Origin of the sequence: Dethiosulfatarculus sandiegensis (genome assembly GCF_000931935.2) — a bacterium.
Lineage (GTDB): Bacteria > Desulfobacterota > Desulfarculia > Desulfarculales > Desulfarculaceae > Dethiosulfatarculus > Dethiosulfatarculus sandiegensis.
In genome coordinates this window covers 1-57,671 of sequence record NZ_AZAC01000008.1, presented here as the reverse complement: position 1 = coordinate 57,671, position 57,671 = coordinate 1, and the positions used below count along the sequence as shown (strand labels likewise).

Genomic DNA, 57,671 nt, shown 5'->3' with positions numbered 1-57,671 from the left:
TCCCTTGAACACTGGGGGCTAAAAGGGGAGAATATCACGGTTGAGCCCAGGGTGGGCATGCAACTCATGCATTGGTTGCTTTCCGGGTGCCTCAGACTGGCGGATCTTGATAATTCTACGGAATGGCAAAATGATAGTGAATCCATATTCAAAATTCCCTTGGCCATGTCTTGGATGTTTGCCTTGCGACGCGCCGTTTCATTTCACGGATTTCTTAAAGGATATCAGCGCCGCAGAGAACTTAAGCATCACACCCTGAGGGGCAGACTTTTGGTTGAAGAGCAATTGGGCCACAATATCATTGACCAGCATAAGATAGCCTGTTGTTTTGAAGACCTCACCTATGATATTGGACTTAACCAAAGTATTACCCAGGTTATCAACCATATGCGAATGAATGGCATATGGCCTTTTTCGCCCGAAGGACAATTTTATTTCGCGCAGCAGACATCTTTTCTCAGCCAAATCTTAGACCTTTTAAACACCATGAATGTCAAATCCCCTTCTTGGCCGGTCAATCCAAGGGAAATTAACTGGCATCGCGGAAACATCCTGTACCAAACTGTTACGAATTTGGGTTATGGGCTTTTAACCCGTGCTGGTGAAGGTCAAGGCGGAATGCATAGAAAAGCCATTTTCTTTGACATGGCGGAAATCTGGGAATTGTTTTTGTTGGTGCAATTAAAAAAGGCAGCCGAAAAATCCAATTTAATTATAGAACACCCCATGAGTCAAAACCGCCATATGAAATACTTACTCCTTCATAAGGGCAAGGGGTGGCGTGGGTTAATTCCGGATTTCATTCTGCGGGACAAAAACAATAAACCTCTGGCCATCATTGACGCCAAGTATAAGGACATCACCCACCAAAAGGGCCTTCCTTCGCCAGAAGATGTCAGTCAAATGTTCATTTATCAGCAATTTTATGAAAATGATAAAAATACGCCCCTGCCCGGAGCCCTCATCTATCCCCTCTGCCCCGGCCTGAATCATGAAATTATCAATTGCATGGACCAACCTGCAACAGCCGGAACCCCACAAGAGCATCACTATTTTAGCGAAGGACACATGGGGGATCAGAAGAATACGCCTTTAAGCTGGTGGCTCTGGAATCTGGGAGAGGTAAATAATACTGACCAAAACAAGGATTATAAAGCCTTCATGGATTCTTTGAGCCAAGCCGCAGACCAGGTTATTTCTCAACTTGCTCCTGTAAAGGCTTGAAAAGCACACCTGCAATTGGCTGAATACTTTTCCCGCAAATCATCCAATTCAGCCAAACAGAAAGGTTTTATTTACAAAGTTATAGTGCACCCCGCCCTATTCCTCAAGGCTTTGGGGAAGGCCTAGAACCATTTCCTTAATCTCATCTGTCACTCTCAGGTAATGGGCCATGGCCCCGGCATGGGTTTTAGCAAAACGGGCCAAAGCAGGGGGATCGTCAAAGCCTCTGTGCACCTTTTTGCCTCCTCCCTGAAACATGGGACAGGCGGCCCGGGCATTATCGCAAAGGGTCACTATGTAATCAAAGTTCTGCTCCAGAAACTCGCCCATTGGTTTAGGCCTCTGCCTGGAGATATCCACGCCTGCCATTTTCATGGCCTCCATGGCTAAAGGGTCCATGGCGCTTGGTGCGGATCCGGCGGAAAAGGCCTGCCATTCATCAGCTTGCAAATGCCTGGTCCATGCCTCGGCCATTTGGCTGCGGCATGAGTTGCCGGTGCATAAATAGACTATTCGTTTCATGGAGTTATATCCGTTTTTCTTTTTGATTTTCACCCGGGATATCCCCGCCCAATCAGGAGCCGCCTCCCAAGCTTTCCCGGCCAATTCCATTGCCGCGGGCGGGTTTAATCTTATAACCTATTATTTTGAAAGGTTTTTTAAATTTTACTCTATATAATTATAATTTTACCTTTTACCGACAAAAAGGATTGACCTCGCCCCTTAATCCCTTGTTTTTATCTGGGTTATTTGCGAAAATTTTATTAGGATTTTAGTAGTTTTTTTTAGCAAATTAATCCTTTTTCCTCAACAAATCACATCTTTTATCGGTATGAGATAAAAGATGATCGCTAATAGTTACAAAAATCGATTAAGCAGAGGCAAAATTCCAGTGGGTATGCGGTCTTTAATTTTTATTTTGGTTTTGCCTTTATCTTTGCTCATGTCACTGAGCGTGGGAGTGCTGTATTATCAACACCTGAAAACTAATTTGGAAACAGAAATCGATAAAAACCTCTTAAAAACAACCCAATATCTTTTAACTAAAAACTTGCCTCAGCAAAACGCCCCTCTTGAAGAGCCCCCTGTGGGTCCCAAGGGTTTAATCTCCGGCATCAAGGGTGCAAACCAGGTGGACCTGGTTTTTATTCTGCGCATAGCCAAGGATGATTTCGCAGTCAAATGGCCGAGACGGACTCCGAAAAACCAAAACCACTTCAACTGGCTAAAATCAAATAAAAAAATATTTACAAACAATCGGCATTGTCCGCAGGGCAAATTGCTCTATATTCCCAGGGAAAAGCGGACTGCACGCCTTGCCCTGGCCCCTGTGACCAGCCCAAACAATAAAAACCTTTTTTGGGCTGCAATCGTCTTGCCTGAAACCTTTGAATCCATAGTCTCTCCATATTTATATGGCTCTATTGGCCTCAGCCTTGCCCTGGTCTTTTTGGGGCTGGGGCTGGCCACGGCCCTTGCCAAACTATTGAGCCGCCCTTTAACCGAGTTAACTCTTTCCGCCAATAAACTGGCTAAAGGAGACTTGGAGCACGAAATACGGGCATCAGGCTACCTGGAAGTGGAAAGTTTAGGACGGCACCTTGATGTTATGCGCACCTCACTGGCTCATAGAAACAAAACCCAAGAAAAAACCATCAAAGCCTTAAACAACGAGATAGCCCAACGTAGAAAGGCAAAAAAACTTTTACAGAAAAATGAAACCTATTTCAGATCCTTGCTTGAGAACACAACCGACATCATTACCGTACTTGACCCAAGCGGAGAGATACGCTATTCCAGCCCGGCCATCACTCGGATATTAGGCTATGACCCAAAGGATGTACACAAACATAATATGCTGGAATTTATATCTAAAGATGACATGCCAAATGTTCTCAAAGCAATGGAGCAAGCCTTGACCGAGCCGGGGCGGGTTAAAAAGGTGGACTTCAAAAGCCGGCATCGGGACGGAAGTTGGGTTTACTTTGAAAGCCGGGGGAAAAGCATGACAGATCAAAACGGCGAAGTATGCCTGGTAATAAACAGCCGTGACCTGACAGAAAGAAAGAAAAACGAACTTTCCTTACAAAAGGCTTACGACCAAATGGAGGCCATGGTGGCCGCCCGCACAGCGGAACTGAAGACGGCCAGGGACAAATTGGATTCCATTATACACACTGTGCCTGACGTAATCTTCCGTATGAGCAAACACAGGACCTTCACCTATGTGAGCCAGGCGGTGAAGCGTTACGGATATACCCCGGAGGAGCTTTTGGGCCAATTTTTCCTGGATTATGTACATCCCGACGACCAGGCGCTGTGCATACAGGCGGAAAATGACAGAGAGGCCTTTGGAAAGGCTCTGGTGGCCATGGAGGCCCGCTTTCGGACCAAAGAAGGCACATATGTTCCATTGGAAGTTTATAATCGAAACCTGGAAGCGACAGATGAACCCGAGCAGTCATCCAAAAGCGTCTCCCAGGGAATTGCCAGGGACATAACCGAACGCAAAATTATAGAAGACGCCTTGCGGGAGTCGGAGGCCCAATACGCCACTGTGGTGGAAAACGCCTCGGACGCCCTGGTAATCATTCAAGAAGGAAAATTTATCTTTGTAAACCGGGCGGGTTCCCTAATGACCGGCTATGAAATCGAGGAACTGCAAACATTTTCCTTGGACCACCTGGCTGTGGAAGAACATAAAAAACCGCTTTTGCGAAACTATCGCGCCACGCTAAGGGGGAGGAATAAGCACCGTCTATACCCCATGAAGATAAAAACCAAAAAAGGCGAGATACTGGAGATCGAGGTGGCGCCGTTGGCCATACCATATAAGGGGAAACCTGCCGTACTCGCCATCTTGCGGGATATAACTTCCCGCAAAAAGGCCGAAGATCTTCGCCTGGAAAAAGAAAAGCTGAAAGCGGCCATTGAGACGGCGGGAGCCATATGTCATGAGCTCAACCAACCCCTACAGACCGTGCTCGGGCACACGGAACTCATGCTCATGGAAACCGGGTCCCTGAAAAACCAGGTCAAAAGAATCAGTATTTTGAACCAGGAAGCAAAGCGCATGAGCCAAATAACTCAAAAGTTACAAAACATAACCTCCTTCAAAACCCGGCAATATCTGGGCGACACCCAGATCCTTGACCTTGGCCAGGCTTCCCCTGGTGAAGAACCCAAGAAAAAAACCGACCAAAAAAAATAAAAAATATTTTTAAAATGTAACCCTCCCACCATTTTTTGGGTTATTATTGTTAAAATATAATTATTGGTAGGTAAAAAGGCCGTTCCCGCACCACCTCACGTTGTCTTCTCCATATTCTCCCTTGATTGTTCTTTCCGCGTTTTCAAAACTACGTAACCTTTTATTATTACAATATTTTTAAGGGATTAAATGCTTAACCCAAACAAAGAGGCTTGAGTTTTTTCAATCTATATAACTTAACAGTTTATCTGTTTATATATGTCATTATTGACAGGTCAACAGGACATTTTCAGCCGGATTCAGCGAAAAGCACTCGGGAAAGGCCTTTTCGCCGCCTGCCAATGAATTCTCATCTTTTTCAGACCCAAAATGGAGAAAAACCATGGCCAAAATACTTGCATTTGATCCCGACCCGGAAGCCAGCTGGAAAACGGTGGAAGAGTTGGGTCATGAGGTTTTCAGCTTCACAGATCAGGGGGAGGCCCTTGACTTTGCGAGAGAAACCAAGGTTGACATCTCAATTCTGGCAGCTCCGGAAGGGGTTGACCTGATCAAGCACCTGAGAGAAATCTCCAGCAACTACAAGGTGGTTCTTTTATCTTCCGATCCAGACCTGGAACAGGTCAAACAGGGCATCAGGCACAGGGTCTGTTCCTTTCTGTTTAAGCCCATAATCATGAAGGAAATGGACAGTTGCCTGAAAAGGGCCCTTTTAAAGGGCAAAACCACCACCAAAGTAGCCTTGAACTTATAAGGGCAAGGAAGGACGATCATGACACAACATCAAACAGATCAGGACCGTTTTGTAATTGCCCGTTTTTTCGCCACCATGTATGCCGACGAGATAAGCCGGGAAATGTATGAGGCTCTGACGGGCAAAGAGTTTTTAAAAAGCCTCAAAGAAGCCGCGGAAAAAGTGCGAAACCGGCCAATGGCCAGAGGGCTTAAGGGTTTTTACGATTTTTTAAACCGGGCCGACGCCGAAACCCACTTTATCCTGAGGGCCGAGTATGCGGATATCTTTTTAAATGCAGGCCCCAACCCCATTGCGCCTTATGAATCCGTATGGGCGGACCGCGAGCCCATGACCCACCAGGAGCCGCTTTTCGAAACCAGGGAAATGCTTAGAAAAACGGGACTGCATAAAGACCCTGCCTATCCCCAGCCTGAAGACCACATTGCAGTGCAGTTCGACCTGTTGGCTGAACTTAACCGACGCAGCGCAGCCGGTGACAAGGACGCCAGCCAGGACAGGTATGATTTCGGTCGCAGCCGGGTGGCCTGGCGCACCGAGTTCTGCGCAGCCTTGGCCAGCGCGGATAAATCAGGCTTTTACAAGGCCCTGGCAGACCTTAATCTGGCCTGGCTCTATGTGGCCCACCTCGCCATGTTCCCGGCCGAGGACGTAGCGCCTCAGGTGCCGCATCTGGATATGAAGGCCCTTGCCCAGGCCCTGGACCTTCTGCCCCTTAAAACCGAATCCTTTTTACTGAAACCGGGGGTGGTGGATCCTGAACCCATGCGCGCTGTTCCAACCCATTGCTATTCCTGCGGGGCCCTATGTGGAATGACGGCCAAGGTTAAGGACGGAGTGCTTTTAAGCACCACGGGCCTGCAAGGAGACCCCAAGGGGGCCGGACGCCTTTGCCCCAAGGGAGCGGCCAACCCGGCGCATGTTTACTCCGCTTACCGCCTCAAGGAACCTTTGGTCAAGGAAAACGGGCGTTTTGTCAAGGCGACCTGGGACGAGGCCCTGGACAGGGTGATTAAGGGAATGAAGTCCATGGAATGGTCTGAGCTGGGCTATTTCCGGGGCAACGACTGGTGCAACTGGGTCCACGAAGCGCTTTTCGACCATCTGGGCTGCCCCAAGACCACCCACCGTCCCATGTGCGACAATGCCAACCGCATGTCCAATGAACACAACCTAAACGACAAACGCCCTTGGATTAACTACCAGGAAGCGGACTATATTATTCATTTCGGCATGAACGAACTGGCCACCTCCTATGGTCAGCGCAAGACAGCCGAGCTCAAGGCCGCCCTGCAAAGGGGGGCCAAGCTGGTGGTCTTTGATCCCAGACGCTGTGAAACAGCCGCCGCGGCCAGGGAATGGGTCCAGATCAAGCCCTCCACCGATGCGGCCGTGGCCCTGGCCATGTGCCAGGTGATAATCAAAAACGATCTCTATGACCATGACTTTGTCTCTGAATGGACCCACGGCTTTGAGGAGTTCAAAAAACGGCTAATGGGCGAGGAAGACGGAGTTGTGCGCGACCCTGCCTGGGCCGCAAAGCTGAGCGGAGTGCCCAAGGAAACCATAGAGCGCATAGCTCTTGAGTTTGCCAAGGCCAAACACAAAGGAGCCATCTCCTGGACCGGCCTGGCCCAGGTGCCGAACGGGATGTATGCCACGGCGGCGGTGCAAGCCTTAAACGGGCTCTGCGGCACCTTTGACGCGCCCGGCGGCCCTTCCCTGCCCTTTAAGCGTAAACTCAGCCCTGCCTGGGGCGAGGGCCAGGAAAAGCCGCCCAAGGGCAAAGCGCCGAAGTTGAATAATTTCGGCATGTGGGCAGGTTGGGCTCCGGCCTTTTTGCTGCAAAACGTGGAATCGGGCAAGCTGAAAGGCATGGTCTGCTATTACGGCGATCCTGTCCTCTCCTGGGGCAATGAGGAAGCCACCATCAAGGCCATTGAAAAAATGCGGTTCAAGGTCTGCATAGACGCCTTTATGTGCAACACGGCCTGCCTCTGCGATGTGGTTCTACCGGACGCCACCTGGCTTGAGCAGAGTCAGGTCAAGCCGGACTGGCTGTACGATGCTTTTGTGGGCTATTACGCCGAGGTGGTCAAGCCGCAATACAACTCAAAACCCATGTATGAGATCACCCTGGAGCTGGCCAAACGGCTGGGCCTGGGCAAGCATTTCCCCTGGAAAAACATTGAGGAGGCCTTTGCCAACCAGCTCAAGGGGATGCCGCTCACCTTGGAGCAATTAAAGAAAAACGGCTTTGTGATCACAGACGACGCAGAGTATTACAAATACCGCAAATGGGGCAGCCTGAATCCGCCCAAGGGTTACGGCTCTTCCGGGGAGACCAAAACCGGTAAATACAACTTCCTGAATCCCGTGGCCCAGGAAAAGGGAGTGGACCCCCTGCCGGATTATCACCCCGCCCCCACGGATCTGGCCCCGGATGCGGTTTACCCGTTCATCTATGTAAATTTCCGTGCTTTTCAGCATGAACACTCATCAACCTTCAACAACTACCGCCTGATGAAGGCGGTGTCGAAAAACCCCTTATGGGTGAACCACATGGATGCCCATGACCTGGGTATTACAGAAGGCCAGGTGGTGACAGTCAAGTCTCCCTGGGGGAGTGTGGAGATGGAGGTATTCCCCACCTGGGACATCATGAACGGCATGGTCGGCGCAGCCGGAGGCTTTGGCCACAATAGGGGACTGGAAGGAGATCCCAAGTTCCCAGATTTCAAGGGAGTCAACGGCCCGGCCATAGGAAAGCCCAACACAGCCGACGACATGGGCGGCACCACGCTTTTGAAATACATCAAGGTGAGGCTGGAAAAGGCGGCTTAAGAACAAAGGAAAGTTTAAACTGAAATTTTAGATGAGCCGGGGCATGATTCGCATCATGCCCCGGCTCATTTATATAGGCCACAGAAACTATACGAAAAGACTCTTCAGTTCCATGGCAATGTCACAATAATTCAAGATTTTAAACAATAATTGATATGGACAATCTTTCCTTATTTACAGATAACTTATAATTTTATTTAATATCTTGGTAATAAATTAGTATACAATTTATAGACAAAGCAAAGCCCACTCATCCAGATCAGATTTTGACTAATAATAACTTTTATCCCAAAAACCGGTTTCCCAGAATAAACAATAATCCCTGCCCTGCCAATTCAGGAGCGAGAATATGGATTTTTATATTCCAGTCCGCGGGCAAAAAAGAATTTTCCGGTCAATTGCTTGCCTTATCCTGGGTTCACTTCTCCTATTCGGTTGCACAACCAACTTACAGGTAGACCCAATCACTCCCCCGAACCATAAAAACGCTACCGGATTAGTCTATTATTTACCTTACACCAATTATGAAATCGTCATCACCCATGAACTTGAGAAATGTGACTGTCTGAAAAACGACGGACAGTATGTTCGAATCGATGAAAAGTATGTTCCCGACATTGGCTATAAAACAACAGCAGCGGTAAAAACTCTCTATTTTCAAGACTTGGAAAATGCCTATGTAATTGACTACACAAAACTCGGGGCGGAAAGCAAAACCAGCAGCATCTCGGTTGAGCTTTACGACAACGGGACCTTGAAGAGCATCAATGCCCAAGTGGACGACAAAACCCAGGAAATCGCCACCGGCATAGCCGAAAGCGTGGCCAAGATAGCAGGGGCGTTCATGGGGGTGCAGATTCCCAGCATACAAAAGGGAAAAAGGCTTTCCACGAAGGATGCTATCCAATTATGCAATTGGCAAACGCTGAATGCCTTAAAAGCTTACAAAAAGACTACCCAAACAATAAAAGACCTGAACAAAGCCATTGAGGGGCTTAAGGAAGAACTTTTAAAAGAAAAAGCCAAAGAAAAACCTGATCAAGCTAAAATAGACTTACTAAAAGGACAGATCAAAAAAGCCTCGGAAGAGCTGGGAACCCAACAAAAGATATTGGCCAAAATCACCCCCTTGTTGACTCATGCCAAGGTGTATCAGTTTTCTCCCGGGTTTGACGTTGAAAAACGCTCAAAATCTCTCTCAGGCCAGGATGCGCGGGACAAATGGTTAAACAAAGATACGCTAGAGAATTCTAAAATTGCAAAAAGCCTTAAGGGCATATTTGACACTGATACAGCCGTGTTGCTGCCTCCCAAGTCAAAAAAACCGCAAAAAGACCCTGCCAGCTCAACACCTCCAATCCAAGTAGAAAGTGCCATAAACCAAACAGACACCGGCAGCCCGACCGGGCTGGCCTACCGAACTCCCGTAAAGGGTGTTTTGCTGGTTTGCAACAGGACCAAATGCCTGAATAACGATGGAGAACTGGCGGCTCTTTTCAATGAGATAATACATGAAGAAGCCACCGGCATTTCCCAATTTGGCCAGGTTGCCTACCTGCCCCTTGAAAACACGCCTTTTTTGGACAACAACATAGCGGTTCAATTTGCCCGGGACGGAACCGTCACTCAATTCAAATACGGAGAAAACGCCTCTGCCGAAGAAATGGTCAAGCTGCTTCAGACCACAACCGACCTGGGGGTTGGGCTGTATTCAGCCAAGCAGGGGGTTAAAGCCCAAAAGGCCAAGCTTTCCGCGGAAACCAGCAAAGAACAGTTTCAGGAAGAACAGTGGAAAATCAAACTGGAGCTCCTGAAAAAATGCCGTCAGGCCCAGGACAGGGGCGAGCCTCTCTCGGACGAATGCAAAGCCCTGCTAAGTGGAGGCGGCGAGTCAGAAAATTAGACAACCAGGCGGCATTAGCTGAGAGCCGATAATCAAATTCCTGTTTGTTCCAGGTTACATGAACTGCAAAAACGCCCCGGCAAAAATTTTGCCGGGGCGTTTTTTAAGGCTTATTTACGGACGCATCTTTCACTTCAGCAATTTAAAGGCCCAGGCAAAGAGCACCATGCCCACTGGGATAGCCAATAGCTCCCAGGCTTCATCCAGGCTGGAAGAGGTTTTCAGTACGAACTCAAAAAAAGCGATCAAAAGAATCACCAGTATGATCTTGGCCAACACCTGCTTGAGGTCGTCTATGGTTCTGAAGGTGAGCCAGTCCGGTTTTGCCGGGCAGACAACGGCGGATACCTTGTACACGAAAAGATCAAAAACGCCAAAGGCAAAGATCATCAAGGCCAGGCCGATTAAAAAGGTGTCCGCCACTTTGATCAATTCCACAGCCGCCAAGGACACGCTGAAATCGACAAAAAAGCTATTCACAATCAGCCAGGTTTTTAAAACACCCAGGCCCAGCAGAAAGACAGCGCCGATCATGGAGCAGAAAACCGCTATCACAGCCACGTGCCTCAAACTGAACAGGCCTATGGCCAATTTGTCCATGAAGGTCTTTTCTTTTGAGCACTGGTCAGCCAAACAACCCCTCCCTAATGCCGCTTAATTGCTGAGCCCCAGTTTAACCCATTAACCTGGGGCAGGTATATGGTTTTTAACAACAAAAACCTCATAACGGATTCAAGGGCTCCCTTTGTCCGCTCAAGCGGGTTGGTTGTTATCCACCCAACTTCCTAAAACTTAAGCACCCGATTTTAAAAGATTAACAAAACCGCACCGTTTATAAAGCAGCAACATGCATGGTGCAACCCCTCTGCTCATACCGTTTTTACAGGACTTATCTATAGCCAGTTATTAAATCGATTAAGTAGCACATATTACAAGAAAACCTCGTAATACTAGACTTTTCTGCGCCCAAGCAGGCGCATTGACTGATTCATGATGAGTATCGGCAGGGTTTGCGAACCGCCGGAACCCCGAACAATTATTTGCTAACCATTCCTATCCTTGCAATAAAAGCGAGCGCAAAATAAGAAGGCTTTTTTTGCGGGGCCCGGCGATCCTGCTTTTGACGGCTGCCTGTTGGGCTCAGGCTGCGAAACCGTGACGCACTGTCAAATACGCTGAACCCTCGGCGCTTTACGACCGCCCGCTCAGCATAGAAGAAGTGTTGATCACCCGGGAAATCATCAAACCGGACGCTGCCTGTTACAGTTATAAATTCATTATTAACCGGCCCAGCCGTGACCACGGCAGAGGCATCGCCAGGTTGGGCCGGTTACAGGCCAGGCTCTATTAGTGGGCCGCCACCTTAACCAGCAGCAAACCCTATGCAGCCCTTTACAGCGACAAGGTGGTTTACCAACACACCCATGCCAATCCGCACAAGGTGGTGGTGCATCTGATGCAGGGGCTCAGGCCGGGCATTATCCCCTACCCCATGCTTGGCAACCACAAGCCTGCACGCCTTTGTAAAATTCAACCGCGGCCCTTATGTAACCTTTCTCAAGGAGCGGGCATAGCCGATATTGTTATCTCCCATTCAGTGAACGAGACAATCAACGGCACTATCCGCAGGATGGCCGCCAGGTGCGGTCAGATCATGGACCTGGTGGACGACAACCAATGCCCCGATGACATCATTGGACTTATTGTGAATGGCCGCAACCTGGGCAACACCCCGGCCGGGCACAAGCCTCATTTCAAGGTTTCGGGGTTATCGAGGGGACAACACCAGATAGCCATAATAGCCGTAAACTCAGGCGGTAAGCGCTGCAAATGCCGAATAGACGACATTGTCTCTTTTTCCGTAACGCTGGGAAAGGGTGTGAAATTCCAGAGCGGCGGCGCCCAAAAAACCGGCAGGATCAAAGCCGGAGCCAAGAAGAGCTACAAGGTCATCGTACAGTAGGATTCAGTTCAGGCAGCCACTGCCGTCTGCCCTGTGGTCTGAAATGCCTGCAAGCCTTAGATGGCCACTTGTTAAAAACGGCCTACCGGCAAAATCCTCCTGGATTTTGCCGGTAGGCCGAAAGTTCTCTTTAAAAGCCCCTTTGGCAGGCTGTCAACCCTCAGCAGCCACAACCTTATCCACCAGAACACTGGCATTGCCCTGGTATTTCACCCTGAAATCAACCTCACACAAAAAAGGCGTCTCAAATTCCAGGGTAAAGGGCAGATATTTATCCTCGGCCAGGTCGGAGGCCTTTATCTTCTTTTGGGCCAGCACCCTTTTCCCCATATCCGTGGCAACCTGCAAAAGAAGAACCTCAGCATCGGTTTGGGTTTTTTCCGCTAGGCGCAGATAAAAATCAGCCTTAAATTTCCCTTCTTCAAAAATAAAATAGGGACCATGGGAAACATAAAGAGGCGGGTGAAAATTATTTTTAGCCAATACGGCCTCTCCCTTGGAGGCCTTGGGATCACTCACCACCCAAGCGGTCTGGCGCAAAAGGTCCTCTGCCTCAACCTGGCGGGGCCCCTGTTTCTGATCGGCAAACCCCACATTAACCAGGTTGAAATCCAGGGCTGCCCGCCCCGTGTAAAAGACCCTGAACTCAAGGTCTGTCACAGACTTCAACTCAAAAGGCAAGATCACGTCCCCCCAGGTATCGGCCGGCAATTCGCCGGCCACCAAAGGCCTCTGGGCGATTATGGTCTGCCCCTTGTCCGTAACCACCTCCAGGCGGGCTATCTCCACCCCCGGAGAAGCGGGGCCTGCCTTTAATCTGAAACGGGCCGCATATTCGCCTCCGGGAAAGGCTCTGAAAGGACCAAAAGCCATGAAATCCGGTTTGTCCCTGCCCGGCCTGGCGCTGGTTATATTACCGCCGGCCCCCGGTTTGGGAATCAGCTTGCCTTCTTTGAACAACGGCCCTTCCCGCATCAAAAGGTTGTAACCCGAGGCATCGGGGTCCAGCACTCTCCGGCCCGTGTTCAAGGGCAGATTCCTGGCATACCAAACCGTGTTTACAGGGGAGGTAATGGAATCGGGATCTTTTCCGGGCAGAGGATCTTCTCTGACCCTGAACAAACTTATCACCCCGTCTTTTTCCAAGGGCTCCAGCCAGGGGGACGCAGCCAGGCGCTTTTCAGCCAGACGAGGGGGAAAAGCGGAGATCTTGCCTGAATATATAAGGGCGTCATCGTGAAAAGTGACCAGCCCGACCTTGAGCCTTTTAAGCAACTCCGCCCGTTGCTGCGTAATTTCGCCCAAGTCCGCACCAAACAAGGGCCAGAACACCTTTTCCACATATTCCTTGGCCACAACCGGCGAATAGCCGTTGACCATGGGTTTTTGGGTTCGGGTGACCGTATATTCATAGGCGGAAGACTGGTGGGAATCTCCGGGCCAAACGGGGAGTTCCAGAACCACCTTATTTTCGGGGAGTTCCTGGGAGATACGGGCGTAGACCTTGTTATCGGCATTAAAAAGGGCCAGTCCCACCGGCTTGGGCGAATAATACTCCAGCCCGATCAGGGCCAAAACCAGTATCGGCAACATCAGGGCCACCTTGGAACGGCCCTTGTGATCAAGCCAGGCCCGCAGCCCACTCAGGGAACCGGCGGCCAACAGGCCCAGAAACACAAAGGCGACCATAACATAGCGCCCCGGCACCCTGGGATACTTGAAAAAGGGGAAATAATTATACAAAAGCTTATACAGGGGGAAGCCAGTCAAATTGGGGCCCAGGCACAACACAGAGCCTAAAAAGGCCAAACTGCCTGCCAGGACCAGTTTACCCGGCTTTTTGGGCTTATTACTCAAAAGGGGAGCCAATCCGGCCAGGGCCAGCACAATAAGCACAAAACCAAGATAGACCAGGCGCTCGTTGTCCGGGTTTAAACGCTGAAACAAATCCCAGGAATTGGGTGCATAAAGAAGCACCTCGTGCAAAGAGCGTCCCTTGCCTGCAATGGAGGGCACGAATATGGAGGCCCGCACATGCATAAGATAAGAGGCAGCCACAGCAAGCCCGGCGCCAAAGCCGATAAGCGCCGGTAGAACAGCCTTTAAATCAAATCCGGTGGGCCGGGCGCGGTGGGCCAGGACAATCCGGACCAAAGAAGCGGTGAATCCAACACCCGTCACTCCCAGGAGAACAGGCCCCAGATAGGGAACATCCATGCCGTATTGCAAGGCATAAATAACCAAAGGCGAGAGGCAAAAAAACTGGCGGCCGATAAGGTTCCTGGCCCGGGCGAAATCCAGCCTGGAAAATCGGGCTATAAGGCAGGAGAGAATCATCCAAAAGAAAAACGCGGCCAATACCCAGGCTGTGAGGGGCTCCAGCATGCGAAACTGAAAAAAACTCCACCCAGCTTTTCGGCTCACTGCCATCCAGAAAAACAGGCCAAGGCTCAAGCCGCCTGCGATCACCCCTGCCAGGGCCGGGGCGAGGGGCAAATCAGGTTCCTGATCCCGGGCCGGTTTATTTTCCGGAGCATTTTCGCACAAAAGTATCCTGCCCGCTAAAAAGGCCCCCACAGTCAGAGTCATGAGGTAGGCCACATGTCCCTCCATTAGCGAAACCGCGGCCAGGCAGGCCCCACCGGCCAACCCACGCCACCAGGAGGACTTTTGCAGGGAGCGCTCCAAAAAGAAAAGGCACAGGGGCAGAAGAAATATCACAAAGGCGAACAAATGGCCTGAAACAACATGAGCCGACCTGAAAGGAGCCATGGCAAAGACAAGCCCTGCGATCAATGCGGTCAGGTTGTCCTTGGTCCAGGCCTTGGCCAGTAAAAAGGCGGCCAGTCCGCCCAGTATGTATGACAGCATAACCAGGCCGTTATAAGCTCCGGCCTGCCCGAGAAACAAAAGAACCCAATATAATATGGAGAAGGGGAAATTGGCGTAGCCAGCGCTCATGGGCCCGTCAAAGGCATTGAATTCATAAGGATTAGTGAGAAGCGCAGAGTCTCCCGTCAGGTTGTCTGAAAAAAGCCAGAACCAATAATAGGTCTGAAGATGATCGCCGGGCATCAAGGGAACCCGTTCATAATCCGGGATCGGTGTCTTGGCATAGGGGATGGCTGAAAAAAAATCAGGCGTCAGGGGCCAGGTTGCCACCCCCCCCGCCAACAGGCTCAAAATCATTGCGATTAAGGCAAAACGGCGCAAATGAACGCTCCATTTTCTAAGCTGAGGTAAAAAACAGGCCCCTTGAAAAGGCCCTTAAACCAGGGGAATGGGCCAAGACAGGACCCTTTGTGCACATCCTAACCGGTTTCCGGGTGGTCTTCAAGAGAACAGGATTTTTTAAGCTGAAAGGTTTGTTAAAAGCTTGACCCGGCCTCCGGCCGGATCAAGCGGTTCTTCATAAAAAACTCTCGAATGGAACCATTCAGCCAACCTGGTTTATAATAATTAGTTTGCGAGATCCAAGTATAAAAGATGATTTCGATCGGTTGCCGTCCTGAAAATCGCCATATCTAAGTAAATACATCGTTTAAGTTTCAATTAAAAAAAACTTTCAAGTTTATTTTTTCACAACTAGTTAATAATACGCACGAATCTTTTCACATACAAACCTACTATAACGCTCGTGTTTTTTAATTCCTGAAAAAATGAGGAAATTGATTTGACAAACACTATGTTGAATAGGTACACCAAGAAAGCCACCTGAAATGAGATAAACCACACACAAGTTTCCAGGTTTGTGCATTGTGGTACAAGATTGATAGTGCCTTTTTATGGGGCTTGTAGAGCTTGTGAAGCCTTTCATCAGGTTTTCTTGTCTCACAAGGCCCAAGCGGGACAGAAGCGCTAATTCCTCTGAAGGGCACCGGCAATGGGCAAGAAAACCTCGTAAGTTTTTATTGCAAGCCGCCCAATAATAGGAAAAGACGCCTTTGTTTATTACCACCAAAGCCGTTTTGTTTACGGCTTGCTCACCTGGGTAACGGTCGCCACTTGGGTGGGTGTTTTCAGCACTTAAGGAGTAACAAATGACCAACAAGGAAGCTGCGGATCAACTTATCTGGAATCTTCGCCTGGATTTTGACCCGGTGGGTATTCGGTTTGTCAAAGATGATGCCGACAGGGAAAAACTGCCTGTGACCCATCGCGCCAAGGCACGCATCACTTACTGCCAGTTCCTCGCCGCTGCCCGTCAGGGCGGTCACGCTCTGTTCATGGAACCTGAGAAGTGTGTCTGCGGCAACGCCCAGCCTGTCTTCGGCTTCCGCGAGTTGGATAAAGAAGGCGACACCAAGCGTCACATGAAATACCTGTGTGACGAAGAGCTGGCCTGGCAGGCTCCCCAGGAAAAAGCCCGTTTTGAAGTTGGCCTGGTGAAGGGCATCTACATTGCTCCCCTGGCCAAATTCGACGAAACCGACCTGCAACCCGACTTGGTCTTCATGATGGTCGTGCCCTACCAGGCCTACCACATCTTCAACGACTATATGGGCGGCAACAAGAGGGCCAACCTTCAGTTCTTCCACACCCCGAACTCCGCGGTCTGTGCCGGTAGTGTGTATGCCTACAAGAACAACACCGCCAACATGACCACCATGTGCGCCGGCTCCAAGACCTCCGGCAAGACCGAGATGGCCTATGTCAACGTCTTCCTGCCCTATGAGCAGTTCCAGAAGACCGTTGAGCAGCAGAAATGGCGCGTAGAGACCATGGGTGGACCTTCCGTGCTCGGCAAGGGCGGTCAGCAGTGGCCCGGCCTGGACGCCTGCAAAGGCTGCCCCCTGTTCAAGTTCGAGGAAGTGAAGTAACCCTTCCCCTTGTCCTGACAAAAAAGCCCGCGCCTTTAAAAAAGGCGCGGGCTTTTTTGTGCGAGGCCAAATAAAATCTCAGGGCGTTAAAAGGCTAAGAAATACTACCCCCAAAACCTTGGCATTCGGTTCCCGCCAGCCAACCCGGGGGTCGTCTGTCATTTTTGGCCAGCTCATTTACCAGTTGGACCAATTCAGCGGTTTTTTGCTGAATCAGTTTCTGCTTTTCTTCTTCTGGCAAATCACCGTTTTTTATTTCTTCAATTTCTTGTTTAAGAGCCTCAATACGTTTTTTTATGGTTTCCGTGGCTGATTTTCCAGGATCGCTCGCTTCGCTCTTATCAGCGGCCGTCAGGGAAATATTCTTCCCCTCCTCAGAAATGGTCACCTTGTCTTCGCCCTTCTTGCCCGGGGCATGCATATTGAGCCTTTCCACCGGGTTCTTCGGGGCATTTTCTTCCTGATTTTCTTGAGTTTGTCGCAGGGTTGATAGATTTTGGAAAAGATTACCGCCAGTTATATTAGAAAACGATAGTCCACCTGACATTTGGCCCCCCTTGTCTCTCAAACTATGCGAATAAAATCTGTGTGCGTATTATCAAGAGCAATTAATCTTTCTTTAAAAGCTATATCGGCCATTCAGAAATTTATCTTAAATGTTTTTCCATAATGGCCAACTTTTTAAGCATAAATTTCAAAGCCGTTAATTTTCAGACAGCTAATGCCTGTCGGTGCGGCAAGCCGGCATGCAGAATTCAGCCGGCCCCCATTAGAACCCGGCAAAATGAGGATTTTTGCCTTGGGAAAAAGGTTTCAGCCCCAAATTGTTCCCACCTTTTTGTTATTTAACTTCCCAAACCTTATGAAGGCTCACATTCCCCCTATTTATGACAGATAAAAATCAGGGTCGCATTTGAGGCTTGTCTGTGCTATTTAAATATTTTAATACCTAGTTAAATGATTATACTAATATATGTAAGAATTAGTATAGATTAGAAGAGTCGGCACTGGCCGTCAACAACCAGATCTCATCGAAACTTTTTATAAAATCGCTGAGATAGACTCTTTTCCCGGCTTCAAGGCGTGGTTAATGCCCGGACAAAAACCGGTAAATGAAATTAAAAAATATAGAGTTTCCCCTCAGGCCAGGGGTGTGCGGAGACCTGATCGCAATCCTTTACTAGATAATGATGATAATCTGCAAAACAAAAAACACCTATACCCTTCTCTCTTTTGGAGAGGCATTGACCAACACCTCCGGCACCGGCTAAGGACAGTATTTCCAAAGGTCCTTTGCCCATGGCCAAGCGGCAAAAAACAATATTGCTCAAAACGGCTAAAGGCCTTTAACAAGGATGCAGGCCGTTTTTAGAAAAATCGAAAGGCATTGACCGGTCCGTGAATCTGCACAAGCGGGGTTCACCGCAGTCCCGGCCCGATAAACAGGCTCGGTCTGACAGTCATTTCTTTCAATGGCCGAATCCGCCAGCGCCTGAAGCCAAATGGCGCTGACGGGGTCATTGCAATCACCCCCGGGAGGTTTTCCTAGCCATGGAGAAAGTCTATAGCATCTGCGGGATGTGCACTGTGCGCTGTCCCATAGAGGTTCATGTGGAAGGCGGAGAGGTTGTCCATATCGAGGGCAGTCACCCAGGCGGATTAAACGGTTCACTCTGCCCCAGGGGCGGAGCTGGAGTGGCTCTCTTAAATGACTCGGAAAGACCTCAGCAACCGCTGATCAGAATCGGTGAAAGAGGCGAGGGGCGCTGGCGTCAGGCCAGTTGGAACGAGGCCCTCTCCCATGTGGCAGACAAACTGATGGACGTAATCAACCGCCACGGAAACCGAAGTGTCCTTTTCTCGGACCGGGGCGGCCCCTTCCCGGACCTGCATAAAGCTTTCGTCAAGGGCCTGGGCTCGCCAAACTATTGCAATCACGACGCATCCTGTGCCAGAAACGTACAGCACTCAGCCAAGTCCGTAATGGGGCTGGGCAGGAAAGGCGTGAGCTATGACCTTAAAAACGCCAAGCACGTGGTCACCCAGACCAGGAATATTTTTGAGGCCATTAATGTAAGCGAGGTCAAGAACCTGACTCAGGCCTTGAATAGCGGATGCAAGCTCACGGTTATCGATGTAAGGACCACCCTGACCGCGGCCAAGGCGCACAACTTTTTCATGGTGAAGCCGGGAAGCGACTATGCCTTTAACCTGGCGGTGATAAACACTCTTATCCAAAAAGATCTCTATGACATAGATTTTGTAAAAAAACACTTTAAGGATTTTGACGCCCTGGTCTCCTTTGTACAGCCCTACACCGCCGAATGGGCAGGCGGGGAATGCGGTATCGAACCGGCCAAGCTGGTGGCTTTCTGCAAGCAGCTTGCCGAGGCGGCTCCCCAGGTGATCTGGCATCCCGGCTGGAACACCGCCCGTTTTAAGGACTCTTTTTATGTAAGCCGCACGGCCTACATCATTAACGGGCTTTTGGGTTCTTTAGGGGCAAAAGGCGGTCTGGCCATAACCAACAAGGCCAAGGATTGTGGGAAAAAGGGTTTAAAGGCCCTGGCCGACCTGTTCCCCAAGCCAGAGGAAAAAAGGGCCGACGGGGTTGGTTGGAGATACAAACACTTTGACGGCGGCCCCGGACTTTTGCATTTGGCCTTCAAGGCCATTGAAACCGAGGACCCTTATCCGGTAAAGGCCTATATCGCCTATCGCCACGACCCGCTGATGGCCATGCCGGACCCGGACGCCCTGCGCAAAGTCTTCGACAAGCTGGATCTGCTTATCTCCATCACCTTTTCCTGGTCAGACACCGCCTGGTACTCGGATGTGGTCCTTCCCCTTTCCACTTATCTTGAAAGGGAAAGCATCATAGCCCACAAAGGCGGGGTCAAACCCAAATTTTTTCTGAGGCAAAGGGCGGTGCCCCCCCGTTACCGCAGCATGGCCGAATGGGAAATCTTCACCAAGCTGGCCAAGCTCATGAACATGGGGCCTTTGGCCAAATTCGACTCCATCGAAGATATCTGGAAATACCAGCTGGAGGACACGGGCCTCACAATTTCCGATTTCAAGGAAAAGGGCCAGGTGGGGCTCACCGATAAACCCATATACCGTGATATGGACAAGTTCAAATGGGGAAGCCCTTCGGGCAAACTGGAGGTGATCAGCGAGGTGCTGGAAAAGGCCAAGCTGCCCTCATTAAAACCCTATGAACCGCCCCAGCCCCCGCCCGATGGTCAATTCAGGATCACCTTTGGCCGCTGCGCCCTGCACACCCAGGGGCACACGGTGAACAACCCGCTTTTAAACGAGGCCATGCCCATAAACCCCATCTGGATCAACAGTCTGCCCGCAGCCCACCTGGGCATCAAGGACGGGGACCAGGTGGAAGTTTCCGGCAACGGCTACAAGGCGGTTTCCAAGGCCTATGTCACGGATATGGTTCATCCGGACTGCATTTTCATGCTTCATGGATTCGGGCACAAGCTTCCCGTTGAATCCAGGGCCTATGGCAAAGGCGTGGCTGATCACGAGCTTATGAAGGGCGGGCTCGACATATGGGACCCGGCCGGAGGCGCAATTGCCCTGCAGGAGCACTTTGTCAGCGTCAAAAAGGCTCAGTAACCATTCAGGTAAGATCGAAAGGTATACAAATGAGCGACTATTACCTGTTTCAGGATCAGGATAATTGCATAGGCTGCTTAAGCTGCCAGGTGCATTGCAAGGCCCACAAGGGCCTGCCCGTGGGGCCGCAGCCCACCCAAATTGTCACAGTGGGCCCCAAAATGGTCCACGGGCTGCCCAGGGCGGCCTTTATCTATATGCCCTGCTTCCATTGCCAGCGTCCCTGGTGTGTATCCGCCTGCCCCACAGGCGCCATGCAAAAAAGAGACGACGGCATTGTATTTGTGGATGAAAGCCTCTGCGTGGGCTGCAAAAGCTGCATGCTGGCCTGCCCCTGGGGCGCGCCCCAGTGGAATCCGGAAACCAGAAAAGTGGTTAAATGCGATTATTGCATGGACCGCCTGGATCAGGGGCTTTTGCCCGCCTGCGTAAACAACTGCACCACCAGTTGCCTGCATTTCGGCAAACCCGACGCCCTGCCCAACCTGAAAAGGGAAAGATACGCCAAAAAGGTAGCCTTTGACCGGGAAAGGGACGAAGACCCGGTTCCCCAGGCCCCGGCCCGAGGTTGGCGTGAAATGGGTTCCGGAGGGATCACCCGCGAGGAAACCAAGGCGGAACGCATCCACGGCACCCCTTTGCCCAGGAAAATCGCCAAAAAGAAAAAATAGATCAAAGCCGCCCAAGGGGAGATTCCTCCCCTTGGGTAAATCCGAAACAAAGTCTATTGATATAAAAACCAAAAAGGCATGGAGAAGCACATGACCCAGAGCGCTTCGCCGCACCTGCCCTTCACCTCCCTATGGGAGAGGCAAAAAGGGCCGGAGATAGAAGCCTACATCAAGGCAGGCGGTTATGGAGCCGCCCTGGATACTGCCCGCAGGGGAGGCAGGGAGGTTATCCGCCTCTTGCGTGACGCCCATCTGCGCTCCCTGGATGGAGACGGCCAACCGGTGTTCATGGAATGGCGCGCCTGTCAGGCCGCGCCTGCGGCCAACAAGTATGTGCTCTGCGCAGCGGGCTCGCCAACGCCTGATTTCCCGGTCTTCCGCCAAATTCTCACCCAATCGCCGCACCTGGTTATTGAAGGCATGATCTTGGGCGCCTTGGCCGTGGGCGCGGAAGAAGGCTTCATCTATATAATCGAAGAGGACTATTCTCTTTTAGCCAACCTGGAAAAGGCCATTTCGGAAGCCCATGCCCATGGTTTTCTGGGCGAAGACGCACTGTTGGATATCAACATCTTAACCGGCAACCAGGCCTTTCACTGCCGGGACGCCAGGCTGCACCTGGCCCATTTGGAAGAATTAATAGAAAAGAAAGCCTCGGTATCCAGGGGAAAAAGTCCTTCCGGCCTGTTTGGCTGGCCCACAATCATCCACAATCCGGAGACCTGGGGCAACTCCACCTTTGTACTGGACCAGGGGCCCAAGTGGTATCAGGAACTGGGACAAGACACCCCGGGCGGCAAACTCATCCACTTAAGCGGGCCGGTGCAAAAAACCGGCATCCACGAGGTGCCGATGGGGATTGCCGTAAAGGAGATTATCGACCAATACGGCGGCGGCCTGGAAGACGGCGTCTTTTTCAAGGCGCTTCAATTTGGCGGGGATTCGGGCGGTTATTTGCCGGAATCACTTTTGGACCTGCCGCTCGACTTTGAGGCCCTGGCCCAGGCCGGGGTTTCCATGGGCTCCGGTGAACTGAAGTTATTGGATGACTCGGTCTGCATGGTGGCCCATTCCCTGGAGCTGGCTTATAAGAGCCTGGACAGCTTCAGCAGGGAGAACCCCAAGGCAGCGGAAATTTTAAACCACATCAAACGGCTTTTAGGAGAGATAGAAGAAGGCACGGGAACCAGAAACCACCTGGCCACCCTGGAAAAGGTGGGTTCCGAGCTTCTTTTAATAACCAGCACCGGCTCTGAACGCTCCCTGGCCAGGCCGGTTTTAACCGCACTGACCTATTTCAATTATGACTTCATCCACCATGTGGAGCAGGGTGTTTGCGCAACCGGCAAAAGGCGGGGTTTAAGCACGGCCCCCTGCCAGGCCGCCTGCCCGGCGGGCATAGACGTGCCCACCTACCTGGCCCTTATTGCGGAAGGCAGCTATGAAGACGCCATCAGGGTCATCAGGGAGGACAATCCCCTGCCCTGGATCTGCGGAACCATCTGCACCCATCCCTGCGAAGCGGCCTGCACCAGGGCGGAGATGGATCAACCTATCTCCATCATGGCTCTCAAGGGCTTTGCCGCAGCCAGTGTCATGGCCTCAGGCGGCTACCCCAAACCCACCATGGAGGTGGGGACCAACCAAAAAGTGGCTGTAGTGGGTTCCGGACCGGCTGGTCTTTCGGCGGCCTATTTCCTGGCCCGCAAGGGGTTTAAGGTGACCATCTTCGAGGCCCTGCCTGTGGCGGGCGGCGTGTTGAGCGTGGGCATACCCGAATACCGGCTCCCCATAGCAGTGGTGCAACAGGAAGTGGAGAACATCCTGAACCTGGGGGTGGAGCTTAAAACCGGGGTGCGCATCGGCAGGGACCTTACCTTGGACGAATTGCGGGAACAGGGTTACGAGGCCTTTTTTCTGGGGGTCGGGGCCCATGAAGGCCTTCGTCTCAATCTGGAGGGCGAAGACTCCCTGCACCCGGTCACGGATGTGATGACCTTTTTACGCCAGGTGCGCATGGGGCGCAAAAAACCGCTGGGCGACAAGGTAGTGATAATCGGAGGCGGCAACGCGGCTATTGACGCGGCCCGCACCTCCATCCGTTTGGGCTCCGGCAAGGTTGTCATCGCCTACCGCAGGACCAGGCGTGAGATGCCCGCCTGGGAGGCGGAGATCGTCCAGGCCGAAGAAGAAGGCGTGGAGATCCGCTACCTCACCATTCCCAAAAGGGTGGTGGGCATCCAGGGCAAGGTGGGCGGTCTGGAATGCATCCAGGCGGAGCTGGGCGAGGCGGATGCCAGCGGACGCCGCAGGCCGGTGCCGATTCCGGATTCGGATTATCTCCTGGAAGTTGATTCGGTTATCGCGGCCATTGGTCAGATGCCGGATGTGCAGTGTCTGGTCAATTCCTCTGACCTCAAGGTTAACACCAGATCCAGGATTGTGGTGGATTCCCAGACCCTGCAAACCAATCTGCCGGACGTGTTCTCAGGCGGCGATGTGGTAACCGGCCCGGCGACGGTGGTTCAGGCGGTTGGTGCGGGCAAATGGGCGGCCCTTTCCATTGAAGCCTATCTCAAGGGCAATGAAATCCCCCTGGGACCTCCTCTCAAAACCCCGCGCATGCGTCTGGACCCGGTGGAAGTGCCCACCGGGGAAAAGGTGGATCAACCCAGGGCCAAAATGCCGCTTCTCAAGATGGAGCAAAGACAAAAAACCTTTAAGCGGGTGGAATTGGGCCTGGATGAGGAAGCGGCCAGGCTGGAGAGCCTGCGCTGTCTGCGTTGCGATCTTTGTGTGGGCTGCGGCCTGTGCCAGGCGGTCTGCGAGGAGATGGGAGTCAAGGGGCTGCACCTTTCAGCCACTGCCGAGGGGCGCCTTGCCCTGACTGATTTCCACCGCCCGGCCAGACGCTGTATTGGCTGCGGCTCCTGCGTGCAGGTCTGTCCCCACAAGAATATCCGCATGCATGATGAAGGTGAGCAAAGAAGAATTGTGTTCTGCGGTACGGAAACCGCAAACCTCACCTTGGAGACCTGTGACGAATGCGGAGCCCCCCTGGCTCCCCAGGCCTATCTCTCTTATCTGCGCAACATGACCGAGGATGAGCCCAGCGGTGTGGCGGGGAAAAAACTCTGCCCGGAATGCGCCCGCAAGCACTGGGCCAAGGGGCAGATGGGAGACACCCTGTGGTTCCCGCCCGCGGGTTAAAGAACCAAGAGCTTAAAACTATCCCCGGCCTCTTCCAAGGGGCCGGGAGGAGTCAGCTTGCTAAAAATGCCCTTTTGGGGGGCAGCCTCCTTCCTTGCACAGCGACACTTGGCAATAAGCAGGCTGTGTCAGTCTGAAATTTCAACCAAGCCCTTTCCCTTAAAACGCAAAATCCAGTCCGCCGTGTTCTTAAGCTCCTGCTCTGAATGGGAAGAAAACAAAACCGCGGCGCCCTTTTCCCTGGCCAATTCCCTGATCATTTCGCTCATACGGGTCTTTAGCCCCTGGTCCAGGGCGCTGGTGGGTTCATCAAGTAAGAGCAGATCCGGCTCCAGGGCCAGAGCCCTTGCCAGGGAGACCCGTTGCTGCATGCCGCCGGAAAGGCGATTGGGATAGGCATCTAAAAAACCATCCAGTTCCATGCATTCAAGCATCTGACCTGCCTGCTTCAAAGCGCGGGTCTTTTGGGTTCCAACGGCCATAAGAGCCAGGGCCACGTTTTGGCGGGCAGTGCGCCAGGGCAGAAGCCTTGGCTCCTGAAAGACAAAACCCGTTTTGCCTGCAAAATTATTTATCCTGCCCTCTTCCGGCCGGGTGAGCCCGGCGGCCAGGCGCAGCAGGGTGGTTTTGCCTGCCCCGCTTTTCCCTGACAATCCAACCACCTGTCCCGGTTTAAGGCAAAAACTTAAACCATTCATCAAAACAAGCTTGCCATAAGCCATGCCGACCTGCCGAAACCGAAGCACCGCACTCACTGTTTCCATTGCAAAAGACGCTTTTCCAAAGGTTTTAAAAAGGCAAACTCAAGCCCGCCCACAATCAAAAGGCAAAGCAGCACACAGGCAAAAAGCTCCGGGATCATAAGGGCGGTTCTGGCAGAACTTAAGCAATATCCCAGCCCCAGGTCCGAACCCAGCACCTCGGCCAGAATCGTCACCCTCACCCCGTTGCCAACTACAATGGCCAGGGCGGAGATCAAAGGCGCGCAGATGGCCGGAATATATATATCCTTTATGCGCATAAGCAACGGAAAGCCATGAACCTCGGCCATCTCCAGGTATTTTTCATCCAGGGCCGCCATGCCCTTTACAATATTTACATAAACCAGGGGGCATAGAAAAAGCCCGGCAATAAAGACCACCATCACACTGCCCATGCCAAACCAGAGCATGGCGATAACCACAACCACCACGGCCGGGACACTCATGAGGATCCAGCGCAAGGGCTCCAGCATGGCCCTTATCCCTTTGTTAAGTCCGGCGGCGATTCCCAAACCAAACCCAGCCAAGGCTCCCAAACCAACCCCGGCCATTACCCGGCCCAGGGTGACTAGAAAATGGTTCACCCAAAACCCGGGATCAGCCAAAAGCAGAAAAAGGGCCTTGAAAGCGGCCAGGGGCGAGGCCAGGACCAAAGGCGGCAAGACCATGGAACCCAACTGCCAAAAGGCCAACACCAGGCAAAGGCCCAGCAGTTTCCAAAACCCCTCCCCTGTCCGGCCCCGCTCGGGGTTTGAAAAACCGTTTTCACTCATTTGCCTTGCCAATAAAAGTCAGCTCCAGGCCTGACAAAGGGCTTGGCCGGATTCAACTCATGCATCACCATCTCCAAAAACAGCTCCAGATCCTTTTGCACTTTAAAGGCCGGAACGCTTTCATGGCGCAGGCCGCTGATGGCCTCAGTAAGGGGTTCGGCTTTGAGCATGGGGAAATACTTGCCCACCAGTAAAGCCGCCTCATGGGGATGGGCCTTGCACCAGGTGAGAGCCCTGGTGTATTCCCGGTTGAAACGCTCAAGCACATGTTTTTTGCCGGAGACCCGCTCGGTGGCCGCCATGGCCCCCAAAAACATGGCAGGGCCCTGGGGGCGGCTCTTTTGCCAGGCCTTTTGCATGTCCACCACCCTGGCCATGGAAGCCGTCTTTTGCCCGGACTGCTTTACTTTGTAAAGCCCCAGGCTTATAGCCGGTTCCGCCAGAAAGGCGTAATCAACCCGTCCCAAAAGAAGCATCTGCATGGCGTCCAGGGGAGAAGCCATGTAGGTGATGGTAAAATCCTTGTCCGGGTCAAGGCCGTTTCCCTTGGCGATCAGCCTGAAAAGCGCCTCGGGCATCTCCCCCCTGAAAGGAAGGGCCAATTTTTTCCCCTTGATCCGGCCTAAACCGCTATGCTCGGGCCCCCTGCCCATGATCCACATATTGGAGCTGACCGAAACCTGAACCAACTTAAGCGGCACTCCCTTTTCATAAAGCGCCTGGGCCACATTGGTGGTCAAGGTGATAAAATCCGCCTGCCCCCCCAGAATCAGGGCCTTCAGTTGATCCGGGTTTTTCCAGGCAATAAATTCGATCTTCTCCGCCACGTCCTTGAGCAGGTTTTTTTCCTTTATCACCAAAAGGGGATAAGTCTCGTGAACCGGCATGCCGGAAAAGGTGAGCTTTTCCAGTTTGGCAAAGGCCTGGGCCTGGATTGCGCTCAAGAGCAAAATAATCGCCCAGATAAGGCCGCAGAGCCCCGGCCTCAGCCGACTAAAAACCATTGTTTCCCCCTTTTTTACGAGCGATATCCAGGTCAATCGGGCCGTTGACCGTTTCAATGGTTTTGGAGTGGACCCTTGCAAAACCTGCCTTGAGCATGGAGTCTGCAATCTCCCCCTGATCAAAGGAAAAATCCTGAGCTCTAAAAGCGGGAGCGATCCTGCCGAGCACATGAAAGGCCGGCGAGACCCGCCCTTGATGCAACCCTTCGTGGTAGCTGATAAAGACCCCTCCCGGATTCATGGCCTGATGGATTTTGGCCATGACATGGTTCAGATCCTTTTTGGCGTAATAAAGGTTCAGACTGGCCCAGACCAGGTCGTAGCCCTCACCCAGCTGGTCTTCGTTGTAATCCCCGGCCAGGACCTGCATGCGCATATCACTGTCATATTCCCTGATCAGAGGAAGCGCGTTCTCGCAGACCTTGGGCAGATCAAATAAAACCCCTTTCATTTTGGGGTGGGCCAGGACCAGGTAAAGGCCGATCATGCCTGCGCCGCCGCCAAGATCCAGCATCTTGTTGAAGCCCGGCCATTCAGGCAGGGAGCGGGCTATCTCCACGGCCTCTTGGCCCACTCCAGCCCTTTGATAAGCGCCGAGATAGCTTGTCGCTTCTTTCCAGAGGCTCTGATTCTCCAAGTCCGGGCCACTCTCCTGGGCAGGCGGTCCGTTTAAGACTATCTGCTCCAGATTTTCCATCCCCTGGGTGCGCATTACGGAAAGGCTTTTCAGCATGCCGCCAAGATAGGTCTCGCTTTGGGGGCAAAGGCACAGGCGGGCCAGTTCCGTATTTACATAGGTGTCGCCGTTTTTCCGCAAAAGGCCCATGGCGGTCAATCCCTTTAACAGCACTTCGGTATTGCCCGCGTGTGAGCCCAGGGCCCGGCTCAAATCAGCGGCTGAAAGGGGTGTTTCCAGGCGGCCGAAAACCTCCATATTCAAGGCTGTGCGTAAGAGATGCCACCTTATGGGCGCGTCCACAATCTCATAAAGAGAGTGGAAATTAATTTTCCGATCAGGCAGGGATTTCATTGGCATTTCCTTATTTTAAAACGCCCAAAGGGCGGAGGGCTCCTTTGGGCGTTTTAGATTTTTTCCTAAAAGTAATAGATCAACCTGGCTCCAACGGTGCGCGGCGCTCCGTCCTGACCCAGCACGGCACTGCCCCAATTCATTTTTAAGAGGGCATAGTCTTCGTCAAAGAGGTTCTCGCACCACAGGGTGATCCCTATGACTCCGTTGTCATAGCCCAGGCGCAGGTTCACCAGTTGATAGGGATCCTGCTCCACGGTGTTTGAAGCGTTAAACTGAATATCCCCCACCCCCAAAAGATCAACACGGCCAAACAACCCGGTTTCATGGGTGTATTGAGCACCCAGGTGATAATTGTATTTCGGTGCGTGAGGCAGGCGGTTGCCCGCGTAGTCAAAGTGCGTCATGCGCCCGAGGGCCTGATCAAGGGCATAGCCCGACCACTGATCGATCTCCGTATCGGTGTAGCCCACCCCGGCCGTAAACTGCCAACCGGCGGCGGGCCTGGCCTGGATCGAAAGCTCCACCCCCTGACTCTTGGCCTCGGCCGCATTGGCTATCCTTTGCACGCCCATCACTCCGGGCACAAATTCAGCAACCTGCTTGTCTTTCAAATCTATGTAAAAAAAGGCGATATTGGCAGTCAGGGCATCATTCAACCAACTGGTTTTGATTCCCAGCTCATAGTTCCAGGAATATTCCGGATCATAGGTGAAATTGTCCTGGTTGGTGGCCATGTACACGCTGTATCCGCCCGGCAGGTATCCCTTGGCCGCCGAGGCATAGGCCATGACCTGTTCACTGAAGTCATAGGCCAGGGTGAACTTGGGAAGCAGCTCGTCAAAATCAAGGTCCTTGTCCAATTTTTGACGAGCGCCCATGGGCCCCTGATAATCCATATCCCCCTTAAGGTCCAGATGCTCCAGCCTGAGCCCCGCAGTAAGGTGCAGGCGCTCCCAAAGGGAATAGGTGGCCTGACCAAACAAGGCCAGACCACCCGTAGTGAGGTCTGAATTCCTGCGTTGGGAGATGGCCCGGATATTCATATCCACCGTGGTATCCTCACTCAGGGCATAGAGCCCGGCCAACCATTTAAGGGCCTGGTCCCCCTTGGAAACCAGGCGCAGCTCCTGGCTCAAAAAGGTGTCTTCAAAATCCAGGGAAGTGTAGGGCCTGGGCAGGGGGCCGGAGTCAAAATCCTGATCAAACTCCCGGTCAAAGGTGTTAAGACCGGTTACGGAGACCAGGTCAAAGGCGTGGGCCTTGTATTTCAATTTAAGGGCATGGGAAGAGCCCTGGTTGCTTTGCCGGTATTCACTGTCATAGTTGATCTGATGACGGGGTGTGGCCAAGGGACCGGTGAAATACCTGAAATAGCCCTTGCCGTCGTCTTCATCTTGAAGCCCGCTGGTGAAATCCACCTCCCAATTCGGCCCCGGCAGCCAACGCAAGGAGGCGCGCAGGTTTTTATGGTCAACCTTGCCTGCCTTGTCATCCTGATTAAAGTTATTAACCATCCAGCCGTTTGAATAATCCATCCTGCCCGCAATGCGCAGAAACAGCTTGTCTTCCACCAGCGGGGCCGAGAGGCTGGCTCCGGCGCGCAGGCCGGGGGAGTCATCGGCGTCTCCATCATACATAAAGACATCACTAAAAACCTTGGCCTTGAATTCATTGGTCGGCTGGGCTGTTATGATATTGATGACGCCGCTCTCCGTATTCCTGCCGTACAAGGTGCCTTGAGGGCCTTTCAGCACCTCCACCCTTTCAAGATCAAACAGATCCGGGTTATGCCTGAAATGGGTGGGCAGGCACACCCCATCCACATAGAGTGCGCTGGGGCCGTACAAGGCATTGTTAAAAGAAGACAATCCCCTTATGACAATCTCACTTTGGGCACTGCTGGTCTTCATGTAAAGGTTGGGAGAAAAATAGGTGAGCCCGGCCGCATTATACACCCCGGCCTCTTCCAGTTCCGCACCGGTGAAGGCATCCATGCTGACCGGTATCTCCTGCAGGCTTTCTGCGCGTTTCTGTGCCGTGACCACATAATCGCCGAGTTTTGCATCAGCTGCTGCCCGGGCCGGCGAGGGCAGGCACAGAAAAATACCGATCATGGGCGCAATGCCCAAAATCTTTCTTAAGCACCCCATTTTTAAAACCTCTTTGGTAATGAATTGTTTTGGTTACAGATTTCCTTAAGGCTCCATGGGCCGCGCCTGGGGCGAAGCCATTTGGCCTCTTTAAGAGAGAGCTATAAAACAATTCGAAAAATGGGGCTGTCAGATCCTGAAGTTAAAATATCATTTCCTGAAAAAACGCCCAAGCCCGGCCTGGACAACTTGCCCAGCCGACTGTTGAGCGATTTTTCAGTTGTGTTTCTTACGGTAGGCTCGGGGTTGCAGGCCGAACTTTTTATGAAAGGCGCTGGCAAAATGGCTGGGTGTGGAAAAGCCGGTGCGATAGGCTATCTCGGTTATAGTTTCATTACCTGATAAAAGCATCTCACTTGCCATCTCAAGCCTTTTTTGACGCAGGTACCCGAAAACCGTATCACCATAGGCGGTTTTGAAAAGTTGATTGAGCTTGGGGTGGGCCACCCCCACCTTGCGGGCCAGTTCCAAAAGGCCGGGCGGATCTGCCGGGTCTGCCAGGAGAAATTGCCTTGCCCTCATAAGCATCTCCTTCTGGGTCTTCTCCATATAGGGTGTCTGCCGTTTTTCCGGGGAATCCTGCTGCACAAAGGCCAGGGTCCGGGCCATCAGCTCCAGGGTTTTGCTTTCAACAAAAAGCCTGGAAAGCAGGCTGTCATAGCTGTTTTCATTCAACATGCAGACTAAAGATCTGCATTCAGGCGGCAGGGAAAAATTACGGCAAAAAGGAATTTTTAAATTACCAAACAAGGCCTTTTGCAATAGTCCCGGCAGGGCTGACTCCTGGCCGTAAAAAAGCCTCCTGGCCCTTGTTCGGGAAATTTTGATCACCATGCCCTGGAATTGAGATCCCGGTTCTATACGCCTTTTTAAAAGGGGATCCGGAAGATAATAAAAACAACCCTGCCCTGCCGTCATCTCCAAAGGGTTTTTCAAGGAACTGTTGTCTGTCTGGCTTGCCCCGGCCAGGGTGTAGGCAAAGGCCAGGACCGGGCGGCGATCGTCAACCTCGGCCCGATAAGCCCGGGTCATTCGGCAATTACTTGTGGAAAGGCATAATCCCTGATCCAAGCTGATACGGCGGAAGCAGCCCTTTCCCAGGGAAGCGGGCAGGCTGTAAATCTTTTCAATGCTTGTTTTGGCGCCCCCAAACCGCCTGCTTTGGCCGTGATCATTTTTTAAGAGGATCTCCGACTCCAAATTTAAACTCCTTTTATTTTATTAACGAACCCTAATATACATCTTTTTTAAAAAGATGATAAGTGTTTTCAACCCGTAAACACGCTCTAACTGACGATTGGGAGTTGATTGACACTTCTTGGGATTGCTTGCTATTCTCTAAAATGTAGATCCCGTTGGGCCTAGGGAATGTAAAGAAGCCCTGCTTCAGATTCAGGTGACCACCTATTTCTGCTCTGCAGCACTTGCCAAAAAGGAACCATGACCATGAAAAAAATCCATAACGCACTTGCCAATGCAATGCCGGTTTTACTCTGCCTGGTTTTTTGTATTGCTGCTTTTACAGGGCTATGCCCCCGGGCCTGGGCAAAACCGGTTCCAGCCAAGCCCGGTTCAGAAGAGGTCTTGATTTCCCGGGAGGAGTTCAAGGGCGACTTTGACCAGATGGTCAAACGCAGGCTGATCCGGGTTTTGGTCACCTACAGCAAGACCAACTATTTTTTAGACGGAGCGCGCCCCAGGGGAGCCACCTATGACCTCTTAAAAGCCTTTGAAAAGGAACTGAACAAAAAACTCAGGGAAAAAGGTAAAACAAAAAAACATCTCGCAGTACACGTAATTGCCATACCCGTACCCAGGGACGAATTGATCAGTGATCTGCTTAACGGCAAAGGGGATATAGCGGCGGCCAACCTGACCATAACCAAAACCAGATTAAAACAGGTTGACTTTGCCGATCCCCTTGGCCAGGAAGTTAAGGAAATAGTAGTCACAGGCCCTGTTTCACCGGCTATAAAAACCTTGGATGACCTTTCGGGGCAGGAGGTGGTTGTCCGCAAGTCCAGCAGCTATTACACAAGCCTTTTACGTTTTAACGAAAAACTTAAGAAACAAGGCAAAAAGCCCTGCAATATCAACCTGGCCGACGAATACCTTGAGACTGAAGATATTCTGGAGATGGTAAACGCAGGCATCATCCCCATTACAATCGCAGACAATCATCTGGCGAAGTTTTGGAAATCGGTCTTTTCCGCTATCAAACCCCACTATGAACTGACAGTCAGAACCGGGGGCAAAATTGCCTGGGCCATGAGAAAAAACACCCCGCAATTAAAAAAAGAAGTAAACCAGTTCATCAAGACAGCCAAAAAAGGCACCCTTTTGGGGAATATCCTTTTTAAAAGGTACCTTAAAAGCAATAAATGGGTAAAAAACCCCCTGGCGGTAAAGGCAAGAAAACGCTACGAGCAAACCATCGGCCTTTTTGAAAAATACTCGGGCAAATACGGGTTTGACTGGTTGATGATAGCTGCCCTGGCTTATCAGGAATCAGGCATTGACCAAAGCAAAAGAAGTCCGGCCGGTGCTGTAGGGGTGATGCAGATTCTGCCGACCACAGCCAGCTCTCCGCCGGTGAACATACCGGAGATCACCATCATCGATAAAAATATTCATGCCGGCGTCAAGTATCTGGATTATCTGCATCGAACCTATTTCAGCGACAAATCCCTGGACCCGCTTAACCAGGTGCTTTTTACCTTTGCCTCTTACAACGCCGGACCCGCCAGGGTGAGGCAGCTTCGGGAAAGAGCCAAAAAAATGGGGTTAAACCCCAATCTGTGGTTTCAGAATGTGGAAAGGGTGGCGGCAAAGGTTATAGGCCGGGAGACTGTGCAATACGTGAGCAATATCTACAAATATTACCTGGCCTATTCCCGGATACAGGAAAAACAGGCAAGAAAAAGCAAAGCCAAAGAAACCATGACCCCGTCCGGGCAGAAAAAATAAATCATAAAAAAACCCGGACGACTCAAAGCCTGTCCGGGGTTTTTTTGTTGTCTGGGCAAAGGCTTTTATTTAAGCCTTTCCTTTAACTCCCTGATCATGGCCAGGCAGACCTGATTGGCGTCGGCCTGGATCGCCACATCTGCCATCTGCATCATCTGGGCAACGGGGTTTTTGTTTACCGCAACAATGAAATCAATATCCCCGAATCCGGCAGTATGTTGAATCGCACCAGATATACCAAAAGAAAACAATATCTTAGGTTTAATATTTTTCCCGGCCTGGCCGACCAGCATATCCTCTTCGGCCCAATTGGCGTGCACAACCGGCCTGGTGGCGCCAACTTCCGCCCGTAAGAGCCGGGCAAGTTCAAGCAAATTCTTAAACTTCTTTTTACTGCCCATTCCCCTGCCGCCAAGCACCACCACCTTGGCCTGTTCCAGACTCTGGGCCCTGTGGGGCAAGCGCTCTATGGATTTACGGATCACCCTTTCAGGGGGGAGATCCTGAGGCAGGGGCAGTTCGATCACTTGAGCGGTGCGTTTTTCATCATGGGGCAGTTCCTGAAAAGTTCCCGGCCTTACGGTGGCCATTTTCGGCGAGTGCTTTGGAATCAGGATCTCGGCCAGAAGGTTGCCCCCAAAGGCAGGGGCTGTCTGGACAAACTCCCCTTTTTCATTGATGAACAGATCAACGCAGTCTGCTGTCAGGCCGGTGCCCAATTCACGGGCGGTGCGGGCGGCCAGCTCCTTGCCAAAACCGGTTGCCCCCACCAAAATGATGCCGGGCTTGTACTCATTGGCCAATCCCACAAGGATGCGGGTGAAGGTCTCTATCTGATACTTGGAAAGGTTTACGTGATCCATCACATAGACCACATCAGCCCCATGAGCCACGTATTCGTGCACCCATTGCCCGGTTTTGTGGCCAAAGACTAAAACACAGACCCGAGCCTCATCCTGCCTGGCCAACTCCTTGGCCCTGGCGATAAGTTGCAGGGTCACCCGGTTCTGGAAATAATTGCGATAATCGCCAAACACCCAGATTGATTTTGCCGCTTCAGCCATGACCCTATTCCACCTTACCCAGATCCTTGCCAATGACCCCGCCCAAAAGGTCTCCATATTCATCAAACAGGCGAATAACGTTCTTCTTGATGCCGCCCTTTAAGAGCACGCCTTTTTTCTGGGCCGCCGAGGAATAAACCCGGGCAGTGCGGCCTGGAGAACCGGCCCTGCCGACCCTGGAGGGGTCGGCCCCTATATCAACCACGTTTAAAATTCTGATCTCGCCGCTTTCAAAGGCCTCTTCCAGGCCAGCCATGGGCACAGGCCTGGGGGTGAAATTCCTGGTGGTGACACTTACCAGGGCGGGAAGCTCCATTTCCAGGGTCTCCAGGAATCCGTCCATGGCCCTTTGAACCGTGATCTTCCTTCCGGAGATGCCCATATCCTCCACATAGGCCACGGCAGGCAAATCCATCTCCTGGGCCAGGGTGGGGGCCACCTGCCCTGTCTCGCTGTCTGTGGTGTGACAACCCAAAAGAACCAGATCCGCCCCCGGACAGACAGTCTCCAGGGCCCGGGCCAGGGTGTAGGAGGTGGCCAGGGTGTCGGCCCCGCCCAAACGGGGATCGCTTAAAAGGATGCCCCGGTCCGCGCCCAGGGCCAAAGCCTCTCTGAGCACTTCCTCGGCAGAAGGCGGCCCCATGCTGATCACTGTGATATCTCCGCCGTGTTTTTCCCTTAAACGGAGAGCGGCTTCCAGGGCGTGCTTGCAGGCCGGGTTCATCATACCTACGGCCAGGCCCCTTTTCAGTTGGCCGGTTTTCTTGTCCCAGGGCAGTTCACTTACCATGGGAACCTGTTTGACCAAGACAGCCAGTTTCATTTTCCTTACCCCTTGACCGGGAGGGGAGAGCCCCTACCGGAATAACTTTTTCCTTCAGACCTTTAAAGCGAGCCGAGCATTCTTCCGCCATCGGGTTTTAAAATCTATTTACCCGCTAGCTGGGCTCGCTCAAGACGCTGCGGGCGATCACCATGCGCTGCACCTCACTGGTGCCTTCGTAGATCTCAGTGATCTTGGCGTCCCTGTAATAACGCTCCACGTCATATTCCTTGCTGTAACCGCAGCCGCCGTGAATTTGCACAGCCAGGTTGGCCACTTCCCTGCCCGCCCGGGAGCAGAACAGTTTGGCCATGGAGGCCTGGGCGGAAAACGGCGTCCCGGTGTCCTTTGTTGCGCAGGCCCGGTAGAGCAAAAGGCGGGCCGCGTCTATCTGGGTGGCCATGTCGGCCAGATAATTTTGTATGGTCTGAAAGGAGCTGATGGGTTTATTGAACTGCTGGCGCTCCTTGGCATAGCGCACCGAGGCCTCAAAGGCGGCCTGGGCAATACCCAGAGCCTGGGCAGCGATCCCCAAGCGCCCTGTATCCAGGGCGTTTAGACCGATCCGAATGCCGTCTCCGGACCTGCCGAGGCAGTTGGCTGAAGGCACCTTGCAATCTTCAAAAAACAAGGAAGAAACAGGGTTGCAACGCATGCCGGAGAGATCTTCTATCTCACCCACGCTGAAGCCCGGCCGCTCCCTTTCCACCATGAGCACGCTGGAGCCCTTGCGCGGGTTCTCAGGATCCGTCACGGCAAAAACCAGGGCAAGGCCGCAGACCCCGCCGTTGGTCACAAAAATCTTGGTGCCGTTTATGATGTATTCATCATCCACCAGAGCGGCCGTGGTCTCCACACCGCCGGCGTCTGAACCGGCATTGGCCTCGGTCAGGCAAAAAGAGCCTATGCGCCTGCCGGAGACAAGGTCCGGCAACAGGCGGTCCTTTTGCTCTTTGTTGCCAAAGGCCACCAGGGGATAAACACCAACTGAATTGTGCACAGTGATGCATAATCCCACCCCTGCCGAGACGCGGGAAAGTTCCTCAATGGCAATGGCGTAGCTGATGGTATCCATACCCGCCCCGCCATATTCGGGCGGAGCCTGTAGGCCAAAATAATTCAGCCCGGCCATGGTTTGCATGACTTCTTCCGGAAAACGAGCAGCCTGATCAATCTCGGCCGCAATGGGCCTGAGCTGGTTTTCGGCAAACTCCCTTACTGTCTTGCGTACTACTTTGTGCTTCATGCAGGGGTTGAGTTCCAAGGCGGCCCCCATATTGTTAATTGTGATCTCCCATAGTTGCCCATTGCAGGCAAGAAAACATTACCCATGTTGGAAGAAATTGCAAGGCCGTCCGGTTTTTCAGGCCCGGGTCGGAAAAAAAGCCCCCCTTTTTCCAGCCCCTCTCCGTCCCTTAGTCCGCAGATCAAGTCTCAAGCGGGAGGATATAATACTTAAGCTGAGTTATCAAGCACTTAAGTAACAAGCAAGCGAAATTTCACTTTTAAGCCACCGGAATTTTTCCCTGCTTTTCCCCGCTTTTGAGGCTGTATACAATGGCTCTGAGCCCCCCAAAAAAGTTGGTCCCGATTTTGCATCAGAACCCCATGAGAGTCCTATTCTGCCCACTTTGCGGGCCTTAAGGGATAAGGCCCCACGCCGCTGGAGACAACCGGCGGGGATGATCAGGGAGGAACAAAATGCAACTTGACACCAATAACATCCATAAACCGGATTCAACCGGCTTCAACACCGGCCGCGATAAGGCGGGCGGCAGGCGAAAAACGCCGCGCAAGGCCAAGGAGGTATTGATCCTCACCAGCGGCAACTGGATCATCGAAGAAGGCCAGGTAAGCGCCTCGGGCAAGGGCCGGGCTCCGGCCGCGCCTCTTCTTCTGGCTGCTTATTTACGCAACCAGGGGCACAGCTGCCACGTACTCATGCTGCCGAGTCATCATGACACCCATGAATTCAACCCCGACTCGGTGGTGGTCTATGCGCCCTGGTTCGATTTTCACAATAATGGCGAACCGGCCTTTGACAAGGCCAAAGAGGCATGGCCCAATGCCCAAACCATTTTGATCCTCTATGATTCCCTGCCGGGTTTTGAAGAGTCTGCCATGCGTCTGTGCCCGGCCATTGACTATGCCGCCCTGCCCAATGAAAAGGAAATCAGCGTAGGCGAAATTATTGAGCACGGCGAGAAACGCTGCCCCGGCGGGTTTGGGGTGGAGTCGGGCATTCTCTACCGGGATAAAAACGGCCAGCCTGCCCATGACGGCATGCGCAGTTTTGCCGCCAACCTGGGGCACCTGCCGTTTACCGGCCGGGAGTTTGAATATTTCCTGCGCCTTAACCGGAACTGGAAATTTGATTCACAGACCGTGGTTTACCAAAGGGGCTGCCCCCTGGATTGCACTTTCTGCACAGTGAGCTGCACTGCCCAGCGCATGCGCGATCCGGAGATCGTGGCCGGAGAGATTGAGCTGGCCAACCGCACAGTGGGGCAAAACCATCTTATGACCACAGAGGTCCTGGCCCGGTCCAAGCCCTTGAACACCCTTTTGAACGCCCTGGTAAGACGGGGAGTCAAGGCGGGCGGAGCCCTTTGGGGACGCTGCGAACTGGTGCGGGACCCCGGCCTGCTGGAGCAGATCAAAGACGCGGGTTTCGAGGCCCTGGCCCTGGGTGTTGAAGCGGCAACCCCGGAGATGCGGGCCAAGATCGGCAAGGATTTTGACAATGACCAGCTGGCCGCAGCCCTGGCCATGGCCGTGGAGGCGGACCTCAAGGTGGATTGTTCCTTAATCACCGGCCTGCCTTGGGAAGACCGGGGTTATTACGTCTATATGTTCACCCTGATCGAAATTCTGGCCCGTTCGGAGAACGTGCGCAACCTGACGGTCTCCAGGCTGATCCCCCATACCGGGCTAGCCGTTACCCAGGCCATGGTGGAAGCGGGGCTGATCGCGGGTCATTACACCTTTGATGATTGGAACAACCGGCTTTCCGCCATTGTCGAGGAATATCGCCGCACTATTCACCTGGATCAGCAGGAACTGGAGCGCTACTATGCCCAGGCCCTGGCCAAGGTCAGAAAAGGAAAGAACCGGGCCTCCGCACCGGCCCAGGTCGAGAAAAAGACCATGGCAGCATAAAAAAGGACTTATTCCAATCGTTTAAGCCCGGGCCAAAAGCAGCCGTAAGGCACGACCTTATGAACCGGATCCGAGTAATTCGCAGGGCCGGCTCTTTCAGGCCGCCTGGCTTAACGATTGCAGGTCTGGATAAAAAAAACGGACTCTCTGATCATCCAAGCCCTGTCCGCCCTCAAAACGGCGGTCAGGGCCGTCGGTGTTGATATTTTAAAAATATCCGCTTGCGGCTTGACAGTTTGGGTTAATCTATGTAACCGGATCATACCTGCCTGAAGATGCAGGGGAGCCTTTTTGCCATCCTCTTCACAAAGGAGCATTCCTTGCAGACCTCTCCGCTTAGAAAGGTTGACACTCCGGCCCTTTTTCTGGACCTGGACATCATAGAGCGCAACCTGGACGCCATGCAGCAAAAAATGACCGGCCTGGGGGTGGATCTGCGCCCCCATATCAAAACCCACAAAATACCTGAATTGGCCCTTTGGCAGATTGAAAAGGGAGCCAAGGGCATAACCTGCGCCAAGCTTTCAGAAGCCCGGGTAATGGCCGGAGCCGGGGTTAAGGATATTTTCATCGCAAACCAGATAACCACACCCTGTAAGATCAGCGGGATATGGGACCTGGCCCGGGAGGTCTGTCTTTCCGTGGGCCTGGACAGTGTTGCCGGGGCCAAAATGCTCTCCGAATTATTCGCGGCCAAGGGCGGTGAACTGGAATATCTGATCGAGCTGGACACCGGCCTGAAGCGTTGCGGGGTATTGCCCGGCGAGCCTGCCTGGAAACTGCACCAGCAGATCAAGGACCTTCCCGGCCTTAAATTCAAGGGGCTTTTCACCCATGCGGGCCATGTCTACGGCTCTGCCAACAGAGAAGAGGTCGAGGCCATAAGCCGGTATGAAAGCCGCCTCACCCAGGAAACCGCTGAGATCTTCAGGCAAAACCAGGTGGAGCCTCAAGTGGTCTCAGTGGGTTCCACGCCCACCATGAAGGTATGGCAGGGTCACCAGGGCATAACAGAGGCCAGGCCCGGCTGTTACCTCTTAAACGACGCCATGCAGGTGGGCATGGGGGTGGCGGAGCTTGAAGACTGCGCTTTGAGCCTGGGGGCCACGGTGATTTCCCGGCCCACCCCGGACCGGGCGGTTATCGATGCCGGAGCCAAGGCCCTGGCCCTGGACAAGGGAGGCCACGGCCTGGAGACTGTAAAGGGGCACGGGGTTATCCCGGGAAGAGACGCCTATCCCGAAAGATTATCCGAGGAGCACGGCATATTGAAAGTCGCGCCGGACGAACCGCTTTCCGTGGGCGACATGGTGCGCATTATCCCCAACCATGCCTGTCCGGTGATGAACCTCTTTGACCGGGCCTATGGCATCAGAAACGGACGCGTGGAAAAGGAATTCGAGATCGCGGCCAGGGGAAAAAGCCAATAAAAAAAGCCCGCACCGCCTTTTATGCGGTGCGGGCGAATCAACTTTGATTCAAGCCCGGTTCTGTGGGCTAAAACCTATCCCAAACCCAGCATCAGCCCGCCCTGGTATGCCAAAAGGGCAGCCAAATAGGCTAGGATGGTTGAGTAGGTGGTTGAGAATACGGCCCAGCCCCAGCTTCCGGTCTCCCTCTTGGTTACAGCCACCGTGACCAGGCAGGGGGCGTAAAGCAGGATAAAAATCATAAGGGCAAAGGCCTTGAGCGGAGACCATTTCGGCGAAGCGGCCAACATGGCGCTCAAGCCCTGAGACTCTTCCGCATCGACCGCGCCCATGCTGTAGGCAGTGCCCATGGTGGAGATGATCACCTCCTTGGCCGCAAAACCGCCGACCAGGGCCACGTCTGTTTTCCAGTCAAAACCCAGGGGAGAGGTGAGATGGGCCAGCCCCTGGCCCATGCGCCCTGCCAGGGACCAGGCCAGGCGGGCCTCGGCCAGATCAGCCTTGAGCTGAGCGGCTTCTTCCTGGGTCCCGGCCTTGGCGATCTTATTTTCAAAACCAGCCACCTGATCCGCTGGCAGGCCGGGAAAGGTCATCAAGGCCCACATCACTATGCTGATCCCCAGGATCACGGTGCCGGCCTTGCGCAAATACTGCCAGGTCCTTTCCCAGGTGTGCAGAACAAGGCTGCGCAGGGTGGGCAGCCGGTAAGGGGGCATCTCCATGACAAAAGGAGCCTGCTCCCCTTTGAGAATCGTCATTCTCAGAATTTTGGCCGCGCCAAGGGCAAAGATCCAGCCGATAATGGTCAAGCCGAACATCATTTCAGCCTGGTGCTTGGCAAAAAACGCGGCTGTAAGCATGGTGAAGACCGGCAGTTTGGCCCCGCAGACCATAAAGGGCACGGTCAGGATGGTGGCCAACCGGGCCTTGGGGTCTTTCAGGGTCCTGGTGGCCATGACTCCGGGCACGGCGCAGCCGCCGCTTATGCCCCCGCCCACAATAAAGGCTATGACGCTGTTGCCGTGCAGGCCGAACATCCTGAGCACCCGGTCCAGCATATAGGCCACCCTGGCCAGGTAACCCGAATCCTCCATCAAAGCGATTGCCAGAAACATAAACAGGATAAGAGGCACAAAGCTCATCACCCCGCCCACGCCGTCTATGATCCCGCTCACCAGAAGTGAACGCAAAAGCCCTTCAGGCACAAGCCAGGAAACCCCATCTCCCAGATAGCCGAAAAGGGCCTCCAGCCAGGACACCGGGGCCCCACTCAAATGAAAGACCATCTGGTAGGTGAGATACAAAACAGCCAACATAAAGGCCGGTCCCACAAAGGAATTGGTGAGCACCCGGTCAACCTTGTCGGACATATCCAGCCTGGGGCGCTTTCGCTGACGAACCGTGCTTCTGAAGATGCCGTTTATATGGCCATAGCGGAAATCGGCGATAACGTTTTCCGCTTCGTCATCCATCAGCTTTCTGATCTTGTCCTGGGCCTTGGCAGTGACCTGAAGCACCTTTTGGACGCCGTCACCCAGGGTTTTGAGCTTTTTGATGACTTCTTCGTCGTCTTCCAGGCACTTCATGGCCACCCAGCGGGGGGTGAGGGGAAGCCAACTTCGGGCCAGGCCGCCCAAGGATTCTTGAATGCCCTTGATGGCCTTTTCCACGTCCGAGCCATATTCAAACCTGCGGGCTATCCACTGGCTTTTATCAAGGCCCCTGTCACGGGCGGCCCGCAGAAGATCTTCCACGCCCTGACCGGTCCTGGCCACGGTGGGTACAATCGGCACACCCAAAAGGCGGCTCAGCTCCTCCACATTTATGCGCATGCCGTTTTTTTCCGCCGCGTCAAACATGTTCAACGCGATCACCACCGGCGCGCCGAGTTCCAGAAGCTGAATGGTGAGGTAGAGGTTGCGCTCCAGGTTGGAGGCGTCCACCACGTCAATGACAACATCCGGGCGATGGTCAATGAGATAGTTCCTGGCCACCACCTCTTCCAGGGTGTAGGCGGTGAGGCTGTAGGAGCCGGGCAGATCCACCACGCGGACCGTGTCCTGCTCCACCTTGACCGTGCCTTCCTTGCTCTCAACCGTTACACCGGGGAAGTTGCCTACGTGCTGTCTGGCGCCGGTAATGGCGTTAAAAAGCGAGGTCTTGCCGGAATTGGGGTTTCCGGCCAGGGCAAAGGTCAGGCCATGCTCACTCATCTGAATCCCTCACAGGCTCCACAAAAATGAAGTCCGCTTCGTTGTTGCGCAAGGTCAGATTATATCCCCTTAGCTTGATCTCCACCGGGTCACGTAAAGGAGCCCGGCCAAGGAGTTGGATTTTGGTTCCAGGGGCCACGCCCATATCCCGAATGCGTCTGCCCAGTTCACCGGTCGCCTTAACCTTGCGCACGACTGCGCTGTCACCAGGGAGCATGCCCCTGATCGTCATCTGCTGATCCATGAGTCTCTCCACCAGCCCGAATGAAAGCCTGTGTGGTCGGGAAGTAAAGCATCCCCCCAATTCACGATGCCTTGAAAAATTCCTGACGGCCTTTCATATGGGCCATGGGCCTTGGAGTTTAAGATATTGTTTTCCCTTGTGGCATTCTAAGATATCCATACAAATATAGTTTGGCAAACTAAAAGAAATGCCGCCTGGAAATAAAAAACCGTTAAGCAAAAGAAAACCGCCGAAACTATAATTTTATAGGAACTCCTCACAACTCACAGTAAAATTGTAAAGATTAAATGTTTCCCACACCAATCCTCAAGGATTGTGCCGGGTATCAGGAATATAACCGCTTAGTTGCTTTTATTGCCTGGCTGAAAAAGCCGGGAAAAGACTTGCGCTGCATCCGGATCAAGGCCGCTGTTCGGCTTCACGGTTTCTTCAGGCTCCCTGCCCCCCCCGGCTGACAAAAATATTAAAGGCCCTTCCCAAATTGGGGGCTTCATGTTTGGGCGGCATCCCGCAGCCAGCCGTTTAAGGGGATCATTTAATGACCACGGCTCTATTGGCGACTACGGGCATCGGCTTGGTGAGGCGGGCTTCCCTTTGAAAATGACTGAGACCGGTTCGAACCAGTCAACTGCCGGATAGCCCACAAAAGAGGTCTCAACCAGGAAACAGGCCCCTGAAAATTCCGCAAATTATTCCGGGTGGAAACAAGGGGCATTGCGTGAGGAAAAGGGCTCTCAAAAAGCGCAATATTATCCAAGCGTGCAAACCCTTATTCGTGTTATACAAGCTTTAAACCAGCCAGGCGTCTAAGGATGGAGGATCACTGTTTGGCTACTCCCAAATACTGGATAAACCCGGGTTTGCCCGGGGTGGAGCTTTTACGCGCCGCACACACCAAACAAAGGTTCACAAGGCACTATCATCGGCGTTTTGCCCTGGGGTGCGTGACCAAAGGCGCGCTGGGTTTCAGTTACCTGGGCCGGGACTTTGTAGCCGGGCCGGGAACCATAAACCTGGCCCTGCCCCAGGAGCCCCATACCGGACATCCGGCCCTTGAACAGGGCTGGTCCTACCGCATGTTTTATCTGGAGCCCGAGCTTATGGTCCAGGCCTTCAGCCGCTTAAGCGGCAGAAAAAAGGGCCTGCCCTATTTTAATTCAGGCGTGATTTCGGATTCTGATCTGGCCCGGGAGATCGCCGATCTGCACCTTGGCCTGGAATTTTACCCCAACCTGATTCTCGAGCACCAGTCCAAATTCCTTAACATACTCACCACCCTGATAACCAGGCATGCCCAGCCCGGGCCCGAACCGGCCTCTGCCTGTTTAAGCCATCCCGCCGTAAAAAGGGCCAGGGAATACCTGGAAGCCCACTTTGATTTAAACCCGGACCTTGATCAGCTGAGCCAAGTTGCGGGTTTGAGCAGGTATCACCTGGTAAGGGTCTTTACCCGTGACACCGGGCTCCCTCCCCATGCCTTTTTGGATCAGCTCCGCATTAAACAAGCCAAAAAGCAAATCAAAGAAGGCCATCCCATAAGCCAGGTGGCCCTTATGACCGGTTTCGGAGACCAAAGCCATTTAAACCGGGTATTTAAAAAGCTCACCGGCATCACTCCCGGCCAATACAGCAAGGCTGTCCAAGAAAACCGGGCCTGAAAAAGACAGAATTCAGACAAAAAGAGAGCGCACCCCCCGGTTCGCCCATCTGCGGCTTTTTTAAGTAAAGCGGGCCGCGTGCGAAAAAAGCCGGATTCACTGCCAAATGAATTGTCTTTTTCAGGGAGTAAAAATATGTCAAAGCAAATAAGAGCCGGTTTTGACCTTGGCCTGGCCATGGTGCTGGTCGGCAGTTCCGTGGTGGCGGGCAAGGTGATAATACAGATTTTCCCGGTTCATCTGGCCAGTTTTCTGCGCTATCTGATAGCCCTGTTGGTGCTTTTACCCCTGGCCTTTAAAGAAATTTCTCAACTAAAAAATGTTTCCCGGTCTGATTGGAAAAAAATCATCCTGATGTCCTTTTGCGGGCAGGTGGCCTTCAGCCTGTTTCTGCTTTGGGGGCTTATGCTCACAACCGCCTCTGACGCAGGGCTGATAACCGGCACCACCCCGGCCTGGGTGGCCCTGGTGGCCTGGCTGGTTTTAAAGGAAAAAATGACCCGCAGGGTGGTCTTGGGAGTGGCCATGTCCCTGGCGGGCATTCTTTTGATCAGCGGTCAGGCCCAAACAGTTGGCCAGGGCTTTAACCTGACGCGCCTTTTGGGCGATCTTTTGATCGCGGGCGCGGTTTTGGGGGAGGCGTTTTTTCTGCTCCTCAAAAAAACCCTGCAAAAGCCTTTCCCTCCGCTTTTACTGTCTTTTGTAATGACCGTCCTGGGGGTTGCCATGTTTTTGCCCATGGCCCTGGTCCAGGTCAAGGGCTTTGATTTCAGGCTGGTTGGAACAAGCCAGTGGCTGGCCCTTTTACATCACGGAATTTTCATTACCGCAGGCGCCTACATTCTCTGGTTCAGGGGAGTGGGCCAGGTGCCGGGAGCCCTGGCCGGAATAATCACGGCGATCATGCCCTTGAGCGCGGTCTGCCTTTCGGTCTTGTTTTTGGGCGAACCCATGACCTGGAGCCTGGCCTTCAGCGGCGTGCTTATTCTGGGAGCCATATTTTGCATGACGCCTTTGAACCTCAAGGAAAGGGGCTCTTGGTTGAAGGCTGTTGCAAACCTGCGCGCAACTGCTATTTTCAAGAAATAAACCCTATAAAACACCCGAAACTGTTTTGGTTATTTCTTGGACAAATTCCCTTAACCAGTCTAGAATCCGGAAACTGTTCAACCCGTTTTTCGCCAAAGCCAAAGGAGGAAAAAGTGCACCGCTTTGCCTCAGAATCAATGCAGAACATAAAGCCCTCTGAACTGGATATTATCTGGGCCAAGGCTGCGGAACTCACCGCCCAGGGCAAGGATATAGTCAATTTTGGCATTGGCAGACCGGACTTTGACACTCCCGCGCCGATCAAGGAAAAGGCCGTCCAGGCCATGAACAAGGGAGAGGTGCATTACACCCTGCCCAGAGGCATGGAAGAACTGCGCCAGGCCATAAGCGATGAGTTAAAACAACGCCACGATGTCTCCTATGACCCTGCCAGTGAAATAATGGTTACTGTAGGCTGTGTGGAGGGCATAACCTGCCTGTTGATGACCGTGCTAGACCCCGGGGACGAGGTTTTGGTTCCTTCGCCGATGTATCCTTTTTATTGGGGCTGGGCCGAATTTCTGGGCGGCCGCACTGTGGAGGCTCCGCTCTCAAGGGAAAACGGCTATCAGATCACCGAAAAGGCCCTGGAAAAAGCTATAACACCCAAAACCAAGGTCATGATCATAAATACACCCTGCAACCCCACCGGGGTGTGCCAGGAGATGGGCGGGCTCAAGGCGGCCGCAAAGGTCGCCCAGAGGCATGATCTATTGGTGATCTCAGACGAAATCTATGGACGTCTCACCTATGACGGGGTGGAGCATATAAGCCTAACCTCCCTGCCCGGTATGAAGGAGCGTACGGTTTTGACCACCAGTTTTTCCAAGGCCTTTGCCATGGACGGATGGCGGGTTGGTTATCTGGCCGGACCGGCTGAGTTGGTAAAGGACATGGATAACGCACACTTAAGGGCATCCACCTGCGCCAGTGTAATCTCCCAGTACGGGGCGATCGAAGCCTTAAGGCTCGGCGAAGAACTGGTTGCCCCCATGCGTGAGCGCCTGGAAAAAAGGCGTGATCTTATCTTTGACATGGTGGATCAGGCGCCGGGCCTGAGCGCGGTGAAACCCAGAGGAGCCTTTTACCTGTGGCTGGAATACGGCGATGTGGGTATGAGCGATATGGATTTGAGCCTTTACCTTTTGGAAAAGGCGCAGGTGGCCGGAATCAGCGGTTCCGCCTTTGGTGCTTCGGTTAAAAGGGGCATGCGGCTTTCCTATGCCACAGACAGAAAGACCATAGAAAAAGGCATGAAACGGCTTATTGCGGCCTTTCAAAACCTTTAAGTGATTGCGTTGGATCTAACCAGCTTTTACCATTATCAATATAAAGTCACACAGGCGGGGCCCTTCATGGGCTCCGCCGCTCAAAACCGGGTCAAGTTAAAGGGCTGTTTTTTGTCCTTCCCCATGGTTGTTTTTCCGGTTGGTCCTTTTTGTTGAGGCGGTTTTCGTTTGCAGTGGAGATTTCTTTGCCAAAACCCGAAGCGCCAAATTAAGCAAAGGAAACGCTCATGCCCAAAGACCCGCTTGAGCCAAAGGCCATAAGAAGCGCCCAAAATGCAAGCCCGACTGAAACCATCCATTCTCAAGAGCCGGATTACGATCGGCCGGTTTTCCAGTTTTCCCGCCGGGACCAGGTGCGCATTCAGGCCAGGCTGCGCTTTTTATATGGGGACGAAACCGCGGCCTGGGCCATGGACGAGCTTAAGCGAATCTGCCAGGTTTACCATGCCCACAAGACACCGGAGCTGATCGAAAAGGAAAAAGGCTTTTCCCCGTCTGAAAGGTTCACCCAAAAGGACGTTATTTTAATCACCTACGGCGATCTCTTAAAAAGCAACGACGATTCTCCCCTGACCACTTTGGGCAGGTTTTGCGATTCTTATCTGGAAGGCAATATCAACACCATACACATCCTGCCCTTTTTCCCCTATTCCTCGGACCGGGGGTTTTCCATTGTCGATTTTGAAACCGTTGACCCCAAGCTCGGCACCTGGGCCGATATCTGGGGCCTTGAGCAACGTTATCAACTCATGTTTGACGGGGTCATCAACCATGTTTCCGCCAAAAGCCGCTGGTTCCAGGAATTTTTAAACGGAAACAGCCGTTACCAGGACTTTTTCATTACCTTTGACTCTCACGATGAACTGACCGAAAACCAGAGAAGGGCCATATTCAGGCCCAGAACATCCGACATTCTCACCCCCTATCAGACCATCAAGGGCAAAAAGTATGTGTGGACCACCTTTTCCAAAGACCAGGTGGACCTCAACTATAAAAATCCCATGGTGCTTTTACGGGTGCTTGAAATACTGCTTTTATATGTGCGTCAGGGCGCGGATATCATCCGGCTCGATGCGGTGACCTATCTTTGGGCCGAGTTGGGCACGAGCTGCGTGCATCTTAAGCAGACCCATGAAATTGTAAAGCTTTTAAGGGATATTCTGGATTGTGTAGCGCCCATGGTGGCCTTGATCACAGAGACCAACGTGCCCCACCATGAAAATATCAGCTATTTTGGCGACGGCACCGATGAGGCCCATATGGTCTACAACTTCGCCCTGCCTCCCCTGGTTCTGCACACCTTTTACACCCAGGACACCACCGCCATATCCCGCTGGGCCGAAAACCTGACCCTGGCCTCGGAGACAGTGACCTTTTTCAATATCCTGGATTCCCATGACGGCATAGGCCTGATGGCCGTAAAGGAGATTCTCTCCCAGGTTCAGATTAAAAACATCATAGAAACGGCAAAGGAAAACGGCGGCTTGGTCTCTTACAAGACCGCAAAAGACGGCACGGAAGAACCCTATGAGCTGAACGTCACCTGGTTCAGCGCCCTTAACAAAACCGACAGCAAGGAAGACCTGGCCTTTCAGGTGAGGCGATTCGTGGCCTCAAGGATCATCTCCTTTGTGATCCAGGGTGTGCCCGGCATCTACCTGCACAGCCTCATCGGCACGGAAAACGATATTCAGGCGGTCATGGCCACTGAGTCCAAAAGGGATATCAACCGAAGGGTTCTGGATTACGAGGCCATTCAAAAGGCCTTGGCCGACCCCTTTTCCAAAATAGCCCGCATCAACCGGGAGTTGGGTAGGCTTATCACCCTGCGCACCAAACAGCCCGCTTTTCACCCCAATGCCAGCCAGCGCGTCTTGAATCTCTCCCCCCAGGTCTTCAGTGTTCTGCGCATTGCCCCGGACAAAAGCCAGCTTATCCTGGCCCTGATCAATGTCACGGACAAGGTGATTAAACTGAAGGTGCCTCTGGATGAAATGGATATAACCGAAACCCACTGGTTTGACCTGGTGAGTGAAATGGAATGGCACACCGCAGAAGACTGCCTTTTTTTGACTCTATTGCCCTATGACGTGGTCTGGCTGGAACCCAAGCAGGCCGGTGAGGCTTTATTTTAAGCCAGGGACATGGAGCTGAAAAAAGACTCTATGCTTTCTTTGGAATCGATTATGCTTGCCTGGACCTTGGCAAGATCGTCTTTATCAAGGCAGAGAATCTGAAAGTCCGATTCGGCGATCTTAGGAGGGGCTTTTTCGTCGCCGTGGCCAATACCCGCCAAATTGGCAATCTGATCAGCCACCTTCAGCATAGCCGTATCCCTGGGATTTGCGCTTTCAGGCACTTTGCTATGGTGGTGCACCGCAATCGGCATAATCACTTCCCTGGGAAACTTCCACCTGTCCAAAAGCATGGCCCCCACCTGGCCGTGATCAAAGCCGATCGCCGCCCTCTCGGCCAGATAAAGGGTGCTGCCGTTTTCATTTTCCAACTGGGAAAGGGCCTTTTCATATTCCTCTAAAAAGAAATGCAACAACACGATCTTGCCCACATCGTGCAGCAGGCCCACCACAAACAGATAATCGGATCCCCTGGCCTTTGCGCAGTATTTTTTCAACTCGTCCATGGCCGTGGCCACGGCCAGGCTATGCAGCCAAAGCCCTTGTGAAGAAAAATTAAGAGGACCCTTACTCTTGGGAAGGTTGCCCAAAACCCCAATGGAAAGTGCCAGGGACTGCACCATATTCATGCCCAACAGGGCCACCGCCCGGTCCAAGCCGGATATAGTCTGGGGAAAGCCATAGTAGGCCGAATTGGCCACTTTCAAAACCTTGGCGGTAAGGGACGGGTCATGGGATATTACCCTGGTCAAGGCCTGGGCATCTGTTTTTTCATCTTCTATCAAGGCCAACACCTTGGCGACGACAGCCGGAATGGTCGGCAATTCGTCTATCTTGGCATAGATTGCTTCCCTAAGTTCCTTGAGTGTCTTATTTTTGGTCTCCAATACCACTTCCGCACCCGCCCCTTTGCTGCAGATTGAACAAAAAACCCCTATGCCCAAAATTATAGCAAATGCCGTCAAGGCCGGAGCATCATAACTCCCAACCGATCGGACAGCAACTGGTTTAACCCGGCGTTGTTCCAATAAACAGGTTTCAGGCTAATAGCATACTAAAAGACAAGGTCATAAAAAAGGCGGCCAGCGGTCTTTTGTGCGCAGAGTCTTTTAAGAACCAAGGACAGACAGGGTGCTAATTTGAAAAATATGAATATTTACAAATAGTTATAATGGATTACGTTCTATTGAACCACCTGCGGGCAGACTCGGGCCCATTTTTAAATTGCCAAGTTACTGTGGTTCGTTAAGGGGGCGTATTTTATTGGCCCCCCGACCTTCCGGGGGGCAACAAATTACAAAGGGACGATGGCTGAGTCTTCTTTACAGAGAAATGGGTTTGGTCAAATCTTTCCCCGGTAATATCCTTTGCAGCAGTCCGGCCAACTGTTCGCTGGTTTTGGGGTCTATGGTGGCTCCGGGGTGACGCACCCGGTTGTGGGCGATAAGGCCGCGCAGGCGGTAGATTTCCTTGCGCACCGCCAGCCCGGGCTGCTGCTCATAGACGATCAACGGTAAGAACCTGGTGTAAAGTTCAAAAAGCTTATCCATATTCCCCTGCCCGGCTGCCCGCACCATGGCCAACAGCACTTCAGGGAAGGCGAACCCGGTGTTAAACCCCGCAGCTCCCCTTTGCAGATCAAAAAAGCCGTATAATGCGCCGAGCCCCACCAGAACCGGGACAGAACGACTTTGCATGCCTTCAAAAAGCGCGGTGAGCTTCTGGCCTGTGGGTGTGGCCTCTTCCTTTATGCAGCCCACTTGCTCCACCTCTTCCACCAGCCGCACAAGCAGATCAACCGGCATCTGCACCTGAGTGGAGGCGGGATGATCCTGCACCACAATGGGAATGGAAATGGAGTCTGAGACATGCTTATACATCTCGAAAATCTTCTGCTGATTGGAGACCGGCTCTTTGTGCGGAGCGATCATGACAGCCGAAGCCCCCTGCTCCTGGGCCATCACGGAAAGGGCCGCTGTGGAGGCCGTGCCAGTATGGCTGGTGCCTGCCACAACCGGAATTTTCCCTTGAGCCGCCTCGACCACGGTTTTTATAATCCCCTTGCGGTCGCTGTCCACCATGCGGTTTGCCTCTCCCAACACACCGAGCACAGTCACGCCCTGAACCCCTATCTGAACCATGAACTGAACCACTTTTCGTAAAGAGTCGTGATCCACCTGATCCTTTTCATCAAAAGGGGTTACCAGGATAGGAAAGACACCCTCAAACTTAGCCGCCTTTTTGTCCATTTCTCCCACTCCGGTTTTCTGGCGCAGATAATCTTTTTGTAATCTCTTTTATTCCCTGAAATTGAATATACCAGGCAGGGCATAAAACCTGTACCAAAACAAAAGCATGAGAGATAATTCCCGAATAAGCCCATAAAATAGATCAATCGCATCTACCTTTCACAAAAGGGCAATCTGCATTTGGCTTATTTTGAAGGTGCTTTTTAAGCAATAATAAAAATATATTATTGTGGAAATATTTAGACTGAAATGACGCTCAAACAATTGACTAAGCCAAAGGAGATGACTCATAATAGTATTAAGGCTAAAAATATATCTATTTAAGCTGAAACTACCCGCAAGCGAACCGGACCGCCCCCTGCTTTTCAGAGCTTTTGGTTCCGTTGGGTTAGTTTTGAAAAGTAGTTAAACTGTTCTGAAGGATTCTCTGAATCTCCCCTAAAGCCTTAAAAAACGGCAGGCATGCTCGGCCGGGAGCTCCAATCGGCTGACAAGGCTAATCACTCCTTCTAAAAGGGAGGATGCCATGCGAAAAGGCAAGAACGTCATCAACTACGAAACCTTGGGAGCAATCAGCCATATCATCAGTTCCGCCTCGGATATGGTGGATGTGTGTCACCATGTGGTGAGTCAGTTGACCACTGCCCTGGAACTCAAGGGATGCGCCATTTTGCTTTTGAACCGCACTTCCAGGGAACTGGAGGTTGCGGCTTCCAACGGCCTTAGCCAGGAGTATCTGCACAAGGGACCGCTTAGCGCGCTTAAATCCATTACCGCATCTTTGGAAGAGGGACCGGTTGCCATTTACGATGTCTCAGACGACCCCAGGATCCAGTACCCCGAAGCCGCGGAAGAAGAGGGTATTGCCTCTATCTTGAGCGTCCCCATCATGCTCAGGGGCAAGGTCCTCGGAGTGCTCAGGCTATACACTGGTGAGCCGTGGGAATTCTCCATGCAGGACATCACTTTTGTGGCTGCCATTGCGGAAATGATCGCGCTTGTCCTGGACAACATCCGCACAACCCATGCCTACAAGACCTCTATTGACGTGCTTAAGACCATGAGGCCAACCACCAGGCCCTACAAGGACGCAATGCAAACCTAGGCATGCGGAAAAAACGGGGGTTCGGCCGGGACCAGCGCGCGCAAAAAAAGGCCGACCCTGCCGCCGGAGGGACCCACACCGAAGCCTCGGCCGATGTGGGTCCTTCCTTTTGCTTTTTTCATAACTTATCGGCCAGGTTTTCACCGGTGTGCTCACACCTCCATTCCTTATGATTGAGTAATTGCAGTTCAAGATCGATTTTATATATTTTTCAGGGATAAAGCCGCATCTCAAGGCCCTTTTTCAAGATTAAACGAATCCCCGTTGGCTAAACTCTTTAGTACAGGTATGATTTAAAGGATCAAAACATACCAAAGGCAGGTTAGTCACGAGATATTCTTACAAATTGTGTACGCCTTCCCCTGCCTGAACCCGGATGAAAAAAATTTTCTGTGCAACTTAAAAGTTTTTAGGATATAAAAAATAACAAGATGAAAAGACCGGGAGAGTTCAATGTCCACTGCAACTCAATTTAAGGAACAGAAAAACTCAAATATGGAATACAAAGTTAAAGACATTGGCCTGGCCGAATTTGGCCGCCGTGAAATAGAGATCGCTGAAAAAGAAATGCCCGGACTCATGGCCACCAGGGAAAAATACGGCCCCGACAAACCGCTCGCCGGCGCCAGGATCAGTGGCAGCCTGCATATGACGATCCAGACCGCCGTTCTGATTCAAACCCTGGTTGCGCTTGGTGCGGATGTACGCTGGGCCTCTTGCAACATCTTCTCCACCCAAGACCATGCCGCTGCGGCTATCGCAGATTCGGGCGTGCCGGTCTTTGCCTGGAAAGGCGAAACCCTGGAAGAATACTGGTCATGCACCAAGCAGGCCCTTACCTGGCCCGACGGCAAAGGCCCCAACCTGATCGTGGACGATGGCGGTGACGCCACCTTGTTGGTTCATCGCGGTTGCCAGGCCGAAGACGATGCTTCCATCCTGGATGAGCCCACAGACAACCACGAGCTTCAGGTCATTAACCAGTTGCTTAAAAAGACCTTGAGCGAGGAGCCCGGCTTCTGGCACAAAATCGTAAAAGATATCCGGGGCGTCAGTGAAGAGACCACAACCGGTGTGCATCGCCTGTATCAAATGGCCGAGAAAAACCAGCTTCTCTTCCCGGCCATCAATGTCAACGACTCGGTTACCAAAAGTAAATTCGACAACATCTACGGCTGCCGGGAATCCCTGGTCGACGGCATCAAGCGGGGCACAGATGTTATGGTGGCCGGTAAGAACGCCATGGTCTGCGGGTTCGGCGATGTGGGCAAGGGCTCGGCCGAGGCGTTGGCCTCACACAGGGCCAGGGTCTGGGTCAGCGAAGTTGACCCCATCTGCGCGTTGCAGGCCCTTATGGCGGGCTACAAGGTGGTCACTGTGGAGGATGCCCTCCCCTTTGCCGACATCTATGTAACTTGCACCGGCAACTGCAATGTGATCACAGCCGAGCATATGGCCAACATGAAAGACCAGGCCATTGTCTGCAACATCGGGCACTTTGACAATGAAATCCAGGTATCCAAGCTGATCGCCTGGCCCGGAGTGGAAAGAATCACCATCAAGCCCCAGGTGGACAAATTCCTGTTCCCGGACGGCCATTGCATCTATCTGCTGGCTGAGGGACGCCTGGTGAACCTGGGTTGCGCCACCGGCCATCCCAGCTTTGTGATGTCCAACTCCTTTACCAACCAGACCCTGGCTCAGATTGACCTGTGGAAAAATGAGCACGAGGTCGGCGTCTACACCCTGCCCAAGAAACTGGACGAGGAAGTGGCCAGGCTGCACTTGGGCCAACTCGGCGCCAACCTCACCAAGATGAGCCAGGAGCAGGCTGATTATATAGGGGTGCCTGTGGACGGGCCCTTTAAGCCGGATCACTACCGCTACTAAGCCTGGTTGTTTCGCTGAAAAAGGCGAGCTTTTGTCAGGTAGAAAACCAGATGAAATGCGGCCTCATCCCCTACCGGGGGGTGAGGCCGCTTTTTTTGACTGCGGGTGATGGTCGATCAGGCCAAACGATACTTACTGGTTGGCTTTTACCTGACAGCGAAAAAATCAACACCGTCCAGTGGCTTTTCGGATTGACAAGCCGCTATTAAGCACCTACAGTGAACGCGTTCACTTAAATTACGTATTCACCAGCAAAGGACTATGACAGGCTCCCCCCAAAAGACCCACAGACAGATGCAAAAAGAGGATACCCGCAGAATAATCCTGAATACTGCTTATCAACTTTTTGTAGAAAAAGGCTACGCCAAAACCACTATGCGCTCTTTGGCCCAAAAGGCGGGCGTGGGTTTGGGCACCATATCCAAACATTTCCCAGATAAAGCCTCACTTTTAATCACAGCTTTTGAGGGTGACCTGAACCGGATAATAAATGATTCCTTTAATAACCTGCCCTCTAGCGGCCTGAAAAACCAACTGCTCCAGCTAATCGAGTCCATTTATGCATTTCATAGTCGAAAACCTGCTTTTTCACGGGCCCTTTTAAGGGAGGTTCTTTTCCTGGGCGGACAGTACGGAGAGGTGTTGGAGTCCCAAGTGTATATTTTTTTGGGAAGGATTGAGGGGCTGATCCAACAGGCAATAAACAATAATGAAATAGATTCAAAAATAAATCCCCAGGTGGGGGCCCACGCTTTTTGGTCTTTTTACTTTCTATTGCTTATTGCTGGGCTTAAACAATCTTCATTTGACATTAAGCAACAAATAAAAAGTATGGAATTATTTTTAACCCAACATTTCTATCTTCATAAAAAGATTTAATCAAGTCTAAAGTTAATTAATCAATAAACGGCACGAAACATTATCGCCTGGTTCACATATTTTCATGGGCTTTTTATCAAGCAAGCTCCCAATTAATACGGAGGTTAAGATGGAAAGCAAGATTGTAAAATACCTTAAGCCAGAATATGAACCTGTTGCAGTTGTTTGGAGTGACACCATTCCCCCTGATGCCGTGCAGTATAAAAAAGGGAGATTTGGCTGCATTTTATATTTATTCGCAGAGGCTTCCACCCGAGGCAGGGTGACAGGCGGCAGCCGTGAGACCATTGTCTGTCCGGGCGGACGCGCGGCTTTGGGTTTTGGGATGGAGTTCGATAAATCAGCGGAACTGTTGGACCGTCATGCCGCATTATTCAGCAAAGGCCTGAAATCCGCAAAAAACCAGGCTGCCTACCAAGCTAAAATGGATTCCGCTCCAGCAGCTTGGAGGGATATGTATCTATATGGTGAACGCAGGCATCTGAACGCACAGTTGGCCAGGCAATGGATTTTGTATGGCTTACCCCATTTTGAGATTCCATATGAGTATGTACTTTTCAAGCCCTTAAGCCAGGTCTCTTCCGATGAAAACATCCGCGCTGTTATTTTCCCCCTAAACCCGGTTGAGCTTTCCGGTCTTATAACCCTGGCAGGCTCGGTCATGCAAGGAACAGATCCAGTAAAAGTTCCCCAAGGCGCTGATTGCAACAGCATTACCGCATTCGCCTATGCTGAATACGAATCAGAATCCCCCAGAGCAGTATTGGGCATGTTGGGGGTTGACGGTCGAGAGGCGGTGCAAAAACGTTTTAAAAATGATGTCATGACTCTCACCCTGCCCACACCGCTTTTTCAACGTTTGGAACAGGAGGCAATAGATTCGGTGTTAACGATTCCCTCCTGGAAAAAAGTAGCAGCGCGTTAAAAAGATTTCACCCATAAGGGTAAATTATTTTTGGCTCTCAAATGCAAAGATAATTTGTATCCATAGTGAAAATATTTGTAAGTTTATTTTTAATTTATCACAAAAAGTTCATTGACTTTAGCGTTAAGGAAAACAGTATAACCCGTCAGTGCTACTATTTTATGCTAAATCGGGTTAATCCAGCAGATCTTGCAACTCTAACGGTTTCGGTCATGCAGGGAACAGATCCCGTCAGAGTTCCGTAAGGTGCGGAGGTTGATTCAGGTAATTTTTCTTTTCCCTACCTGGGGAGAGGCCCCATGTAAAGAGATCCCATATAGTAACGGCCACCGGCAAAAGGAAGCATCCAGTTTTCCACCCGCCTGGGATCAGACTGTTTGCGACGAATATTTATGCCCCAGCTTTCATTCGGTGTTATCCGGTCTACGCCGAATTGAGCCAAAGGCATCCGCATCTCAACAAACCATGCTCGCTCCTCCTGCCTGGTTGCGATCAGAGCTTCCACATCCCAGTCTGTCCGGCGAATACTCTCATGGACACCGGTTTCAATCAGCTCCTGGTCAAAAACTGATCCATCAGGGTTAACCATAATCTTATATGACCGGTATTCCTTGCCGCTTTGTTTTGGAGGCGCCAGGAGCAGGCCTATATGATCATCTCTGAGAATGGTTTTCTGGTCCCTTTTTCTGTTTCCGGTCAATCTGGTCTCTGATTCCTGCTCACGGCAGATGGCCGAAACATAGAGATAGTTGTCGTCATAAGAGAGATGAAAAACAAAGTCATCATCCTTTTTGACAACACCTTTCTTCTTTTTACTGAAAAAAACGGTTTCTCCCTTTTTTCTTAATTCCTTTTCATCAACAATGCCGTCAATGACAATCGGTGATTCGGCACGAGTGCATACGGCCCGCCGTTTGAACCAAAGGCCGCGTTTCAGGGTATAGGTGCGTTCGGCCTTAAAAGGCATCTTCAATGAAAAACGGGGGGCCGGGTACAAGGGGCCATGGCAAGCTGCCTGGACGTTTACGGTCCTCTCTTCGCCGGGCTTAAGTTGAACGGGGATGGAAGCTGGCTCCAATCTCCACCCTTCAGGGATTTTCCACTTCAATACCCCATCAACAGGCAGGCTGTCATGGGGATTTTTTATGGTGAACGGGCATGGGCTAGGCTGGACAGTAAGATCGTCGCCTACTTCAATGGCGGATTTTGCCCGCCAGGCATCTGATATTATTCTTTTGGCCATTATCAGGTCATCGGCGGTCATAACATCGTGCGGCAGTATTGATTCGTTTTTAATCGGGGCTATGTGAATAGCCTTATCATCAATTGTCACCCAGGCGAAATGGTATTTGAAACCAGTCAGTTTGGAATAGGCTGAGCCGCCGGAACTACCCATGCTGGTGTAGAGGATGCCGTCATATTTACCCGAAAAATAAAGATGATAATGACCGGTGAATACGGCATCGACTCCATATTGTTTAAAAAGCATGTGTAAGGGGTCGGGCTTGCCTTGGGCCAGGGATTCGAACCAGAAGGGTTTATGAAGAAAGACCAGGGTATAAGGTGCATCCTTTCCCTGTTGCAGCATCTTTTCAAGCCACTTTATTTTTTCAGGCGGCAGTTCCCCATTGCCTTCCCAGCGGCCGTTTTCCATCACTACTATATAGACTCCGCAGTGGCTGAAAGCATAATTGACCGGACCAATATTCTTTTCGTACAGCCTGTACGGCGCTTCATTATCAGCACCCCAGATGTCGTGGTTGCCAGGCGTATGGTATATGGGAGCGCTCAGGGGTTTCAGCAGGGAAAGGTATTCCTTCCACTGCGCACGGACTTGCGCAACATCATCGGTATAGCCTTCGATCATATCCCCGACCGTCATGGTGAAATCAGGCCGCAGGCGCTCGATCTCGGTAATGATCTCCTTGTATACTCCAGGTGAATGGCCGCCGGTTCGATCACCGATAACCGCAAAACGCACCGGACCCTTGAACTGCTCTCCGGCATGGCTGGTTACGGATAGGGTTATCAGGATGAGTATGGATACAAGAACCGTGCCGAAAGAAGCCAACCTATGATTTTTCTTCACAATCCCCTCTTTGACAAATTCAAGAGTATGATTCCACTCACGAAGCCTTTATAACAGAAACATCTGACAACAGCGCCGCCTCTAAAGCATTAAGAAACAAAGCTGGCAAGCATGATGGTTCCCGTATGATGCAAGGTTAAGATATCTGCTGATTTTCTTCTCCCGCAATTAAAATTAGAAGCCTCTTTCCCCTGCTCAAGCACACCAGGTTTAATCATGTAACATAATCTAAGCCGTAGTGGATAAAGAATGAGAAAAAATACAGCTGGCTGATTCGTTTTAACAAACTAAAGAGATCATTCAGTTTTGAGCCTTGAAGACAAGGAGAATAATTTGGCCCCCTGAGAATTTCCCTTGAGGGGCCAGATATAGCTTTGACCTTTTTGGTGAAAAAGTTTAGACCTGGGTTGGGATATTCGTTCAGTGGGGCCTTACCCGTGACCGCGTAGCCAATTGTTAAGATTCAATAATATCAGGCCAATCTTTTTAGGAGTGTCAGGAATTTCGTG

39 protein-coding genes (1 of these 39 running past the window's edge) are annotated in these 57,671 nt (G+C 52.0%); 21 read left to right on the top strand and 18 right to left on the bottom strand.

The window, feature by feature from the left end; all coding sequences use genetic code 11:
• A protein-coding gene (locus X474_RS05740; RefSeq protein WP_044347415.1) for a 5-methylcytosine restriction system specificity protein McrC crosses the window boundary here: on the top strand, positions 1 to 1,224 show its 3' portion. Its footprint begins 216 nt before the window's first position; the window shows 1,224 of its 1,440 coding nt (coding positions 217–1,440); its start codon lies beyond the left edge, outside the window; it ends in the stop codon at positions 1,222 to 1,224.
• Between the two features lie 96 nt (positions 1,225 to 1,320).
• Here the strand turns inward: X474_RS05740 and X474_RS05735 are convergent, their stop codons facing one another.
• A complete protein-coding gene (locus tag X474_RS05735; protein ID WP_231688292.1) occupies positions 1,321 to 1,779 on the bottom strand; it encodes an arsenate reductase ArsC in 459 nt (152 codons plus the stop codon).
• A gap of 532 nt (positions 1,780 to 2,311) precedes the next feature.
• Here X474_RS05735 and X474_RS05730 point away from each other — a divergent pair.
• From X474_RS05730 to X474_RS05715, 4 genes are all read left to right on the top strand, one after another.
• Complete coding sequence (locus X474_RS05730) at positions 2,312 to 4,435, top strand: PAS domain S-box protein (protein ID WP_197281988.1); 2,124 nt, start codon at positions 2,312 to 2,314, stop codon at positions 4,433 to 4,435.
• Positions 4,436 to 4,817: 382 nt separating this feature from the next.
• A complete protein-coding gene (locus X474_RS05725; RefSeq protein WP_044347412.1) occupies positions 4,818 to 5,189 on the top strand; it encodes a response regulator in 372 nt (123 codons plus the stop codon).
• A gap of 18 nt (positions 5,190 to 5,207) precedes the next feature.
• A complete protein-coding gene (locus tag X474_RS05720; protein WP_044347411.1) occupies positions 5,208 to 8,033 on the top strand; it encodes a molybdopterin-dependent oxidoreductase in 2,826 nt (941 codons plus the stop codon).
• Positions 8,034 to 8,382: 349 nt separating this feature from the next.
• A complete protein-coding gene (locus X474_RS05715) occupies positions 8,383 to 9,936 on the top strand; it encodes a hypothetical protein (protein ID WP_044347410.1) in 1,554 nt (517 codons plus the stop codon).
• Positions 9,937 to 10,065: 129 nt separating this feature from the next.
• On the opposite strand, the gene X474_RS05710 is transcribed toward X474_RS05715, so the two are convergent.
• Complete coding sequence (locus X474_RS05710; RefSeq protein ID WP_044347409.1) at positions 10,066 to 10,569, bottom strand: YqhA family protein; 504 nt, start codon at positions 10,567 to 10,569, stop codon at positions 10,066 to 10,068.
• A gap of 772 nt (positions 10,570 to 11,341) precedes the next feature.
• Here X474_RS05710 and X474_RS05705 point away from each other — a divergent pair.
• A complete protein-coding gene (locus X474_RS05705) occupies positions 11,342 to 11,899 on the top strand; it encodes a hypothetical protein (RefSeq protein ID WP_044347408.1) in 558 nt (185 codons plus the stop codon).
• A 153-nt stretch (positions 11,900 to 12,052) separates the two neighbouring features.
• Here the strand turns inward: X474_RS05705 and X474_RS05700 are convergent, their stop codons facing one another.
• Entirely contained in the window at positions 12,053 to 15,061 is a 3,009-nt protein-coding gene (locus tag X474_RS05700; protein ID WP_156360639.1) for a hypothetical protein, read from the bottom strand.
• An 878-nt stretch (positions 15,062 to 15,939) separates the two neighbouring features.
• On the opposite strand from X474_RS05700, the gene X474_RS05695 reads away from it, so the two are divergent.
• A complete protein-coding gene (locus tag X474_RS05695; protein WP_044347405.1) occupies positions 15,940 to 16,719 on the top strand; it encodes a DUF169 domain-containing protein in 780 nt (259 codons plus the stop codon).
• Positions 16,720 to 16,813: 94 nt separating this feature from the next.
• On the opposite strand, the gene X474_RS05690 is transcribed toward X474_RS05695, so the two are convergent.
• Positions 16,814 to 17,266 carry a hypothetical protein gene (locus X474_RS05690; RefSeq protein WP_044347403.1) on the bottom strand — a complete coding sequence of 151 codons (453 nt, stop codon included), beginning with the start codon at positions 17,264 to 17,266 and terminating at the stop codon, positions 16,814 to 16,816.
• Positions 17,267 to 18,270: 1,004 nt separating this feature from the next.
• On the opposite strand from X474_RS05690, the gene X474_RS05680 reads away from it, so the two are divergent.
• From X474_RS05680 to X474_RS05670, 3 genes are all read left to right on the top strand, one after another.
• Positions 18,271 to 20,352, top strand: a complete 2,082-nt coding sequence (locus X474_RS05680) for a molybdopterin-dependent oxidoreductase (protein ID WP_044347399.1) — start codon at positions 18,271 to 18,273, stop codon at positions 20,350 to 20,352.
• 29 nt (positions 20,353 to 20,381) lie between these two features.
• Positions 20,382 to 21,023: a 4Fe-4S dicluster domain-containing protein gene (locus X474_RS05675; protein WP_082464175.1), complete on the top strand. Its 642-nt coding sequence runs from the start codon at positions 20,382 to 20,384 to the stop codon at positions 21,021 to 21,023.
• Between the two features lie 90 nt (positions 21,024 to 21,113).
• A complete protein-coding gene (locus X474_RS05670) occupies positions 21,114 to 24,233 on the top strand; it encodes an NAD(P)-binding protein (RefSeq protein WP_052514904.1) in 3,120 nt (1,039 codons plus the stop codon).
• A gap of 128 nt (positions 24,234 to 24,361) precedes the next feature.
• On the opposite strand, the gene X474_RS05665 is transcribed toward X474_RS05670, so the two are convergent.
• From X474_RS05665 to X474_RS05640, 6 genes are all read right to left on the bottom strand, one after another.
• Positions 24,362 to 24,955, bottom strand: coding sequence for an ATP-binding cassette domain-containing protein (locus X474_RS05665; protein ID WP_197281987.1), 594 nt, complete (start codon positions 24,953 to 24,955; stop codon positions 24,362 to 24,364).
• A gap of 29 nt (positions 24,956 to 24,984) precedes the next feature.
• Positions 24,985 to 25,767 carry an ABC transporter permease gene (locus X474_RS05660; protein WP_044347398.1) on the bottom strand — a complete coding sequence of 261 codons (783 nt, stop codon included), beginning with the start codon at positions 25,765 to 25,767 and terminating at the stop codon, positions 24,985 to 24,987.
• Positions 25,764 to 26,771, bottom strand: a complete 1,008-nt coding sequence (locus X474_RS05655; RefSeq protein ID WP_052514902.1) for an ABC transporter substrate-binding protein — start codon at positions 26,769 to 26,771, stop codon at positions 25,764 to 25,766. Before X474_RS05655 ends, X474_RS05660 begins: the two co-directional genes overlap by 4 nt.
• Entirely contained in the window at positions 26,761 to 27,801 is a 1,041-nt protein-coding gene (locus X474_RS05650) for a methyltransferase (protein WP_044347397.1), read from the bottom strand. The genes X474_RS05655 and X474_RS05650 overlap by 11 nt, the downstream gene beginning before the upstream one ends.
• Positions 27,802 to 27,866: 65 nt before the next feature.
• Positions 27,867 to 29,954 (bottom strand): TonB-dependent receptor, encoded by a 2,088-nt coding sequence (locus tag X474_RS05645; RefSeq protein ID WP_044347396.1) that lies wholly within the window; start codon positions 29,952 to 29,954, stop codon positions 27,867 to 27,869.
• Between the two features lie 216 nt (positions 29,955 to 30,170).
• The gene (locus tag X474_RS05640) at positions 30,171 to 31,154 is read right to left on the bottom strand and encodes a helix-turn-helix domain-containing protein (protein ID WP_044347395.1); all 984 of its coding nucleotides are present in this window, start codon (positions 31,152 to 31,154) and stop codon (positions 30,171 to 30,173) included.
• A gap of 246 nt (positions 31,155 to 31,400) precedes the next feature.
• Between X474_RS05640 and X474_RS05635 the strand changes: the two genes are divergently transcribed.
• Positions 31,401 to 32,921, top strand: coding sequence for an MltF family protein (locus X474_RS05635; RefSeq protein ID WP_052514901.1), 1,521 nt, complete (start codon positions 31,401 to 31,403; stop codon positions 32,919 to 32,921).
• 65 nt (positions 32,922 to 32,986) lie between these two features.
• Here X474_RS05635 and X474_RS05630 read toward each other — a convergent pair whose 3' ends face one another.
• The 3 genes from X474_RS05630 to X474_RS05620 form a co-directional block, all read right to left on the bottom strand.
• Complete coding sequence (locus tag X474_RS05630; protein WP_044347392.1) at positions 32,987 to 33,985, bottom strand: electron transfer flavoprotein subunit alpha/FixB family protein; 999 nt, start codon at positions 33,983 to 33,985, stop codon at positions 32,987 to 32,989.
• A gap of 4 nt (positions 33,986 to 33,989) precedes the next feature.
• Positions 33,990 to 34,808, bottom strand: a complete 819-nt coding sequence (locus X474_RS05625; RefSeq protein ID WP_044347390.1) for an electron transfer flavoprotein subunit beta/FixA family protein — start codon at positions 34,806 to 34,808, stop codon at positions 33,990 to 33,992.
• A 115-nt stretch (positions 34,809 to 34,923) separates the two neighbouring features.
• The gene (locus X474_RS05620) at positions 34,924 to 36,054 is read right to left on the bottom strand and encodes an acyl-CoA dehydrogenase family protein (protein WP_044347569.1); all 1,131 of its coding nucleotides are present in this window, start codon (positions 36,052 to 36,054) and stop codon (positions 34,924 to 34,926) included.
• 455 nt (positions 36,055 to 36,509) lie between these two features.
• On the opposite strand from X474_RS05620, the gene X474_RS05615 reads away from it, so the two are divergent.
• Positions 36,510 to 37,967: a B12-binding domain-containing radical SAM protein gene (locus X474_RS05615; RefSeq protein WP_044347389.1), complete on the top strand. Its 1,458-nt coding sequence runs from the start codon at positions 36,510 to 36,512 to the stop codon at positions 37,965 to 37,967.
• A 320-nt stretch (positions 37,968 to 38,287) separates the two neighbouring features.
• Positions 38,288 to 39,397, top strand: coding sequence for an alanine racemase (locus tag X474_RS05605; protein ID WP_044347385.1), 1,110 nt, complete (start codon positions 38,288 to 38,290; stop codon positions 39,395 to 39,397).
• Positions 39,398 to 39,471: 74 nt separating this feature from the next.
• On the opposite strand, the gene feoB is transcribed toward X474_RS05605, so the two are convergent.
• Positions 39,472 to 41,610, bottom strand: coding sequence for a ferrous iron transport protein B (gene feoB / locus X474_RS05600; RefSeq protein ID WP_044347384.1), 2,139 nt, complete (start codon positions 41,608 to 41,610; stop codon positions 39,472 to 39,474).
• Entirely contained in the window at positions 41,603 to 41,854 is a 252-nt protein-coding gene (locus X474_RS05595; RefSeq protein ID WP_044347382.1) for a FeoA family protein, read from the bottom strand. The genes feoB and X474_RS05595 overlap by 8 nt, the downstream gene beginning before the upstream one ends.
• Before the next feature lie 812 nt (positions 41,855 to 42,666).
• Between X474_RS05595 and X474_RS05590 the strand changes: the two genes are divergently transcribed.
• From X474_RS05590 to X474_RS05575, 4 genes are all read left to right on the top strand, one after another.
• Positions 42,667 to 43,512, top strand: a complete 846-nt coding sequence (locus tag X474_RS05590; RefSeq protein WP_044347380.1) for an AraC family transcriptional regulator — start codon at positions 42,667 to 42,669, stop codon at positions 43,510 to 43,512.
• Between the two features lie 135 nt (positions 43,513 to 43,647).
• Positions 43,648 to 44,601 carry a DMT family transporter gene (locus X474_RS05585; RefSeq protein WP_052514900.1) on the top strand — a complete coding sequence of 318 codons (954 nt, stop codon included), beginning with the start codon at positions 43,648 to 43,650 and terminating at the stop codon, positions 44,599 to 44,601.
• A gap of 113 nt (positions 44,602 to 44,714) precedes the next feature.
• On the top strand, positions 44,715 to 45,890 hold the full coding sequence (locus X474_RS05580; protein ID WP_052514899.1) for a pyridoxal phosphate-dependent aminotransferase: 1,176 nt from the start codon (positions 44,715 to 44,717) through the stop codon (positions 45,888 to 45,890).
• 227 nt (positions 45,891 to 46,117) lie between these two features.
• Positions 46,118 to 48,025, top strand: coding sequence for a sugar phosphorylase (locus tag X474_RS05575; protein ID WP_082464170.1), 1,908 nt, complete (start codon positions 46,118 to 46,120; stop codon positions 48,023 to 48,025).
• On the opposite strand, the gene X474_RS05570 is transcribed toward X474_RS05575, so the two are convergent.
• On the bottom strand, positions 48,022 to 48,912 hold the full coding sequence (locus X474_RS05570) for an HDOD domain-containing protein (RefSeq protein WP_197281986.1): 891 nt from the start codon (positions 48,910 to 48,912) through the stop codon (positions 48,022 to 48,024). The two genes, X474_RS05575 and X474_RS05570, sit on opposite strands and share 4 nt — an antisense overlap.
• Before the next feature lie 435 nt (positions 48,913 to 49,347).
• Positions 49,348 to 50,274, bottom strand: coding sequence for a dihydrodipicolinate synthase family protein (locus tag X474_RS05565; protein WP_044347379.1), 927 nt, complete (start codon positions 50,272 to 50,274; stop codon positions 49,348 to 49,350).
• Between the two features lie 526 nt (positions 50,275 to 50,800).
• On the opposite strand from X474_RS05565, the gene X474_RS05560 reads away from it, so the two are divergent.
• The 4 genes from X474_RS05560 (at position 50,801) to X474_RS05545 (ending at position 55,073) form a co-directional block, all read left to right on the top strand.
• Positions 50,801 to 51,379: a GAF domain-containing protein gene (locus X474_RS05560; RefSeq protein WP_044347378.1), complete on the top strand. Its 579-nt coding sequence runs from the start codon at positions 50,801 to 50,803 to the stop codon at positions 51,377 to 51,379.
• Positions 51,380 to 51,874: 495 nt separating this feature from the next.
• Positions 51,875 to 53,269: an adenosylhomocysteinase gene (gene ahcY, locus X474_RS05555; RefSeq protein ID WP_231688298.1), complete on the top strand. Its 1,395-nt coding sequence runs from the start codon at positions 51,875 to 51,877 to the stop codon at positions 53,267 to 53,269.
• A gap of 261 nt (positions 53,270 to 53,530) precedes the next feature.
• Complete coding sequence (locus X474_RS05550; RefSeq protein WP_044347375.1) at positions 53,531 to 54,148, top strand: TetR/AcrR family transcriptional regulator; 618 nt, start codon at positions 53,531 to 53,533, stop codon at positions 54,146 to 54,148.
• Positions 54,149 to 54,257: 109 nt separating this feature from the next.
• Positions 54,258 to 55,073, top strand: coding sequence for a DUF169 domain-containing protein (locus X474_RS05545; protein WP_044347374.1), 816 nt, complete (start codon positions 54,258 to 54,260; stop codon positions 55,071 to 55,073).
• Between the two features lie 280 nt (positions 55,074 to 55,353).
• Here X474_RS05545 and X474_RS05540 read toward each other — a convergent pair whose 3' ends face one another.
• Entirely contained in the window at positions 55,354 to 57,162 is a 1,809-nt protein-coding gene (locus tag X474_RS05540; RefSeq protein WP_044347372.1) for a metallophosphoesterase, read from the bottom strand.
• Positions 57,163 to 57,671: the final 509 nt, after the last annotated feature.

Bases quoted from the DNA above. Each gene is read 5' to 3' on its own strand.
- X474_RS05615 (WP_044347389.1), top strand. From the start codon at position 36,510: ATGCAACTTGACACCAATAACATCCATAAACCGGATTCAACCGGCTTC.
- ahcY (WP_231688298.1), top strand. From the start codon at position 51,875: ATGGAATACAAAGTTAAAGACATTGGCCTGGCCGAATTTGGCCGCCGT.
- X474_RS05645 (WP_044347396.1), bottom strand. From the start codon at position 29,954: ATGGGGTGCTTAAGAAAGATTTTGGGCATTGCGCCCATGATCGGTATT.
- X474_RS05585 (WP_052514900.1), top strand. From the start codon at position 43,648: ATGTCAAAGCAAATAAGAGCCGGTTTTGACCTTGGCCTGGCCATGGTG.
- X474_RS05675 (WP_082464175.1), top strand. From the start codon at position 20,382: ATGAGCGACTATTACCTGTTTCAGGATCAGGATAATTGCATAGGCTGC.
- X474_RS05695 (WP_044347405.1), top strand. From the start codon at position 15,940: ATGACCAACAAGGAAGCTGCGGATCAACTTATCTGGAATCTTCGCCTG.
- X474_RS05590 (WP_044347380.1), top strand. From the start codon at position 42,667: ATGGAGGATCACTGTTTGGCTACTCCCAAATACTGGATAAACCCGGGT.
- X474_RS05720 (WP_044347411.1), top strand. From the start codon at position 5,208: ATGACACAACATCAAACAGATCAGGACCGTTTTGTAATTGCCCGTTTT.
- X474_RS05575 (WP_082464170.1), top strand. From the start codon at position 46,118: ATGCCCAAAGACCCGCTTGAGCCAAAGGCCATAAGAAGCGCCCAAAAT.
- X474_RS05715 (WP_044347410.1), top strand. From the start codon at position 8,383: ATGGATTTTTATATTCCAGTCCGCGGGCAAAAAAGAATTTTCCGGTCA.
- X474_RS05660 (WP_044347398.1), bottom strand. From the start codon at position 25,767: ATGAGTGAAAACGGTTTTTCAAACCCCGAGCGGGGCCGGACAGGGGAG.
- X474_RS05565 (WP_044347379.1), bottom strand. From the start codon at position 50,274: ATGGACAAAAAGGCGGCTAAGTTTGAGGGTGTCTTTCCTATCCTGGTA.
- feoB (WP_044347384.1), bottom strand. From the start codon at position 41,610: ATGAGTGAGCATGGCCTGACCTTTGCCCTGGCCGGAAACCCCAATTCC.
- X474_RS05680 (WP_044347399.1), top strand. From the start codon at position 18,271: ATGGAGAAAGTCTATAGCATCTGCGGGATGTGCACTGTGCGCTGTCCC.
- X474_RS05725 (WP_044347412.1), top strand. From the start codon at position 4,818: ATGGCCAAAATACTTGCATTTGATCCCGACCCGGAAGCCAGCTGGAAA.
- X474_RS05690 (WP_044347403.1), bottom strand. From the start codon at position 17,266: ATGTCAGGTGGACTATCGTTTTCTAATATAACTGGCGGTAATCTTTTC.
- X474_RS05630 (WP_044347392.1), bottom strand. From the start codon at position 33,985: ATGGCTGAAGCGGCAAAATCAATCTGGGTGTTTGGCGATTATCGCAAT.
- X474_RS05655 (WP_052514902.1), bottom strand. From the start codon at position 26,771: ATGGTTTTTAGTCGGCTGAGGCCGGGGCTCTGCGGCCTTATCTGGGCG.
- X474_RS05545 (WP_044347374.1), top strand. From the start codon at position 54,258: ATGGAAAGCAAGATTGTAAAATACCTTAAGCCAGAATATGAACCTGTT.
- X474_RS05665 (WP_197281987.1), bottom strand. From the start codon at position 24,955: ATGGCTTATGGCAAGCTTGTTTTGATGAATGGTTTAAGTTTTTGCCTT.
- X474_RS05560 (WP_044347378.1), top strand. From the start codon at position 50,801: ATGCGAAAAGGCAAGAACGTCATCAACTACGAAACCTTGGGAGCAATC.
- X474_RS05670 (WP_052514904.1), top strand. From the start codon at position 21,114: ATGACCCAGAGCGCTTCGCCGCACCTGCCCTTCACCTCCCTATGGGAG.
- X474_RS05650 (WP_044347397.1), bottom strand. From the start codon at position 27,801: ATGAAATCCCTGCCTGATCGGAAAATTAATTTCCACTCTCTTTATGAG.
- X474_RS05595 (WP_044347382.1), bottom strand. From the start codon at position 41,854: ATGGATCAGCAGATGACGATCAGGGGCATGCTCCCTGGTGACAGCGCA.
- X474_RS05625 (WP_044347390.1), bottom strand. From the start codon at position 34,808: ATGAAACTGGCTGTCTTGGTCAAACAGGTTCCCATGGTAAGTGAACTG.
- X474_RS05550 (WP_044347375.1), top strand. From the start codon at position 53,531: ATGACAGGCTCCCCCCAAAAGACCCACAGACAGATGCAAAAAGAGGAT.
- X474_RS05635 (WP_052514901.1), top strand. From the start codon at position 31,401: ATGAAAAAAATCCATAACGCACTTGCCAATGCAATGCCGGTTTTACTC.
- X474_RS05620 (WP_044347569.1), bottom strand. From the start codon at position 36,054: ATGAAGCACAAAGTAGTACGCAAGACAGTAAGGGAGTTTGCCGAAAAC.